The sequence below is a fragment of the Paraphotobacterium marinum genome, assembly GCF_002216855.1.
GTDB lineage: Bacteria > Pseudomonadota > Gammaproteobacteria > Enterobacterales > Vibrionaceae > Paraphotobacterium > Paraphotobacterium marinum.
In genome coordinates this window covers 692,058-749,728 of the sequence record NZ_CP022355.1, presented here as the reverse complement: position 1 = coordinate 749,728, position 57,671 = coordinate 692,058, and the positions used below count along the sequence as shown (strand labels likewise).

Below are 57,671 nucleotides of genomic sequence, written 5' to 3'. Positions count from 1 at the left end.
ATAGCTAAACGAATACCCACATTTTGATCTTCATTGTCGCCTGTTAAACCTTCTAGTTTAGAAGCTACACGAATTAATGCAACGCCACCACCAGCAACTACACCTTCTTCAACAGCAGCTCTTGTTGCATGAAGAGCATCTTCAACTCTATCTTTCTTTTCTTTCATTTCAACTTCAGTTGCAGCTCCAACTTTAATCACAGCAACTCCACCAGCAAGTTTAGCCACTCTTTCTTGAAGCTTTTCTTTGTCATAATCTGAAGTGGCTTCTTCAATTTGTTGACGAATTTGAGTTACACGTGCAGAAATTACATCTTGCTCGCCCGTACCATCAATAATAGTTGTATTATCTTTAGTAATATTAACTCTCTTAGCCTGACCCAAATCTTCTAAAGTAACTTTTTCTAGTTCTAAACCAATTTCTTCAGAAATAACAGTACCGGCAGTTAATACAGCAATATCTTGTAACATTGCTTTTCTTCTATCACCAAAACCCGGTGCTTTAACTGCAGCAACTTTAACGATACCTCTCATATTATTAACAACTAAAGTAGCTAAAGCTTCACCTTCTACATCTTCAGCAATTATCAGAAGTGGACGTGATGTTTTAGCAACAGCTTCCAATAAAGGTAATAACTCACGAATATTCGATACTTTTTTATCCGCTAATAAAATAAATGGGTTTTCAAGTTCAACTAATCCAGTTTCTTGCTTATTAATGAAGTACGGAGAAAGATATCCTCTATCAAACTGCATACCCTCTACAACATCAAGCTCATCTTGTAATGCTTGGCCTTCTTCAACAGTAATAACACCGTCTCTACCAACTCGCTCCATTGCCTCTGCAATAATATTTCCAACAGTTTGATCAGAGTTTGCAGAAATAGTTCCAACTTGAGCAATAGATTTATTGTCTGAGCAAGGAACTGATAATGTCTTTAGCTCTTCAACAGCTGCTGAAACAGCCTTATCAATACCCCTTTTTAAATCCATTGGGTTCATTCCAGCTGCAACAGCTTTATGTCCCTCATTTACAATAGATTGTGCTAAAACTGTTGCAGTAGTGGTTCCGTCTCCAGCAGCATCATTTGCTTGAGAAGCAACTTCTTTTACCATTTGAGCACCCATATTTTGAAACTTATCTTCTAGCTCAATTTCTTTAGCAACAGTTACACCATCTTTTGTTACAGTTGGAGCGCCAAAAGACTTATCTAAAACGACATTACGACCTTTAGGCCCAAGAGTTACTTTTACCGCATCAGCTAATAGGTTTACACCTTCTAGCATTTTAATTCTGGCATCATTACCAAAAACTACATCTTTTGCAGACATGTTATTATCCTCTATAATTAAAATTTAATGATTATTCTTCAATAATTGCCATGATGTCACTTTCAGACATAACTAAAACTTCTTTTCCATCAAGTTTTTCAGTTTTAGTTGTATAGCCTTCAGAAAACAATACTTTATCACCTACTTTAACATCTAATGCTCTCACTGTACCATTTTCAAGGATTTGACCATTTCCTACAGCTAGAACCACTCCTCGCGTTGATTTTTCTGCAGCAGAACCAGTTAAAACTATTCCTCCTGCAGATTTAGATTCATTTTCTTCACGTTCAACGATAACACGATCGTGTAATGGACGAATGCTCATTTACATTTACTCCTGATTAATCATAAAAATTAAATTTTACCAAAAATTGGCAATCCGTACTTTAAATGTGGGGACAAAATAAGATAAGCCAAGTCCATTTGATATTTTTTTTTAAAAAAGATAAAAATAGAAGGTTTTCTATTATTGAGTTATCATTATTAAAACAATAACATGATGATTAATAATTATATTTGTTTTCCATGCGACAATTTTTAATTTTATGTTTTGTATGTTTATTTTTATTTTCTTATTCATCACTTTCATTAGCTAATAGTGAAATAAAAGTAAATACAAAACAGAAGTTTGAACAACCCAAGTACTTAAAATCCAAGGATGCTTTTATTCTTTCATATGAAAAAAAGGATAGAATAATCACTTTACAATGGTCAATTGCACCTAATTACTATCTATATAAGAACTCTATTTCTATTACCTCCTCTGATAATAGAGACTTGTTTTTTTCTAAACCTCCAGGTATAAAATACAATGATCCTACTTTTGGATATGTAAATGTGTACAAAGAAAAAATATCTTTTCCTGTTTATTTATCTAATATCAATTCAAATACATTATTAGTTTCATATCAAGGTTGTAATATCCATGGTTTTTGTTATCCACCTCAAACAAAAACAATCGAATTGAATCCATCAATATCTGATAACTATCAAAATATACTTTCGCAATGGTTTTCGCCTTTTATGTTTTTAGTTTTCGGAATTGGTTTAGCATTTACACCATGTATATTTCCCATGTACCCTATAACTACCAAAATTCTATCTTTTCATGAACAAAAACCAAAAAAAACAATAATTAATGCAATAATTTATTTACAAGGCATAGCTGTTATCTATAGTATATTTGGTTTTATTACATCTCTTGTTGGATTAAAAGTACAATTTATATTTCAAAGTCCATTATTTTTGATAACTGCATGTATCATATTAATATTACTTGGCTTATCGATGATGTTTCAATTCCAGATTATAGGTTCTTCTAAACTAAATAATTTTATTAATCAATTATCCTTTTCATTAAGATTTAAATCCAATTATTTGAATTCATTTTTTCTTGGAATACTCGCTGGAATTTTGTGCACTCCATGTACAACCGCGCCTTTATCTGCAGTGTTAATTTATTCTACACAAGCTAATAACCCGTTATGGACATCAATTAACTTGTATCTTTTGGCCACTGGTATGACTTTACCCCTTTTAGTTTTTATTTTGGTAGGGAAAAAACATTTTCCTAAGTCGGGGGCATGGCTCAATTCAATAAAACAACTCCTTGGTTTAATCCTATTAACATTACCTATAATGATTATTCAACCTATTATAAATCCATACATAATTAAAATACTGTGGTTCATTTGGGCTTCATGTTTGTTTTTATTTATACTGAAAAAATTCAATTTTACTCTAAAATCTTCTTTATTTTTAGTTTTTATAACAATTGTTATAACTATTGCTTATTTAAACTTCAAACCTCAAAAAACTACTCAACTAAATTTTTTAAATCTAAGCACTCAATCGGAGATTGATAAACAAATAATATCTCCTGCAAATAAAGATAAATTGATTATGATTGATTTTTATGCAGACTGGTGTAGCGCCTGTAGAAAGTTGGAACACACTACTTTTGTGAACCCTAAAGTGATAAATGCTATGTTAGGTATGCAGAAAATAAGAGTAGATTTATCTGAGTTAAATGAAGAAAATTTAAAGATTATGCAAAAAATGAATATCATTGGTTTACCAACAATTTTATTTATTAAAAACAATACTATTTTAAAGAAACATACAATAACAGGATTTATCTCTGCAAATTTGATGGTGGATCATATTAATTCAATGACTTCACAATAAATGTTTGATTTTTTTCTTTTACCCGTAGTACAAAATTAAGGCATTACAATAAAAGATTAAGGAAGTATTTATGCTTAATGAAGGAAAAAAATATAATGAAAATGTTTGGAACAAATTAGCTAAAAATATAGATTGGATTAGCAAATATTCAAAAATAAATGATTCGTCATTCCATAAGCCTATAAAAATTAACTGGTTTGATGGAGGAGAGTTAAATGTCTCATATAATTGTTTAGATAGGCATTTAGAAAATAATGCTGATAAGATTGCAATTATATGGGAAAGTGAAGATGGCTTAAGTACTAAAACGATTACATATACAGATTTACATAAAAAAGTATGTCGTTTTGCTAATGTACTAAAGTCTCAAAACATATCAAAAGGTGATACTGTTTGTATTTACATGCCGATGACTATTGAAGCAATAGTAGCCATGTTAGCATGCGCAAGAATAGGAGCCATTCATAATGTTATCTTTGCTGGATTCTCTGCTAATTCCATCGCAGATAGAATAAAAGATTCAAAGTCAAAATTGATTATTTGTGGTGATTACTCAATAAGAAATCAACGAAAAATTCCATTAAAAATAACATCAGAGAAGCCCTCTCTATTTTGAATAAAAAAATAAAAACTATAATCTTTAATCCTCTTGGGAAAATAGATGATTTATACGATCACGAACTAAATTGGCATGATGAATTAAATAAAGCGTCTGAAAAAAATGAACCAACCGTATTATCATCAAATGATCCACTTTTTATATTATATACCTCGGGGTCTACTGGAACTCCAAAAGGTTTGGTTCACTCAAGTGGTGGGTATTTAGTCCATGTTCATAACACTTTTAAAGACTTATTTAACTTCAAACAAGATGATATCTACTGGAGTACCGCAGACATTGGATGGATCACTGGACATAGTTATGGTGTTTATGGACCATTATCAAATGGAGCTACCATTTTAATTTTTGAAGGAAACCCTCTTTATGAAGATGGCATAAATATAAATTCACTTATTGAAAAACATCAGGTCAATATTTTCTACACAGCCCCAACACTTATTAGATCTCTAATGTCAAAAAAACATCTAAAAAATCATGTTTCAACAAAATCTTCTTTAAAAGTATTAGGTAGCGTTGGTGAGCCTCTAAATCCTGAAGCATGGTCATGGTACTATAATGATTTTGGTCAACAAAAATGCCCTATTATTGATACATGGTGGCAAACTGAAACAGGAGGAATCCTAATTGCTCCAAAAATTAAAAATTATAAAAAAATAGCAGGTTCAGCTGGTACCAGTATTAATGGAACAGAAGGATTTATAATAAATAACCATGCAGAAGAATGCAAACCAGATGAAGAAGGTTTTTTGGTTTTCAGAGATTCTTGGCCTGGTCAAGCAATAAGTATCTTTGGTGATCATGCTCGCTTTGAAAAAACTTATTTTGAACAATTTTCAGGGTTTTATTGTAGTGGTGATGGTGCAAAAAAAGATCTCCAAAATAATTTTTTTATCACTGGTAGAATAGATGATGTTTTAAATGTATCAGGACATAGAATGGGGACATCTGAAATTGAATCCGCTATTGTAAGTCATAAGAGTGTTGTTGAAGCTGGGGTTATAGGAATTCCAGATAAAGTTAAAGGAGAAGCTATTTTTGCTTTTGTAGCCGTAGACGATCATACAAAAAAAACCACTGATTTAAAAGTTGATATCAAAAATTGGGTAAAAAAAGAAATTGGAGCACTTGCAATTCCATCTGATATTGAGTTAGTTAGCGAACTACCTAAAACTAGATCAGGCAAAATCATGAGGCGTATTTTAAAAAAGATTGCTATTAATGATTTTGATAACTTTGGGGATATATCTACATTAGCGAACCCTGAATCGGTCAATGAACTAATCTCGCTAAAAAAACAATAAATAGCGCAAAATTTCTCTAAATTTCGTTAAAATTTGAATAATATTGCTTTATCTTGTATATTATTCAAATTAAAATACATATTTGATATGAACATAGATTAATTTCAAGTTTGCAACATAAGGCATCGAAATGTCAAAAAAATATAAGTTTTTAGTCTTAAATGGACCCAACTTGAATTTATTGGGAATTCGAGAAAAAAGTATCTATGGTGATTTTACATTAGATGACTTAATTGAAAAAATTTATAGTAATTTTGATAACAGATTGGACTTGGTTAACTTCCAATCAAATTCTGAATCAGATTTAATCGATAGAATACATGAATCCTATAAATCAATTGACTTTATTGTCATAAATCCAGCCGCATACACTCATACTAGTATAGCTATACGTGATGCTCTGATGGCTGTGTCTATACCATTTATAGAAGTTCATATTTCAAATATCCATAAGAGAGAAGCATTCAGACATAATTCATATCTATCAGATATTGCAGTAGGTGTAATATGTGGATTTGGCACTGATGGTTATGTTTATGCTGTAGAATCTGGTATTAATTACTTAAAAAATTTAGAAAAAAGGTAAAAGAAATGGACATAAGAAAAATCAAAAAATTAATTGAACTTGTTGAAGAGTCTGGCATTAGAGAGATAGAAATTTCTGAGGGTGAAGAATCAGTTAGAATTAGTCGAGGAGATGCTATTAATCAAAATCCAGTCATTGTTCCTCAACCAGTTCAACAGCAATATAATGTAGAATCACAGCCACAAATTATTCAAAATACACATCTATCACCGAGTACTAATGAAGTTGAAGAGGCAAGTGTTGAGAGTGGACACAAGGTTAAATCACCAATGGTAGGTTCATTTTATAGAGCTCCTAGTCCAGATGCAAAACCATTTATAGAAGTTGGCCAATCAGTTAAGACTGGAGATACACTATGTATTATTGAGGCAATGAAAATGATGAATCAAATAGAATCAGATAAAGATGGAGTTGTGAAGGCAATCTTACTCAATGACGGTGATGCTGTCGAATTTGATCAACCTCTAGTAATTATTGAATAATTAAGGTGTTGTGTGATGTTAGATAAATTAGTTATAGCTAACAGGGGCGAAATTGCTTTAAGAATTTTGCGTGCTTGTAAAGAGTTAGGTATTAAAACTGTAGCGGTTCATTCATCTGCAGACAAAGATTTAAAGCATGTGAAATTAGCTGATGAATCAATTTGTATAGGTCCTGCCAAAGGAACAGAGAGTTACCTTAATATCCCAAGAATAATAAGTGCAGCTGAAATTACCGGATCTGTTGCTATTCATCCTGGTTATGGATTTTTATCAGAAAATGCAGATTTTGCTGAAATGGTGGAGAAATCTGGTTTTATTTTTGTAGGCCCAAAAGCTGAAACTATAAGGATAATGGGTGACAAAGTAGCCGCTATTGATGCAATGAAAAAAGCTGGTGTTCCTTGTGTTCCTGGTTCAGGTGGCCCATTAGATAATGACGAAAGTAAAAATAAATCAATAGCTAAAAGAATTGGTTATCCTGTAATTATCAAAGCCTCTGGTGGAGGTGGTGGTAAAGGTATGCGTGTAGTAAGAAAAGAGTCAGAATTAATTGATTCCATCCAAATTACCAAAGCCGAGGCCAAAGCAAACTTTAATAATGATATGGTGTACATGGAAAAGTTTCTTGAAAACCCACGACATATTGAAGTTCAAGTTCTTGCGGATGGAAAAGGCTCTGCGATTCATCTTGGTGAAAGAGACTGCTCCATGCAACGTCGCCATCAGAAAGTGGTCGAAGAAGCTCCAGCTCCAGGTATATCCGAAGATATGAGGAAATTTATTGGTGATCGATGCTGTAGAGCATGTGTGGAAATCAATTACAGAGGCGCAGGAACTTTTGAGTTTTTATACGAAAATGGTGAATTTTATTTCATAGAAATGAACACTAGAATACAAGTTGAGCACCCAGTTACAGAAATGGTTACTGGTGTCGATCTAATTAAAGAACAGTTAAGAATAGCTGCAGGTCAACCATTGTCTTTTAGTCAAAAAGATATACAAATGAAAGGACACGCAATAGAGTGTAGAATAAATGCTGAAGATCCAGAAACATTTATTCCATCTCCAGGTTTAATAGAGCGTTTCCATGCACCTGGCGGTATGGGAGTAAGATGGGAATCTCACATTTATGGTGGTTATTCTGTCCCACCATTCTACGACTCTATGATAGGAAAGTTAATTTGTCATGGAGAAAATAGAGACGTTGCGATTGCAAGAATGAAAAATGCACTTAATGAAATTATTATCACGGGTATAAAAACTAATATCCCATTACAAAAAAGTATTATGGATGATGAGAATTTCCAACATGGTGGTGCAAATATTCATTATCTTGAAAAGAAATTAGGGATGCAATAACTCATTTGCTTTAATTAAATAAAGAAGCGGCTATTGCCGCTTCATTTATTTTGGAGAAAAAAATGTCTTGGATTCAACTTCGCATAAATACAAATGCCTCAATAGCAGAGAAATTGGGTGATTTTTTATTTGAACAAACAGATGTACACTCAATCACTTATTTAGACGCAAAAGACACACCAATTTTTGAACCTCTTCCAGGTGAAACTCTATTATGGAATGAAACTGACGTATTAGCTTTATATGATGCAAATACTAATACTTTGGATCTAATCGAGCTGATTAGAGCGTCTGAAATTTTGCAATCAAGTTTCCAATACAAAATTGAAATCCTTGAAGATAAAGATTGGATTAGAGAGTGGATGGATTCATTTGTACCTCTTGAACTTAAAAACAACTTGTGGATAATACCTAGCTGGCACTCTGCTCCTGAAACTAACTCGACAAATATTTTTTTGGATCCTGGCTTAGCTTTTGGTACAGGTACACATGCAACAACTCAACTCTGCTTAAATTGGCTGAGCTCTCAAAATTTACAGGATAAATTAATAATTGATTTTGGATGTGGATCAGGCATATTAGCTATTGCAGCGCTGAAATTAGGCGCAAAAAAAGTTATCGGAATTGATATTGATCCTCAGGCACTTCAGGCCTCAAGGGCTAATGCAAAAAAAAATCAAGTAGAAGAAAACTTTGATTTATATTTACCGAAAGATCTACCTGAAAACATAACTGCTGATGTTTTAATAGCAAATATTTTAGCTGAGCCTCTTCGTGCACTATCTCAACAAATTATTGGTATGGTAAAATTAGACGGTAATTTAGGCCTTTCCGGTATTTTAGATACCCAAGTGGATAACATTAAGACTTATTACACTGATAATGTTTCCTTTGATAAACCTGATAACCAAGGGGAATGGGTTCTTTTATCCGGAAAAAAGTATAAATGATTAAAAATTAAGCTTTAAATATACTTAAAAAATTAGTAGAATACTCCTCTTGTTTATATTTTGATATTTTTTATTTTGAATATTGGTCCTTATAATTTAAAGAATAAATTGTTAGCTGCTCCAATGGCAGGAATTACTGATAATCCATTTAGAAAGCTCTGTCTAAAGTATGGTGCTGATATCGCTTACAGTGAAATGGTTTCATCAAATCCATCATGTTGGAGTACAAATAAATCTCAATTAAGGGCAATATCTGTAGACGAAGATATTAAAGTCACACAAATAGCAGGTTCAGAGCCACATCTTTTAGCTGAGGCTGCAAAATATAATGTTGATAAAGGTTCTCAAATAATTGATATCAACATGGGATGTCCTGCAAAAAAGGTTAACAAGAAGCTCTCTGGATCCGCTTTATTAAAAGATGAAGCTTTAGTTAAAAAAATTTTAAAATCGGTTGTTGACTCTGTATCGGTTCCAGTAACCTTAAAGATAAGAACAGGCTGGTCATTAAATAATAAGAACTGTGTGACAATAGCTAAAATTGCAGAAGACTCTGGAGTTCAAGCTTTAACTGTTCATGGTCGAACAAGAGAGTGTATGTTTAAAGGCACAATTGATTATGAAAGTATCAAAAAAGTAAAGAAAGCAATAAATATTCCTGTGATAGCTAATGGCGATATAGTTAGCCCTCAAAAAGCTAAATATGTATTAGATTTCACCGGTGCTGATGCAATAATGATTGGTCGTGCAGCTCAAGGTAATCCTTGGATTTTTAAAGAAATATCACAATATTTGCTAAACCAAAAAGAAATGTTTTCAGCTCCATCATTGGAAGAGAAAAAAAAGGATATTATTGATCACCTCGAAGGATTATATAGTCTATATGGCGATTATTTAGGTACAAGAATCGCAAGAAAACATGTTATATGGTATTTAATGCCATACGAATATTTTAAACAATGTAAGAGAAGGTTTACAATGCTTGAGCAGCCACATGAACAGCTCAGTTTTATAAATCAATTTTTTCAAAAACAATTATAAATTAAGAAGAGTTAGAAATATGTTAGAACAAAATTTATCTGAAGAGCATTTCATTGTCAAAACAGTTACATCTCAAGATAAAATTATACATAAACCCCTTAGAGATTCTGTAAAAGCATCTTTAAAAAAATATTTTTCTCAATTACAAGGAAAAGAGGTTAATGATCTGTATGATTTAGTTTTAGCAGAGGTTGAAAGACCATTGTTGGATCAAATTATGCAACATACCCGAGGAAATCAAACTAAAGCAGCGACAATGATGGGTATTAACAGAGGTACTTTAAGAAAAAAACTTAAAAAGTATGGTATGAACTAACCATTTTTAGAAAAGAATCTCTATCATAGATTCTTTTCTTTTAAGTTATTCAGAATTGAGCAATTACTTGCATCCCTACTGCTGTCATTTAGACAACTTTTTTCTAAAAAAATTAGCTTTTTCTTCATTTGTTCCAACTCATTTATTTTTTGATTCAGCTTACTAATTTCATTTGATGCAACTTCTTTAACTTCTTTACAGGAGTAGCTCGAAGGGTTTTCATACATATTGACTAAATCCTTAATAGCTTTTAGGCTTAACCCTATACTTTTGGCTTTTAATATAAAACTTAATTTCTTAAAATCACTAATTGAGTATAATCTATAACCATTTTGTTTTCTGTCACTCGGTTTAAGTAAACCTATTTTATCGTAATATCTTATTGTGTCTTTTTTTAAATCAAACTTTTCTGCTATTTCTTTAATCAAAAACATCCTAATATAAACCTTTAAAATAAAAAAGACAAAATAACATAATCCGGTTTAAATATACATGCAAACGATTGCGTATAAATAAAAATAATGTAAAATAATAAAGTCCATATAAAACCAAGGTCTTAAAATGCATAATAAACATTCAATCAAACGTGCTCTTATCAGTGTATCCGATAAAGAAAACTTAATTCCTTTAGCTCAGTATCTAACATCTCAAAATATTGAGTTATTGTCTACAGGAGGCACTTCCAAGCTATTAAAAGAACACAAAATACCTGTAATAGATGTTTCAGAGTATACTGGTTTTCCTGAAATAATGAATGGAAGAGTTAAAACCTTAAATCCAAAAATTTACGGTGGTATTTTGGCCCGCCGAGATTTAACCGAAGATTTAGAGATTATGGAGAAACTGCAGATTCTTGAAATAGATTTGATTGTTGTAAATTTATACCCTTTTGAAAAAACGATCAACAAAGAAAATTATAGTTTTGATGACGCAATTGAAAACATTGATATTGGTGGACCTTGCATGGTCAGAGCTGCCGCAAAAAACCATAAATATACATCTATAGTGGTGAGTCCTAAACAATATGAATCTCTCATCTTAGAAATGAAAGAAAACAATAATATTATATCTGCAAACACTAATTTTAAACTTGCAGCAAAAGCTTTTGAGCATACAGCTCATTATGATAGTATGATAGCTCAACATTTGAATAAATACATCGATAAAGAAGAAGTAGTTAATGAATTACTGCCCTATTCAAATGTCTTGACTATTAATTTAACCAAAAAACAAAATCTAAGATATGGTGAAAATCCCCATCAGACCTCTGCATTTTATGTTGATGAATCTTGTGAAGAAACTTCTGTGTCTTCATCAACTCAAAAGCAAGGTAAAGAGCTATCATTTAATAATATTGCGGATGCTGATGCTGCTCTAGAGTGTGTAAAAGAATTTGATGCTCCAACTTGTGTAATAGTGAAGCATGCCAATCCTTGTGGTGTCGCCTCAAGTAATTCTCTTAAGACTGCTTATCAAAAAGCATTTAAAACAGATCCTACATCAGCATTTGGTGGGATTATTGCCTTTAATAGAGAGCTTGATTACGAAACTGCAAAATTAATAATAGAAAATCAATTTGTTGAAGTTATCATTGCTCCAAAAATAAATTCCTTTGCATTGAGCGAGCTAGAAAAAAAACCAAACATACGGGTTTTAGAAACGGGTGAATTTAAATCTCAATCAGGTTTAAAAGATTATAAAAAAGTAGCTGGTGGATTATTAGTTCAAGATAAAGATTCAAAAAAGATCTGTCCAACTGAGCTATCTATTGTAACAACTCGCAAACCAGAGGCTCAGGAGCTTAAGGATGCGTTGTTTGCATGGAAAGTAGCTAAGTTTGTAAAATCAAATGCAATTGTATATACAAAAAATGATATGACTATAGGTATTGGAGCTGGACAAATGAGCCGTGTTTATTCAGCAAAAATAGCGGGCATTAAAGCTAATGATGAGGGATTAATTGTTGAAGGTAGTGTAATGGCTTCCGATGCATTCTTCCCATTTAGAGATGGTATTGATGCTGCTGCGAAAGCAGGTATTACATGTATTATACAACCAGGTGGTTCTATAAGGGATCAAGAAATCATTGATGCTGCGAATGAACACAACATAGCTATGATTTTCACAAAAATTAGACATTTTAAGCATTAAGGAGAAACTTAAATGAAAGTATTGGTTATTGGTTCTGGTGGAAGAGAGCATGCTCTATCTTGGAAGCTTTCTCTTTCTCCTAAAGTTTCACGAGTTTTTGTTGCAACAGGAAACCCTGGAACTCAAAATGAAGAAAAAATTATTAATATTAATATATCTCCAGAAAATATTGCGGGATTAGTTGATTTTGCAAAAAAAGAGAAAATACATTTAACTGTAGTTGGGACAGAGCAGCCTCTTGTAGATGGTATTGTTGATATCTTTGAAAATAATAATTTATTAATACTAGGCCCATCTGAGTATGCCTCGCAACTAGAGGGTTCAAAAGGTTTTGCTAAAGACTTCTTAAAAAAGTATAAAATACCTACTGCCTCCTACGAAAAATTCACAGAAATAGAGCCTGCGATCAATTATGTTAATCAAAACGGTGTTCCTATAGTTATTAAAGCTGATGGTTTAGCTGCCGGTAAAGGTGTCATTGTAGCTGAAACAATCGAATCAGCGCATAATGCTATTCAAGACATGTTATCGGATAATAAATTTGGAGATGCGGGAAGTTCAATCGTCATCGAGGAATTTTTAGATGGAGAAGAAGCCAGTTATATTATTTTAAGTGATGGCAAGACAATGATTCCCATGGCAACCAGTCAAGATCACAAAAGGGTTGGAGATGGCGATAAAGGTGAAAATACTGGTGGCATGGGAGCATACTCACCAGCACCAATAGTTGATGAGTTAGTAAATAGCAGAGTACTTAATGAAGTAATTTATCCCACTTTAGATGCATTAAAATCAGAAGGACAACCGTATAAAGGTTTTTTGTATGCGGGGTTAATGATTATGCCTGATGGTTCTCCAAAAGTAATTGAATTTAATTGTAGATTTGGCGATCCTGAAACACAACCTATCATGATGAGACTAGAATCTGATTTTTTTGATATCTGTTACAAAGCAGCCACTGGTAATCTTAAAAATGCAGAAATGAAATGGTCGAGCAAAGTTGGAGTTGGTGTTGTATTGGCTTCAAAAGGTTACCCTGGTACTTACCAAAAAGATTACCCAATTACTATAAAAGAATATACTCCGGATATTAAGTTATTTCATGCTGGGACCAGTTTAAAGAATGACAAGCTTGTGAATAGTGGTGGCCGAGTTATATGTGTTACTGCGCTTGGAAATAATTTAGAAGAAGCTAGAGAGAAAGTGTATTCTTATATTAACAAAAATATCTTTTGGGATGGTATGTTTTACAGAAAAGATATTGGTTTTAAAGCCTTAAAAAAAAGCTCTTAATGAGCTTTTTTTATTTAACTGCTTCTTTCAAAGCTTTTCCTGAAACAAAGGCTGGAACGTTTGCCGCTGCAATCTGAATTTCTTTACCTGTTTGAGGGTTACGTCCAGTTCTTGCAGCCCTATGATTCACTTTAAAAGTACCAAAACCGATTAATTGGACCTGCTCTCCATCTTTTAACGCATTTGTAATTCCCGCTAAAGTCTCTTCTAAAGCTAGTTTAGCCTGTGCCTTAGTTAAGTCAGCTTTTTCAGCGATAACATCTATAAGTTGGGTTTTATTCATTATCTTTCCCTTATTAATTTAATTTAATTTAATTTTAAATACAACACTAATTCATAGTTAGTTCATTTGCCAAGATTTTTTTGCAAAAAGAACTAATATTTAACTTGAATTTTACAAAAGTGAGAAATAAATCACCAATTATAATAATTATAAATCTTTGAGCTCCATTCTAATCTCTTTCACAGCTACATTAAAGTTATTTTTTATACCACAAATCATCTTAAAGATTTCATCTTGAACTTCTAATTCGAATACTTGTTTTTTTTCGGTCATATCTCTTAAAAAAATATTTGAAAGCTTATAAAAAAAGTCTTTATCAATTATTTTTATGCTCCAACTTGATATAATTAGATCAGAAAGCTCATAAATAGAAAACTTATACGGTAACTCTTCATTCTCATAATCATCTATTAATGTAGACAGTTTATCTAGCTGACCATCCCAGTTAATTGTCAATTTATTATCAATTAAATTATTCCACGACAAATCAACTATATTTTCAAAAAATTTTAACAACGAATTTTTTTCTAAGAAATTATTGTTTTTTAAAATTCTTAAAGCTCTGTCACTCATAATATTCACAAAAAGATATTTTTTGTTTTCAGGCAGTTCTTCAAGTTCAACAAACAAATTAATATGATTCATCAATAACATTCTCCAGCTGAATAATGATGAACCTTATTTACTAGGGTAGAAACACTTTCTATTGGTGTCTCTTTTTGAATGCCATGTCCTAAATTAAAAACAAAACCTCTTCTTCCATTTACTTGTTTTAATATGTATTCTACTTCCTGTTCAATTTTATCCTTTGTTCCAAAGAGTACACAAGGGTCCATATTTCCCTCTACGGCTACTTTGTCTCCTATTCTGTCTAAAGCGTCACATATATCAATTGTCCAGTCTAAACCAACCATATCACAGCCAGAGTTTGCTATATCTTCTAACCACAAACCACCATTTTTAGTAAAGATTGTTATAGGTATTTTTTTATCATAGAAACATGACTTCAATTTTTCAACAATCTTAATCATATATCTCAAGGAAAATTCATTGTATTCTCTCCTTCCTAGAACCCCCCCCCATGAATCAAAAATTTTAATAGCATCGACGCCAGTTTTTACTTGGTTAACTAAATAGTCAACAATATTTTCTGTTAAGTTTTCGAGTAATAGATGCAGTTCTTTCGGGTTTTTATACATCATTGATTTAATTTTAGTGAAAGTTTTTGAACCACCTCCTTCTACCATATATGTTGCTATAGTCCATGGGCTACCTGAAAAACCTATTAAAGGCACAGTTTCATTTAATTTTGTTTTAATTAAGCTTATTGCTTTATAAACATAATTTAAGTCGTTAGCAGTATCTAAAATTGGAAGGTTCAAAATATCTGATTTATTAACAATTGGCTTACTAATTTTTGGTCCTTCACCTTTACCAAAAGAAAGTCCTAGATTCATCGCTTCAGGTATGGTTAAAATATCAGAAAATAATATTGCAGCATCTAATTTAAATCTCTTTAAAGGTTGTAATGTTACCTCACATGCTAAATCTGGATTCTTCATTAAACTAATAAAACTATCACCAGCTTTTTTTCTTACTTCTCGATATTCAGGGAGATATCTACCTGCTTGTCTCATTATCCATATTGGGGTGTGTTCAATTGGTTTTTTATAAATAGCATTCAAATAATTATTATTCTTCATTTTATCTTTTACCTTTCATTTATGAACATTAATAGACTTGTTACACAAATAAATTCATTTATTAATTTTTTAAAGTTCACAGGTTTTCTTATAATTTATTATTCAAGTTGAATCTTCTCACAAATAAAATTAGTCTAGATCCGTATTTGCTGGTAAGTTGGTATAATAGTATTATAAATTCTATATTTTAGCATTAATATCGATGGAGTACATTATTATGTTAAGTAAATTTGAGCAAGTAAGAACTGCATTAGAAACAAACAGTGAAATTATAGACCAATTACTCCAAATGAGACAAAATCTATTGTCTTCATATTGTAGCATTGCTGGATTGAAATCAAATCCAGCTTTTCCATCGTACAAAGAAGTTAACACTTTTTGTCAAGATCTTATAGACTATGTATCTGCGGGGCACTTTAAAGTATATAACGAAATTATTGATCACTGGAAATCTATTTCATTTCAACCAACAAGCAAAATAAATCATTTATATCTAGAGTTAAGTAAAATAACGGAAAAGTTTGTAAACTTTAGTGACACTTATACCTTATCGAGTAATTTAGATGTTTATGAGCAGTTTGATAAAGACTTATCTTTTCTTGGTGAATGTTTAGAAAAAAGGTTTGCCTTAGAAGATTTATTGATTAAAGAAATTGAACCTACGTTATTATAACATAGGTTCTTAAAGAGAACCTATGTTATTTAGCATTTGCTTACTTAGAATCATTAAGGTTAGCATTTAACAGTGCCGCTAAGTCTTGTGATGCCTGTTCAACATCAACACTAGGTTCATCAAGGCTTTTCTCATCATTACTATTATGTTTGTTAATTCGATCCTGGTGATACGCAAATCCAGTACCAGCCGGTATCAATCTACCAACAATAACATTTTCTTTCAAACCTCTCAGTTCATCTTGTTTTCCTGAAACTGCTGCTTCTGTTAAAACTCGAGTTGTTTCTTGGAATGATGCTGCTGAAATGAAAGATTCAGTCGCCAAAGATGCTTTTGTAATACCCAAGAGTTCTCGCTGAAAAGTAGCCTGCTGTTTATCTTCTTTAGCAAGCGCTCTATTAGCAATCATAACGTTTGAATACTCAACTTGTTCGCCGCTAAGGAACTCAGAATCGCCAGAGTTTATAATAGTTACTTTTCGAAGCATTTGCCTTACAATTGTTTCGATATGTTTATCATTAATCTTCACACCTTGTAATCTATAAACATCTTGTACTTCATTAACAATGTACTCTGATACTGCGTTAACTCCTCTTAATCTTAAAATATCATGTGGAGTTTCTGGGCCATCTGAAATGACATCACCTTTCTCAACTTTCTCACCCTCAAAAACATTCAACTGGCGATGTTTAGGAATCATTTCCTCGTATGAGTCACCATCTTTAGGGGTAATAATTAATCGTCGTTTACCTTTAGTTTCCTTACCAAATGATACTGTTCCAGAAATTTCTGCTAGTATAGCTGGTTCTTTCGGCTTCCTAGCTTCGAATAAATCAGCAACTCTTGGTAAACCACCAGTGATATCTTTCGTACCTCCTGACTCTTGAGGTATACGACATAAAACATCACCAATGTTCACATCTGCACCATCTTCCAATTGAACAATAGCTTTTCCAGGCAAGAAATATTGAGCTGGAATATCAGTACCAGGAATAAGTATGTCCTTACCATTTTTATCAAGTAATTTAATTAATGGGCGCATATCTTTTGCAGAACCTGTTCTCTGTGCTGCATCAAGAATAACTAGTGAAGAAAGACCTGTTAAATCATCTGTTTGACGTTGAACAGTTATACCATCAATCATATCCACAAATTCTACTTTACCATCAACCTCAGTTATTATTGGGTTTGTATGCGGATCCCAATTAGCAACAATGTCACCAGCTTTGACTGAATCTTTATCTTTTTTCGATAAAATAGTGCCGTATGGAAGTTTATAGCTTTCCTTAGTTCGTCCAAATTCGTCAATAATAGTTAATTCAGATGCTCTGGAAGTTATAACTAAATGATTATCTTTATTAATTACAAATTTAGCATTATGTAAATTTAAAGTACCATTATTTTTTATTTGGATATTATTTTCCGCCGCTGCTCGAGATGCTGCTCCACCAATGTGGAAAGTACGCATCGTAAGCTGTGTTCCTGGTTCTCCAATTGACTGTGCAGCAATTACACCAACTGCTTCACCCTGATTGATTAGGTGACCTCTAGCTAAATCACGACCATAACATAACTTACAACAGCCATGGTCATTTTCACAAGTCACAACCGATCTTACCTTAACTTTATCAACAGAGTTTTCTTCTAATAACTCACATAGTTTTTCATCTAAAAGAGTATTTCTTTCTAGCAACACTTTTTCTGTGCCAGGTATCAGAACATCTTCTGCTAAAACACGACCAAGAACTCTTTCAAATAGGGGTTCTTTAACTTCGCCACCTTCAATTAATGGCATCATAACGATACCCTCAGTTGTACCACAGTCATCGCTAGTAACTACAACATCTTGAGCTACATCAACAAGTCTTCTAGTAAGATATCCCGAGTTTGCTGTCTTTAAAGCTGTATCTGCAAGTCCTTTACGAGCACCGTGAGTGGAAATAAAGTATTGTAGTACATTCAAACCTTCCCTAAAGTTTGCAGTAATAGGCGTTTCAATAATTGAACCATCAGGTCTTGCCATAAGACCACGCATACCTGCTAGTTGACGAATCTGAGTTTGAGAACCACGAGCACCAGAATCAGCCATCATATAAACACTATTAAATGATTTTTGAGTCTCTTCTTCACCTTCTTTATTAGTCACTGTTTCAGACGATAGGTTATCCATCATTGCCTTAGTAACCTGTTCATTAGTAGCTGCCCAAATATCAATAACTTTATTGTATCGTTCACCTGCTGTCACAAGACCTGATTGGAATTGTTCTTGTATTTCAGCAACTTCTGCATGAGCTGAATCAATTAATTCATTTTTAGCATCTGGAACTACCATATCATCAATACCTACAGATGCGCCAGATCTAGCCGCGTATGCAAAACCAGTATACATTATCTGATCAGCAAAAATTACTGTATCCTTAAGTCCAAGTACTCGATAACAAGTATTAAGTAGTAAAGATATTTGTTTTTTCCCTAACGTTTGGTTTATCAAGCTGAACTCTAGACCTTTAGGAACTATAGACCATAACATAGCTCGTCCAATAGTCGTATCAATTAACTTAACAGTTCCTTCATCAAAAGTACCATCCGAATTTGTAGTATATTCAGTGATGCGTACTTTAACTCTAGCATGAATTTCAGCATTGCCTGTACGATATGCTTTTTCAGCCTCTTCTGGACCAGATAAATACAAACCTTCACCTTTCGCATTTATTTTTTCTCTAGTCATATAATACAAACCAAGTACAACATCTTGTGACGGTACTATAATCGGTTCTCCGTTTGCTGGAGATAATATATTATTTGTTGACATCATTAGAGCTCTAGCTTCTAATTGTGCCTCTAAAGTTAATGGTAAATGCACAGCCATCTGATCACCATCAAAGTCAGCGTTGTAAGCAGCACAAACAAGAGGATGAAGTTGTATAGCTTTTCCTTCAACTAAAACAGGTTCAAATGCTTGAATACCAAGTCTATGAAGTGTTGGAGCTCTATTTAACAAAACTGGATGCTCTCTAATTACATCATCAAGAATATCCCAAACAACAGGCTCTTCTCTCTCTACCATTTTTTTGGCTGCTTTAATCGTAGTAGCAAAGCCTTTATTTTCTAATTTTCCATAAATAAATGGTTTAAACAATTCTAAAGCCATTTTTTTAGGTAAACCACACTGATGTAATCTCAAGTATGGACCTACTGTAATAACAGAACGACCAGAGTAATCAACTCGTTTCCCGAGTAAATTCTGTCTAAATCGACCTTGTTTCCCTTTAATCATATCTGCAAGAGACTTGAGAGGTCTTTTATTAGAACCTGTAATCGCTCTTCCTCTTCGTCCATTATCTAAAAGAGCATCGACGGACTCTTGTAACATTCTTTTTTCGTTTCGAACAATTATATCAGGTGCTGATAAATCTAGGAGTCTTTTTAATCGATTGTTTCGGTTAATAACTCGGCGATATAAATCATTTAAATCAGAAGTCGCAAATCTACCACCATCAAGAGGTACTAGGGGTCTCAAGTCAGGCGGAAGAACAGGAAGCACGTCAAGTATCATCCATTCAGGATTATTACCTGATTGAACAAAAGCTTCTATTAATTTAATACGCTTAGTTAACTTTTTTCTCTTAGTTTCTGAATTGGTTTCTTCGAGCTCTTCTCTCATTAGATCAATTTCAGCATTTAAATCCATATTTAACAATAATGATTTAACTGCCTCTGCACCCATTTTAGCATCAAACTCATCACCCCATTCTTCTAATGCATCAAGGTATTGTTCTTCAGACAGGAGTTGACCTCTCTCCAAGTTTGTCATGCCGGGCTCGATGACTATATAGGACTCAAAATACAATACACGTTCAATATCTCTAAGAGGCATATCCATAAGGAGTCCAATCCTAGATGGTAATGATTTTAAAAACCATATATGAGCTACAGGCGAAGCTAGTTCAATATGACCCATACGGTCTCTACGAACTTTAGTTTGCGTTACTTCGACTCCACATTTTTCACAAATAACGCCTCTATGTTTCAATCGCTTATATTTACCACAGAGACATTCATAATCTTTTATAGGGCCAAAAATTCTAGCACAGAAAAGCCCATCTCTTTCTGGTTTAAATGTTCTATAGTTAATAGTCTCAGGTTTTTTGACTTCGCCGAAAGACCAAGAACGAATCATTTCTGGAGAAGCTAAACCAATTTTTATTGCATCAAACTCTTCATTTTTGTGCTGAGCTTTAAGAAATTTAAGTAAATCTTTCACAATTTTCTCCTGTGAGGAGTTAAACCACAAAGACGAAATAAAATCTCGTCTTCATACTAACAGAAATTAAATATTAATCTTCATCAAGTTCAATATTGATGCCCAGTGAACGAATTTCTTTTAATAATACATTAAAAGACTCTGGCATACCGGGCTCCATTCTATGATCACCATCTACAATATTCTTATACATTTTAGTTCTACCGTTAACATCATCTGATTTAACAGTTAACATTTCTTGTAAAGTATATGCAGCTCCGTATGCCTCTAACGCCCAAACTTCCATCTCACCAAATCTTTGACCACCAAACTGTGCTTTACCACCCAGTGGTTGTTGAGTAACTAGGCTATATGAACCAGTAGATCTAGCATGCATTTTATCATCAACTAAGTGATTAAGTTTTAGCATATACATATAGCCCACTGTTACTGGTCTTTCAAACTTATCTCCAGTTCTACCATCATATAAATCTAATTGTCCTGATTCTGGTAAATTACCTAGCTTCAATAACTCTTTTATAGACTCTTCAGGAGCACCATCAAAGACTGGTGTTGCTATAGGCAATCCATTCTTTAAATTATTAGCCAAAGTCATAACTTCTTGATCAGTAAACTTGTTAAGATCGACTTTCTGGCGAGTATCTCCTAGATCATATACCTTTTGTATGTAAGTTTTTAACTTATCAATATCCTGTTTATTCTTTAACATTTTATTGATTTGATTTCCTATCCCTTTTGCAGCAAGACCTAAATGTGTTTCTAGTATCTGACCAATATTCATACGAGAAGGAACACCTAATGGGTTTAGTACAATATCCACAGGCTCACCATGTTCATCATAAGGCATATCTTCGATCGGACAAATTTTTGAAATAACACCTTTATTTCCGTGTCTTCCAGCCATTTTATCTCCAGGTTGTATTTCTCTCTTCATTGCTAAATATACTTTAACAATTTTTAGAACACCTGGAGCCAATTCATCACCTTGAATAATTTTTCGGCGCTTAGTTTCAAATTTCTTATCAAAATCAGCTTTAATATCATCATACTGTTCTGAAAGTTGCTCTAATTCAACTTGAAGATCTTCATCATTCAAGCTTTGATTCAGTAATTGCTCAGTATTCATGTTTTTGTAAATACTTTCTGCAATACCGGCTTTTTCGAGAACAAGCTTAATTCGAGCTGCTAACCCTCCCTCTAAAATTTGAAACTCTTCTGTCAAATCTTTTTTAGCATCTTTTAATTGCATTTGCTCGATTTCTTGAGCTCTTTTATCTTTTTCAACACCATCACGCGTGAATACCTGAACGTCAATAACCGTGCCAGAAACACTATTTGGAACTCTCAAAGAAGAATCTTTAACGTCTGAAGCTTTTTCTCCAAAAATTGCTCTTAGCAACTTTTCTTCAGGTGTCAATTGTGTTTCCCCCTTAGGAGTAACCTTACCTACAAGTATATCACCACCTTTAACTTCTGCACCGATATACACAACACCTGATTCATCAAGTTTAGATAATGCTGCTTCACCAACATTTGGAATATCTGCAGTAATTTCTTCAGAGCCTAACTTCGTATCTCTGGCAATACATGATAATTCCTGAATGTGAATAGTCGTTAAACGATCTTCTTGAACAACCTTTTCTGATACAAGAATAGAATCTTCAAAGTTATATCCATTCCATGGCATAAATGCAATTCGCATATTTTGACCAAGTGCTAGTTCACCTAGATCTGTAGATGGACCATCAGCAAGAACATCATTTTTTGCAACCTTCTCACCTGGTAATACAGTAGGTGTTTGATTTATACAAGTATTTTGATTTGACCTTGTATATTTAGTTAAATTATAAATATCAATTCCTGCTTCACCAGGGATGAGTTGATCATCATCCACTTTTACAACGATTCTAGATGCATCTACAGATTGAACAAAACCACTTCTTTTAGCTACAGCCGTAACTCCTGAATCAATCGCTACAGCCCTTTCTATACCTGTTCCAACTAAGGGCTTATCAGCTTTCAGAGTAGGTACAGCTTGTCTTTGCATGTTTGCACCCATAAGTGCACGGTTAGCATCATCATGTTCCAGAAAAGGTATGAGAGAAGCTGCAACAGAAACGACTTGGTTTGTTGCAACATCCATATATTGAATTTCTGAACTAGAAAATAATCCTGTTTCACCTTTTTTTCTAGCAGTAATTAACTCTTCAACAAATAGATTATCACTATCTAATTGAGAGTTAGCTTGTGCAATAGCATACTGTCCTTCATCAATCGCGGATAAATAATCAATCTGATCTGTCACTTTGCCATCAACTACCTTTCTATAAGGAGTTTCTAAAAACCCGAAGCTATTACATCGAGCAAAAACAGATAATGAGTTAATCAAACCAATGTTAGGACCTTCTGGTGTTTCAATAGGACACAAACGACCATAGTGAGTAGTGTGTACGTCTCGAACTTCAAATCCAGCTCTTTCTCTAGTAAGACCACCTGGACCTAATGCAGAAATTCTACGTTTATGAGACATTTCTGATAATGGGTTATTATGATCCATATATTGAGAAAGTGGCGAAGAACCAAAGAATTCTTTGATGGCAGCTGATATAGGTTTTGCATTTATTAAATCTTGAGGCATTACTGAATCAAGGTCTCCTAAACTTAACCTTTCTTTAACAGCCCTTTCTACTCGAACTAAGCCAACTCTAAATTGATTTTCAGCCATTTCACCAACACAGCGAATACGTCTATTTCCAAGATGATCAATATCATCAACTTCACCATTTCCGTTTCTAATGTCGATTAATTTTTGCATTACCCTAATGATATCTGATTTATCTAGGACACCATTACCTTCCGAATCACTTTTGCCAATAGAACTATTAAATTTCATCCTACCAACAGGCGATAGATCATACCTTTCTTCTGTAAAAAATAGGTTTTCAAATAATTGTTCAGCTGCTTCTTTTGTTGGTGGTTCTCCAGGTCTCATCATTCTATAGATTTCAACCAAAGCAGTCATTCGATCTGTTGTAGGATCTATTCTTAACGTTTCAGAGATATAAGGTCCATGATCTAAATCATTTGTATATAAAACAGATATTTCAGTAAAACCTGATTGTGATAAAGCTGCAAGTGACTCTAATGTGATTTCATCATTAGCATTAAGAATTATTTCTCCTGTTTCATTATTGAAATAGTCCTTGTTGGCTATTTTACCAATGATGTACTCTATAGGAACTTCAATTTTATCAACATTATCCTTAGCTAATTGTCTGATATGCCTTGCAGTAATCCTTCTTCCTTGCTCTACGTATGTTTTACCATTAGCTATAATATCGAATGATGCTGTTTCACCTCTCAATCTTTCTGGAACTAAATCCATAACAAGAGATTTACCTTCAATTTTAAAGTTAATAGTCTCAAAGAATGTATCAAGAATTTCTTCGGTCTTAAAGCCTAAAGCTCTTAATAGCATTGTTGCTGGCAATTTACGCCTACGATCTATTCTTACAAAAACATTGTCCTTAGGATCAAACTCAAAGTCTAACCAAGAACCTCTGTAAGGTATAACTCTAGCATTGAACAATACTTTCCCAGAAGAATGAGTTTTACCTTTGTCACTATCAAAAAATACACCAGGACTTCTATGAAGTTGAGAAACAATAACTCTCTCAACACCATTTATTACAAAAGTACCATTATCAGTCATTAATGGGATCTCACCCATATAAACAACTTGCTCTTTTATATCTTTGACCGTACCTTCTGGTGCATCCTTGTCATAAACCACAAGTCTTAATTTGACTCTAAGTGGAGCCGAGTATGTAACTCCTCTAATCTGACATTCTTTGACGTCAAAAGTAGGTTCACCAAGTTGATAGCTTACGTATTGTAACTCTGAATTTCCATTATAACTCTTAATAGGAAAAATTGAGCGAAAAGCGGCTTCTAAACCATGATTACCCTCAGCATCATGATCAATAAAATTTTTAAAAGACTCTAATTGCATTGATAATAAATAAGGAATATCTAATACATGCGGTCTTTTTCCAAAATCCTTACGGATACGTTTTTTTTCGGTATAGGAGTAAACCATGGGGTTCCTCAGCTGGCTGATATGTGACCCAACATCTATTTAGAAAAATAGACGACGACGATTTCTGTTTTGTAAAAATAATCTAAATACAACAGAATAATATTTAAATTCATAAGAGCAAAAAGGCCGAAGGTGATTTTCACCATCAGCCAAAAGCAAAAGCTAAAAATTAAATAATAATTTATTATTTAACTTCAACAGTAGCCCCTACTTCTTCTAGTTGTGCTTTAAGAGCTTCAGCTTCTTCTTTTTCAACACCTTCTTTTAATGGAGCTGGAGCACCGTCAACTAAAGCTTTAGCTTCTTTCAAGCCTAGACCTGTAGCGCCACGAACTGCTTTAATTACTTGTACTTTATTTCCACCAACTGAAGCAAGGATTACATCAAACTCAGTTTGTTCTGCAGCAGCTTCACCACCCGCAGCACCGCCTGCAACTACAGCAGCAGCAGCAGTAACACCGAATTTTTCTTCCATAGCTTCAATTAATTCAACAACTTGCATTACAGACATTTCTGCAACAGCATCTAAAATTTGTTCATTTGTAATAGACATAAAAAATCTCTCTAAAGTTAATATATATTGTAAAATGCAATTTAAATAAATTCAATATTTAAGCAGCACTTTCTTCTTTTTGATCACGAATCGCAGCAAAAGTTCTAACCAATTTGCCAGCTGATGCTTCTTTCATACACATCATTAATTTAGCAATTGCTTCATCATATGTTGGTAGTGTTGCTAATATTTCAACATCAGCAATAGAACCTTCAAAAGCTGCCGCCTTAATTTCAAAATTAGAATTTTCTTTAGCAAACTCTTTAAATAGTCGAGCTGCAGCACCTGGGTGCTCATTTGAAAATCCAAGCAGTGTTGGCCCAGAGAATGTTTCTGTCAAACATTCATATGAAGTGCCTTCAACTGCACGTTTAGCAAGTGTATTTCTTACTACTTTTAAGTAAATACCAGCTTCTCTAGCTTTCTTTCTTAAAGTAGTCATATCACTTACTGATACGCCTCTTGAATCAGCAACAACAGCAGATAAAGCGCTCGTAGCTGCTTCATTAACTTCAGAAACAATCATTTTTTTGTCTTGAAGATTTAACGCCATTGGCTTTCTCCTGGATAAATCTAGAATAAATCTAGTTGTAAAACACCTTCCCTAAAAGGGAAACATTTGGTGCAGTTCCAGAATGATTATTATCATTTTAGTTCTGGCACCATCTACGTAGGAAATTAAGTAAATACACACCTACGGTCTTTGACGAAAGACAAAAAATTACTTTTGCCTTTAGCCGAAACACTATTTAATTGAAGATAAAGTTGATTGGTCAATAGTTAGACCAGCTCCCATCGTTGTTGATAAGCTAACTTTCTTAATGTAAGTTCCTTTAGCTGATGATGGCTTAGCTTTTTTAAGAGCAACTAATAGAGCATCTAGGTTCTCTTCAATAGCTTTCTCTTCAAAATTAACTTTTCCGATTGATGAATGAATAATACCATTTTTATCATTTCGGTATCTAACTTGTCCTGCTTTTGCATTTTTTACTGCATCTGCAACATTTGGAGTTACTGTACCAACTTTAGGGTTAGGCATCAAACCTCGTGGGCCCAAAATAGTACCTAGTTGTCCTACAATACGCATTGCATCTGGTGAAGCAACTACTACATCGAAGTTCATTTCACCTTTTTTAACCTGTTCAGCTAGGTCTTCCATACCAACAAGATCTGCACCAGCAGCTTTAGCTGCATCAGCATTTGCACCTTGTGTAAATACTGCCACACGTATATCTTTACCAGTACCATGAGGTAAAACTGTCGCCCCTCTAACACCTTGATCAGATTTTCTTGCATCTATTCCTAAGTTTACTGACACATCAACACTCTCAGTAAATTTAGTGTTTGAAAGTTCTTTTAATAGGCCAATAGCTTCTGATATAGAATAATCTTTTTTTGGATCAGTTTTTTCTTTAATTATACGCATGCGCTTAGATAGTTTTGCCATAATATTATCCCTCTACCACTAAGCCCATTGAGCGAGCAGTTCCTGCAATTGAACGTTTCATTGCTTCAATATCAGCACCTGACATATCAGCGGCTTTTGTTTCAGCAATTTCTTGTATTTGAGCGTCAGTTACTGTGCCAACTTTCTCAGTATTAGGTCTACCAGATCCAGATTTTACGCCTGCTGCTTTTTTAAGTAGTACTGCAGCGGGTGGAGTCTTAGTTTCAAAAGTAAAAGATCTATCATTATATACAGTTATTACAACTGGAATAGGTAAGCCTTTTTCAATTGAATCCGTTTTTGCATTAAATGCTTTACAAAATTCCATTATGTTAACGCCATGTTGACCAAGAGCTGGACCAACTGGTGGACTTGGATTTGCTGCCCCTGCAGCCACTTGAAGCTTAATATATGCTTCTACTTTCTTTGCCATTTTTTTTTCCTATTTAGTGGGTTCACTCGCTTAAATAAATTAAGCTCCCCAATTTAACTGGTGCGAAATTATACTATTTTAAATTACATTATGCAATTAATTTTTTTCTACCTGACCAAAATCAAGCTCAACTGGAGTTGCTCGACCGAAAATAGAAACAGAAACTTTCAATCGGCTTTTAGCATAATCAACTTCTTCCACAGTACCATTGAAATCAGCAAAAGGTCCATCGATCACTCGAATAACCTCACCTGGCTCAAACACGGTTTTGTGTACTGGAGCTTCACTTGCTTTTTCTAATCTTGCTAAAATTGCTTCTGCTTCTCTATCTGATATCGGTGAGGGCTTGTCTGAAGTACCTCCAATAAAACCAGACACCCTTGGAATACTTCTTACCAAATGCCAACTTTCATCATTCATTATCATCTTCACTAAAACATAACCAGGAAAAAACTTTCTTTCGCTTTTTCTTTTCTGCCCAGCTTTCATTTCAACGACTTCTTCAGTTGGCACTAAGATCTCTTCAAATAAATCATCCATGTCATGTAACTTTATGTGTTCATTCAATGATTGAACTACCTTAGCCTCATAACCTGAAAAAGCTTGTACCACGTACCATCTTTTTTTTGGTGCTTCACTCATATTTTTAGCCCTTATTTTTAAGAATACAGTTACAGATTTTATTGGTTAAAGTATCATTTGATGTATCAACATATATATTGAATCTACACCCCAAACTACAAGGGTCATAAATACTGTAGCAGCAATAACAATTAATGATGTTTGTACTGTTTCTTTCCTCGTAGGCCACACGACCTTTCTAATTTCCATTCTTGCTTCTTTAGCAAAATTTATTGCATTCTTACCTTTATTGGTTATTGAAGCAAGAAGCAATGCTCCTGCTAAAATAGCGACTACAGCTAACACTCGATATAATAAATTTGTGTCTTTGTAGATATAATTACCAACAACAGCAATTACCACCAAAATGATAACTCCTAACCATTTTAGCCACTCAAATGTTTCTACACTTTTTTGATTTTCAGCAGATGCCTTCATAATTTAGCCTATTACGAATATATTTAATCATTTTAAAATAGCTTAATATTATATTATAGTTTTATTTAATATACTACTGTTACCTAATAAAAAAAAGACATCTCAAAGATGTCTTTTTTAAATATTTAGATGATTTTGTTTCTTAAGCGATAATTTTCGCAACAACACCAGCACCAACTGTTCTACCACCTTCACGGATAGCGAATCTTAAACCTTCGTCCATTGCAATTGGAGCAATTAGAGTTACAACCATTTGGATGTTATCACCTGGCATTACCATTTCAACACCTTCTGGTAATTCAATCGTACCTGTAACGTCAGTTGTTCTGAAGTAAAATTGTGGTCTATATCCTTTGAAAAATGGAGTATGACGTCCACCTTCATCTTTAGACAATACATAAACTTCTGATTCAAACGTTGTATGAGGTGTAATTGAACCTGGTTTAGCTAGTACTTGTCCACGCTCTACTTCATCACGCTTAGTACCACGTAAAAGAACACCAACATTCTCACCAGCTCTTCCTTCGTCAAGAAGCTTACGGAACATCTCTACACCAGTACAAGTTGTAGTTGTTGTGTCTTTAATACCAACAATTTCTACTTCGTCACCAACTTTGATGATACCTTGCTCAACACGACCAGTAACAACAGTACCACGACCTTGAATTGAGAATACATCTTCGATTGGTAAAATAAATGGTAAATCAATTGCTCTTTCTGGCTCTGGGATATATGAATCTAATGCTTCTGCTAATTCAACAATTTTATCTTCCCACTCTTTTTCGCCATTAAGTGCACCTAAAGCAGAACCCATAATTACTGGACAATCATCACCTGGGAATTCATATTCAGAAAGTAGTTCACGAACTTCCATTTCTACTAACTCAAGTAGCTCTTCATCATCAACCATGTCACACTTGTTCATGAATACAATGATGTATGGAATACCAACCTGACGACCAAGTAAGATGTGCTCTCTTGTTTGGGGCATAGGACCATCTGTCGCAGCAACAACAAGAATACCACCGTCCATTTGTGCAGCACCTGTAATCATGTTTTTAACATAATCGGCGTGACCTGGACAGTCAACGTGTGCATAGTGACGAGTTGGTGTGTCATACTCAACATGAGACGTTGAAATCGTGATACCACGCTCACGCTCTTCAGGAGCATTATCGATAGAAGCAAAATCTTTCGCTTCACCACCATAAACTTTTGCCAATGTAGTACAAATAGCTGCAGTTAAAGTTGTTTTACCGTGGTCAACGTGGCCGATAGTACCAACGTTAACGTGCGGTTTCGTACGTTCAAATTTTTCTTTAGACATGTTAGTCCCTCTCGCGTTGTAATATTAGTGGCAAAATGACCACAGTATTAAATTATAACCAAAAAATTAATAGATGGTGCTGATAGGCGGATTTGAACCGCCGACCTCACCCTTACCAAGGGTGTGCTCTACCAACTGAGCTATATCAGCTTTCAAACAATGGAGCGGGCAGCGGGAATCGAACCCGCATCATCAGCTTGGAAGGCTGAGGTAATAGCCATTATACGATGCCCGCTTAATAAGTTGTAGAGCAGCTATCAATATGGTGGAGGGGGAAGGATTCGAACCTTCGAAGGCAGTGCCGTCAGATTTACAGTCTGATCCCTTTGGCCACTCGGGAACCCCTCCTAAATTTTGGTGCCGACTACCGGAATCGAACTGGTGACCTACTGATTACAAGTCAGTTGCTCTACCTACTGAGCTAAGTCGGCTTTGTGTTGCGCATTGTATTCAATATTTATTTTATATGCAAGCTATTTATTAGAAAAACATAATCAATAGAGTAAAATTTAATCATCTACTTTAATATTATTATTTCGTCATAAATTTTTATTCCCTCAGAGTGTTGTATGATAACTTTGCCGTAGTCATTCACCCCTTTGAATATCCCCATATGAATTTTATTTTTATGTTTAAAGTTTACAACTGTATCTAACAAATAATCGAACTTTAACCAGTTTTCACTCAATTTAAATTCATCTTTTTCGAAACTTTTAAAGTTTTTTTCAAGTGCATTTACTAAATCTTTAATAAGCTCATTTCTATTCACAAAACCATCACTCAAATGGCTCATCAAGTCAGTCCAAGGCTGACTAATATTATTTTGTTTCAAGTGATAAGCATTTGAGGTTGTAGTAACGTTTATACCTATCCCAATAATTAGTTTTATCTCATCATCAAAAACACCTTTAGCATCTACTAATATACCACCTAGCTTTTTTCCTGAAACAAACAAATCATTTGGCCACTTTAATTTTATATCTATTCCTAAGGACTTTATAACTTGAGCAACTGAAATTCCAACAACTAAACTAACTCGATTATAGTTTTCTACAAAGCGATCAAATTTCCAAAAAACAGATAAATTTATCCCTGAAGCAAATGGACTATACCATAAGTTACCCCTTCTTCCTCTGCCAGATGATTGGAATTCAGCAACACAAAAATCACCTTTATTTTTAAACTTATCTGCATTTTCCATAATGTAATTATTTGTTGAATCAATAACATTCAAAATTTCAAAATAACGCCCAGAACTTATTACATTAAAATAGTTGGGATCAAGTAAACTAAGTTTTGCTCCTAATTTATAACCCTTACCCTTTATAGCAAAAATATTAAAGCCCAATTGTTGAAGACCTTGGATACTCTTTGATACTGCTGCTCTTGTAATGCCAATTTTATTTCCCAAACTTTCCCCAGAATGAAAATTAGAATCAGATAAAATTTGAAGAAGTATTTTTTTATTTTTATTAAAACTGTACATTTTCATTATTCAAATCAATTTCACCTTTAGTTGTAATAAATCTTACTTCATTCTCCAAACTTATATTATAAAATACTTCAACTTTTTCCTTAATATCACGTGCTAATTGAAAAATATCAAACCAATTTGCATTTGATTTATTTATAATTATTAGAGCATGCTTTTCATAGACACAAGCACCACCAACACTAAGTTTATTTGCATTTGAGTGTTCAATTAACCACGCTGCAGGAATTTTACATAAAATTCGTCAACATCATAGAATGGTATATTGACATTTAATGATTGAAGGTTTGCTAGTCTCTTCCTTGTAATGACAGGATTTTTGAAGAAGCTTCCCCCATTTCCTAACACATGGTAATTTGGTAATTTTAATTTTCTTATTTCGACTACTTTTGTGTAAATCTCATTTGCAGTTACATTATTCCCAAGTGTATTTAAACCATTATAATTAATTGAAGGCTTCCATTCTTTTGGTATTTTCAAATGAACTTTAGTAATAATAGCATTCTTTAAACTTCTTTTGAAAATTGAATCTCTATAACCAAATTCGCAATCACTTTTATATATCCTTTGCAGTTTTTGTTCTTCAACATCAAAATAATCCACACACTCACAAAAATCTTTAAACTCGATACCATACGCACCGATATTCTGTATGGGCGCAGCACCACAAACTCCTGGAATCAAAGCAAGATTTTCCAAGCCTTTAATTCCTTTTGATAAACAAAAGCGAACAGCATAGTCCCAATTTACACCTGCACCAAAACTTACATAATAAAAATTTAAGTCTTCATGAATAGTTTCATCCAAAATTTTATTTACAAGAATGGTTCCTAAATAATCACCACAAAATAATGTATTAGTTCCTTCACCTAAGACTAAATAATTGTCTTCATACACTTCAGAGTTTATTAATTTTAAATCTTCAGCGCTTTCTATTTCTATAAGTTTTTTCGCCTTTACTTTAAGTTGAAAGCTATTATATTTTTTAAGAGAAATGTTTTCAAAAATTTTCATGTCGTCAAAATCTATTATATTTAATTATATTTTTATTTTAATATGTTATCATATATATTAAATTACATCATAAAAAGCTATTCGTTGTTTCTTTTCTATGTTAAATAAAAATACAAAACATATAGATCTTACTCAATTACCTTTTATATCTTTGAATATTGATGAGATTCAAGCTCTTTACAAAGCGACTAATTTCAGGGAATTTTTAAAAGAAAAAATATTACAAGCAAAATCTAGAATATACATCGTAGCCTTGTACCTTCAAAGTGATGAGGCTGGAGAGGAATTGTTAAGACTTATTTATCAAAAAAAAGTGAAAACCCTAATATCGAAATAAATATATTTGTTGATTGGCATCGTGCACAACGGGGGCTTATTGGAGAGAAAAAATCACTTGGTAATGCTGAATTTTATAGAAAACTTAATGACCAATATAAACATAAAATTAACATATTTGGTGTTCCAATTAAAACAAAAGAATTACTTGGAGTGCTTCATTTAAAAGGTATCATCATTGATGATGATGTTATATATAGTGGAGCTAGTTTAAATAATGTTTACCTTGCTAAAAATGTAAAGTACAGATATGACCGATATCATGTGATTAACAATAAATACTTGTCTGATGTAATGGTAAATTATATCAACACTTACTTTAAAGGACAAAAAGCTATTAGTTCTTTGATTAACACCTCTAAATTAAAACATAAATTATCTAAAATTGATATTCAAAATTTTAGGCATAACCTACAACATTCATACTATAAATTATGCAAAAAACAAATAAGCCCAAATTCAATTGGTGCTTTTCCTATAGTTGGTTTCGGAAAAAAAAATAATAAACTGAACACCATAATATTAAACCTTATCTTATCTTCAAAATCTCACGTGATTCTTTGCACTCCTTACTTCAATTTTCCTTTATCTGTCAAAAGAGCTTTAAAAAAAGTAATGAAAAATAATATTCATGTGTCCATCATTGTGGGAGATAAACAAGCCAGTGATTTTTATGCGCATCCAGATAAGCCTTTCAAGATTATATCCGGCTTACCTTATCTGTATGAAACAAAACTCAGACAATACATAAAAAAACATCAACAATTTATCGATAATGACTTACTCAAAATACACCTATGGAAGGATGGTGATAATAGTTTCCATGTTAAGGGAATTTGGTCTGATAATGATTACATGTTAATTACTGGGAATAATTTGAATCCCAGAGCTTGGAGGCTTGATTTGGAAAATGGAATCCTTTTCAAAAATAATAATAATTTAATGGATTCTGAATGGGAAAAAGAAATCAATAAAATTACTCAAAAAACCAAAATCATAAAAAGCTATAACCAGATTGATTCAATTAACACATACCCGCCAAAAATAAAGACATTATTAAAAAGACTAAAAACATTTCAAGCAGATCATGTCTTAAATCAGCTGATTTAGTTTAAAAAGGATAATAAATTGAGATTACTAAATAAGCCAATTATTTTAAATTTTAATGAATTTATTTAGGATAAGGAATATAAGGTTAAATATTCTTTATAGAAAGTGAAGAAGCTTGGCGATGACCTACTCTCACATGGGGAATCCCCACACTACCATTGGCGCAATTACGTTTCACTTCTGAGTTCGGCATGGGATCAGGTGGTGCCATAATGCTATGGTCGCCAAGCAAAATTTGTTTACAATTCGAAAAGCTGACTCTGCAATACACATCAAGATCTTTATATCTTTAAAATCCTGCAAAACCCCTTGGGTGTTGTATGGTTAAGTCTCACGGGCAATTAGTACAAGTTAGCTCAACGCCTCACAACGCTTACACACCTTGCCTATCTACGTCGTAGTCTCCAACAACCCTTTAGGATACTTATAGTATCAGGGATGACTCATCTCAGGGCTCGCTTCCCGCTTAGATGCTTTCAGCGGTTATCGATTCCGAACTTAGCTACCGGGCAATGCTACTGGCGTAACAACCCGAACACCAGAGGTTCGTCCACTCCGGTCCTCTCGTACTAGGAGCAGCCCCCTTCAATCATCCAACGCCCACGGCAGATAGGGACCGAACTGTCTCACGACGTTCTAAACCCAGCTCGCGTACCACTTTAAATGGCGAACAGCCATACCCTTGGGACCGACTTCAGCCCCAGGATGTGATGAGCCGACATCGAGGTGCCAAACACCGCCGTCGATATGAACTCTTGGGCGGTATCAGCCTGTTATCCCCGGAGTACCTTTTATCCGTTGAGCGATGGCCCTTCCATTCAGAACCACCGGATCACTATGACCTGCTTTCGCACCTGCTCGAACCGTCATTCTCGCAGTCAAGCGGGCTTATGCCATTGCACTAACCTCACGATGTCCGACCGTGATTAGCCCACCTTCGTACTCCTCCGTTACTCTTTGGGAGGAGACCGCCCCAGTCAAACTACCCACCAGGCACTGTCCTCACCCCAGATTATGGGGCTAAGTTAGAACATCAAACATACAAGGGTGGTATTTCAAGGTTGGCTCCACGATAACTGGCGTCACCGTTTCAAAGCCTCCCACCTATCCTACACATGTAGGCTCAATGTTCAGTGCCAAGCTGTAGTAAAGGTTCACGGGGTCTTTCCGTCTAGCCGCGGGTACACAGCATCTTCACTGCGATTTCAATTTCACTGAGTCTCGGGTGGAGACAGCGTGGCCATCATTACGCCATTCGTGCAGGTCGGAACTTACCCGACAAGGAATTTCGCTACCTTAGGACCGTTATAGTTACGGCCGCCGTTTACCGGGGCTTCGATCAAGAGCTTCGTCCGAAAACTAACCCCATCAATTAACCTTCCGGCACCGGGCAGGCGTCACACCGTATACGTCATCTTTCGATTTTGCACAGTGCTGTGTTTTTAATAAACAGTTGCAGCCACCTGGTATCTGCGACTCTCAACAGCTCCAAGAGCAAGTCTCTTCACCGTCAAGAGCGTACCTTCTCCCGAAGTTACGGTACCATTTTGCCTAGTTCCTTCACCCGAGTTCTCTCAAGCGCCTTGGTATTCTCTACCCGACCACCTGTGTCGGTTTGGGGTACGATTTCTTATAATCTGAAGCTTAGAGGCTTTTCCTGGAAGTATGGCATCAATAACTTCACTGCCGTAGCAGCTCGACATCAAGTCTCAGCCTAACAATGACCCGGATTTACCTAAGTCATTAGCCTACACTCTTGAACCTGGACAACCGTCGCCAGGCCTACCTAGCCTTCTCCGTCCCCCCATCGCAATTATAAAAAGTACGGGAATATTAACCCGTTTCCCATCGACTACGCCTTTCGGCCTCGCCTTAGGGGTCGACTTACCCTGCCCCGATTAACGTTGGACAGGAACCCTTGGTCTTCCGGCGAGGAAGTTTTTCACTCCCTTTATCGTTACTCATGTCAACATTCGCACTTCTGATACCTCCAGCAGACTTTACAATCCACCTTCAACGGCTTACAGAACGCTCCCCTACCCAGCAATGCTAATGCACGCTGCCGCAGCTTCGGTGTATAGCTTAGCCCCGTTAAATCTTCCGCGCAGGCCGACTCGACCAGTGAGCTATTACGCTTTCTTTAAATGATGGCTGCTTCTAAGCCAACATCCTGGCTGTCTAAGCCTTCCCACATCGTTTCCCACTTAGCTATAACTTTGGGACCTTAGCTGGCGGTCTGGGTTGTTTCCCTCTCCACGACGGACGTTAGCACCCGCCGTGTGTCTCCCGGATAGTACTTACTGGTATTCGGAGTTTGCAAAGGGTTGGTAAGTCGGGATGACCCCCTAGCCTTAACAGTGCTCTACCCCCAGTAGTATTCGTCCGAGGCGCTACCTAAATAGCTTTCGGGGAGAACCAGCTATCTCCAGGTTTGATTGGCCTTTCACCCCTAGCCACAAGTCATCCGCTAATTTTTCAACATTAGTCGGTTCGGTCCTCCAGTAAGTGTTACCTCACCTTCAACCTGCCCATGGCTAGATCACCTGGTTTCGGGTCTAATCCTAGCAACTATTCGCCCAGTTAAGACTCGGTTTCCCTACGGCTCCCCTATTCGGTTAACCTTGCTACTAAAATTAAGTCGTTGACCCATTATACAAAAGGTACGCAGTCACCCCACGAAGGGGCTCCCACTGCTTGTACGTACACGGTTTCAGGTTCTATTTCACTCCCCTCACAGGGGTTCTTTTCGCCTTTCCCTCACGGTACTGGTTCACTATCGGTCAGTCAGGAGTATTTAGCCTTGGAGGATGGTCCCCCCATATTCAGACAAGATGTCACGTGTCCCGTCCTACTCGATTTCATTATCATTGCGCCTTCAGCTACGGGGCTATCACCCTGTACCGCAGAATTTTCCAAAACTTTCGCCTAGCACAATGAAAACTTAAGGGCTGGTCCGGTTTCGCTCGCCGCTACTACCGGAATCTCGGTTGATTTCTTTTCCTCGGGGTACTTAGATGTTTCAGTTCCCCCGGTTCGCCTCCTAAACCTATGTATTCAGTTTAGGATAACTGCTTATGCAGTTGGGTTTCCCCATTCGGAAATCGTAGACTCAAGTGGCTCTTACTGCCTTATCTACGCTTATCGCAAGTTAGTACGTCCTTCATCGCCTCTGACTGCCAAGGCATCCACCGTGTACGCTTAGTCACTTAACCATACAACCCCAAAGGGTCTCACGTATGTCTAAACAACCAAGGTTCTTTGTTTCGCCGGATCTTAAAAATACAAGACACTTGATGTGTTTTGCTTTTTGAGAACTCTTCTAACTCTCGTTAGAATTATTTTACTAGTCAGCTTTCCAAATTGTTAAAGAGCATCTTTAAAATAACCAAATAATCTGTGTGGACACTGCATCAATATAGTCTTTAAGGTAAGGAGGTGATCCAGCCCCAGGTTCCCCTAGGGCTACCTTGTTACGACTTCACCCCAGTCATGAACCACACCGTGGTAAACGCCCTCCCGAAGGTTAAGCTATCTACTTCTGGTGCAGCCCACTCCCATGGTGTGACGGGCGGTGTGTACAAGGCCCGGGAACGTATTCACCGTGGCATTCTGATCCACGATTACTAGCGATTCCGACTTCATGGAGTCGAGTTGCAGACTCCAATCCGGACTACGACATACTTTATGGGATTCGCTCACTCTCGCGAGTTGGCAGCCCTCTGTATATGCCATTGTAGCACGTGTGTAGCCCTACTCGTAAGGGCCATGATGACTTGACGTCGTCCCCACCTTCCTCCGGTTTATCACCGGCAGTCTCCCTGGAGTTCCCACCCGAAGTGCTGGCAAACAAGGATAAGGGTTGCGCTCGTTGCGGGACTTAACCCAACATTTCACAACACGAGCTGACGACAGCCATGCAGCACCTGTCTCAGAGTTCCCGAAGGCACCCTTCTATCTCTAAAAGGTTCTCTGGATGTCAAGAGTAGGTAAGGTTCTTCGCGTTGCATCGAATTAAACCACATGCTCCACCGCTTGTGCGGGCCCCCGTCAATTCATTTGAGTTTTAATCTTGCGACCGTACTCCCCAGGCGGTCTACTTAACGCGTTAGCTCCGAAAGCCACGATTCAAGATCACAACCTTCAAGTAGACATCGTTTACGGCGTGGACTACCAGGGTATCTAATCCTGTTTGCTCCCCACGCTTTCGCATCTGAGCGTCAGTCTTTGTCCAGGGGGCCGCCTTCGCCACCGGTATTCCTTCAGATCTCTACGCATTTCACCGCTACACCTGAAATTCTACCCCCCTCTACAAGACTCTAGTTTACCAGTTCCAAATGCAATTCCCAGGTTAAGCCCGGGGCTTTCACATCTGGCTTAATAAACCGCCTGCATGCGCTTTACGCCCAGTAATTCCGATTAACGCTCGCACCCTCCGTATTACCGCGGCTGCTGGCACGGAGTTAGCCGGTGCTTCTTCTGTTGCTAACGTCAAATGATAACGCTATTAACGCTACCACCTTCCTCACAACTGAAAGTACTTTACAACCCGAAGGCCTTCTTCATACACGCGGCATGGCTGCATCAGGGTTTCCCCCATTGTGCAATATTCCCCACTGCTGCCTCCCGTAGGAGTCTGGACCGTGTCTCAGTTCCAGTGTGGCTGATCATCCTCTCAAACCAGCTAGGGATCGTCGCCTTGGTGAGCCCTTACCTCACCAACTAGCTAATCCCACCTGGGCTAATCCTAATGCGAGAGGCCCGAAGGTCCCCCCCTTTGCTCCGTAGAGATTATGCGGTATTAGCCATCGTTTCCAATGGTTATCCCCCACATTAGGGCATATTCCCAGGCATTACTCACCCGTCCGCCGCTCGTCAGCAAGAGAGCAAGCTCTCCCCTGTTACCGCTCGACTTGCATGTGTTAGGCCTGCCGCCAGCGTTCAATCTGAGCCATGATCAAACTCTTCAATTAAAGTTTTGGCTCAATGAATTCTGATTAATAAATTGACTGTGATGAATATCTCTATTCATTTCGGTCACTCAGCTCATTGATAATTCTTTTTTAATGACTATCATTCACGAGTGCCCACACAGATTATCTAGTTATATTTTTAAAGAACAAAAACCGTTTCCGATTTAGGTTGGTTATTCTAATTCCAACATTTGATTTTGTCAACAAAAAATAACAAAAAATTATCAAAAAAAACTTATAATAAACTTTTTTTTGGCTTGATCACATAGATTATGAAGAATAAGGACAAAAAAAAACAAAATGATATATAATCGTAGAGCTAAATTTATATTATCATATTGAAATTAAATTAATTTTTTAGAAGAAACAAACAATGAAATTTTTTATATATTCATCTTTTATAGCGATAATAGGCTTAATTGTAATAATTTTTACATTAGATTATCAATCAGCAATAACATATTTTATTGGAATTTTGTTAATTAATATACTTTATATAATTACTACTAAAGGCAAATGTCTTACTGAAAAAGAGAAAAAGGACGAAACTCTGTACGTTGGCAATTTACCTTACAGAGCTAATGAAAATGATGTAAAAACTTTATTTGAACAATTTGGAGAAGTAAAATCTGTTCGTTTAATGAAAGATAAGAAAACAGGCAAAAGAAGAGGGTTTGGTTTTGTCGTGATGGATTCCAAAGAAGGATTGAATAAAGCAATATCTGAGTTAAATAATGCAGAATTTGGCCAAAGAACTTTAAAAGTACGTGAAGCAAATGAACCTAAAAATTATGATTAACTAAAATCTGTACAGGACTAAGGTGTATTTTCTTCAAATAATTATCAAGTTTCAAAGTGCTGTCAACCTTTCTTGTGCATAAAGTAAAGTTCTGAATGTTTGTTACATTTTTATTGGGGCTCATAACTTTACCAAGCAATGAGAACACTCGGTTTGCTATAGCCTCACCTGAGTCAATTATTTTAATACTATTATTGTAAACCTCAGATATTTCATCTTTTATTAACGGAAAGTGGGTACATCCTAAAACTAAGCAATCAATTGTTGTTGGTAGAGTTTTTAAAATTTCAGCTATTATGGTAGTTGCTTTATTTTTGTCATAATATGAACATCTGATTTTTTTCTCTGCTAATTCTACTAACTCAGTTGTTCCAATTCTACTAACATTAACTGAATAAGCAAATTTTTCGATTAATGTATCTAGATATTCTCGTTTAATAGTCGCTGGAGTTGCCAATAATGCAATTGATTTAGATTCAGTGATTATAGATGCTGTTTTAATTGCAGGAACTACCCCAACAATTGGTACTAATATTTTTTTTCTTAAAGATTCAAGCGCAATTGTGCTAGCGGTATTACAAGCAACAATCACCAAATCTATTTCATATTTATCTACGCAGTGTTTGATGATTTTATTGACTCTCTTAATTAAATCTCTCTCATCTAAAATACCGTATGGGAAAAAAGCATTATCAAACACATAATAATATCTATTGAACGGCATTTTCTTATATACTTCTTGATAAACACTCAAACCACCAACGCCAGAATCAAAAATTAAAACATTAGACATTTATTAAACCTTATCTTTAAAAAATATTACTTTGTTAGTTCATCTTCAATTTGATATTATTTACACAATTTAATAATTTTGTAAGATTAATTATCATGAAAGATGCAAACTTTAACGAGCAATCATATCAAAAACAACTAAAAAATAAAATGTTACTCGTTAACAAGACTTTCCCAGAAATTCATTCAAATGATATCTGTTTATTTTCATCAGATTTCATTAACTTCAGAATGAGAGCTGAGTTTAGAATTTGGCATGAAGGCAATGTCGCTCATTATATAATGTTTGATAAAAATACAAAAAAAAATATTTTGTAGAGTGTTTTCTTCCAGGGAGTAAGGTAATTAATAAAGCAATGCCATTACTCATGTCAATTATAAATAAGCAACCAATTCTGAAGTCGAAAATTTTTCAAATAGATTTTTTATCTACAACAAATGATGAATTATTAATTACCTTAATTTATCATAAAAAATTATGCGAAAATTGGATGGAAGCAGCTAAAGCATTAAAGCATGAGTTATCTCAACACATCTCACACATTGATATTATTGGCAGATCAAAGAAACAAAAAATCATTATTGATAAAGACTTTGTTACTGAAACATTTAATATTTTAAACAAAAAATTTTCATATAAACAAATTGAAAATTCCTTTACACAACCAAATGCTAAAATAGCAGAAAAAATGATAAGTTGGGTTAAGCAAAACACAAAAAATTTCACAAATGATTTACTTGAGCTATATTGTGGTAATGGTAATTTTTCAATAGCTTTAGCTGATAACTTTAGAAATGTATTGGGAACAGAAATTTCAAAGTCTTCTGTCAATGCTGCTCACTTCAATACAGAGCAAAACTGTGTTCAAAATTTAAAAATTGTAAGGCTTTCTTCAGAAGAGTTTACAGAAGCAATCAATAAGAAAAGAGAATTTAATAGATTAAAACAACGGAATATTGAACTTGATGAATATGATTTTCAAACCGTTCTTGTTGACCCTCCGAGAGCGGGCCTAGACAAGAACACATGTCAAATGATAGCTTCCTTTAATAATATTATATATATTTCATGTAACCCGAAAACGCTTAGAGAAAACTTAGATATCTTAGTAAAAACACATCAAATTGAAAAGTTTGCTGTTTTTGATCAATTTCCATACACTGAACATATCGAATGTGGAGTAATACTTACAAAATTAGATTAATGAATTTCAGCAACTAAACAAAATTTATAAAATAGAAGGGGCATATCAATGTCATTGGAGTCAGAAGAAAAAAAATTATTTTTTGATGCAATTGTGATTGGAACTGGCCCAGGTGGTGAAGGTGCTGCTATGGGGCTAGCTAAGGCCGGTTATAAAGTCGCTGTCATTGAAAAAGAAAATACTGTCGGAGGAGGTTGTACACATTGGGGCACAATTCCTTCAAAAGCATTGAGGCATGCTGTCAGTAGAATAATAGAGTTTAACAATAGTTCACTATTTACTGAAAATAATAATATTCTTACAAGTAGCTTTACTAAGATTTTAGAGCATGCTTATTCTGTTATTAATAAGCAAACTCTTATGAGACAAGACTTTTATACACGAAACAACTGTTCCCTTATCTTTGGTACAGCATCATTTACAGGAAAAAATTGCATATCTGTAATTAGTAGCTCAGGCAACAAACAAATATATTCAGCAAAAAATATAATTATTGCAACAGGTTCTAGGCCTTATCATCCAGAAGATATCAACTTTTCTTCATCTAGAATATATGACAGCGATTCTATCCTAAATCTTAAACACTCCCCCAAGCATATTGTTATTTATGGTGCTGGCGTAATTGGATGCGAGTATGCTTCAATCTTCAGAGGATTAGGTATAAAAGTTGACCTTATAAATACAAGAAATAAATTACTTGAGTTTTTAGATAATGAAATATGTGATTCACTTTCTTATCACCTATCAACCAATGGAGTTCTTATTAGAAATGACGAAACATATGAATCCATTAAACAAGAAAAAAACAAAGTGATTACGACGTTAAAATCTGGAAAAGTTATTCATTCCGATGCAGTTTTGTTTGCTAACGGCAGAACTGGTAATACCGATTTATTAAATCTCCAAGAGCTAGGTATTGAAATAAATTCTAGGGGACAACTCGATGTCGATGCAGAATACAGGACAAGTATCAAGCATATTTATGCAGTAGGTGATGTGATAGGTTACCCAAGTTTAGCAAGTGCTGCATACGATCAAGGAAGGTTCGTTGCACTAAATATAATCAAGTCTAATCTACAAAAAAGCAACCTTAAAAATATACCGACTGGAATTTACACTATTCCAGAAATTAGCTCTTTGGGTAAAACAGAGCAAGAGCTCACAAAAGAAAAAGTTCCCTATGAAATAGGTAAAGCTAATTTTAAAAATTTAGCCAGAGCCCAAATTTCTGGAACTGATATAGGTATGCTAAAAATTTTGTTTCATCGAGAAACAAAAGAAATATTGGGTATACATTGCTTTGGTAATAGAGCCTCTGAAATTATACATATTGGGCAGGCAATTATGGAGCAACCCGGGGAGTTGAATACGATTGAGTACTTTACTTACACATCATTTAACTATCCAACAATGGCTGAAGCATATAGAGTTGCAGCTCTAAATGGCTTAAATAGAATTGAAAAATCCTAGCTATTAACTAAGTTCAGTGAATCGGTTAATTGAATTTAAAAATGCATCTGGTTCTGAAATAAAGGGGGCATGACTCGAATTTTTAAATATTTCGCATTTTGAATCACCATGTAAATTATTAAATTTATTTGCAATACTAAGGGGTACAATACGATCATTTTTACCATATATTCTTAAAAATGGTATATCTACCCTGTGTATGGATTTTCTAAGATCATAATTTTTAAGGATAGAGAGGCCATCTTGCAAAGTTTCGACACTAGGATCAGGAAATCTTTTCATTATTTTTTAAAATTTGCTAAATCATCTCGATAGTTTTTTGTCCCTAAAAATTGAAGAGTTAAAAACTTATTCAATGTAAATTTATAATCCCGGATTAAATTACACTCAAAGTTTTGCAGTACATTTTTATCTAAACCATCCCATTCCCTCTGCTTTGAGAAGCATGGAGAACTACAAACTGTTATAATTCCGTTCAAAGTATTTCTATAATGGGTAGCAATATATTTAACTATAAGTCCTCCAAGAGACCAACCCACCCATACAGCATCTTTTGGCAGGTGCTCTAAAAATATGGCAGAAATTGCATCTAATCCCAACAAAGAATTGTTTTTATTTAAACCGTAACCTGGGATATCTACTAAGTAAACTTTATACATTTTACTCAGTTTTTGGGTAATAGGTATCCAAATATTTGAATTACTGCCCCAACCATGAATTAAAACTAATTTTGGTCCCTTTCCCATCGTTGAAACATCAAATTTATTCACAGGCTTATCTCCATAATAAAATATATTTTTTTAAATAAAAAAATGTTATTATAGAAAATAAGGAATTAGTTTCCAACAAACTTATTTATTTTAATATTATTTGGTGAAATTATGTCAAACATCAAAATCACTCAGGCCGCTCAAGATCATTTTGTTAAATTATTATCAGAGCAAGAGCCAGAGACAAATATTAGGGTTTTTGTTATAAATCCGGGTACACCAAGTGCTGAATGTGGGGTTTCTTATTGTCCCAAAAATGCTATTGAGCAGAGTGATACTGAAATTAAACTTCATAAATTTAGCGCTTTCATTGATGAACTTAGCCTGCCTTTTTTAGAGGATGCTGAAATTGATTTTGTTGTTGAAGACATGAATTCGCAACTTACTTTGAAAGCTCCTAATGCAAAAATGCGTAAATTAGATGAAAATGCACCACTACTCGATAAAGTTGATTATATTATTCAAACTAAAATAAATCCTCAGCTTTCAAATCATGGTGGGCACGTTTCAATAGTCGAAATTACAAAAGAAGGTGTTGCCGTTCTTCAATTTGGTGGTGGTTGTAATGGCTGCTCTATGGTAGATGTAACCCTAAAAGAAGGAATAGAAAAGGAACTTTTAAGCGAGTTCCCTGATGAGTTAAAAGGCGTTAAGGATATTACCGAACACTCCGCTGGAGAGCACTCATATTATTAACTCTTATTAGTAACTATTACCAATAAATAGTTACTTTCTTTTTACCCCATAATCTAGCTTTTCGGATATCTGTTCCCATATAAATATCAATCTTCTTAGTCCATCTTCTATTCATTTTATCTAAAACGACATATTCACCTGGTAAACCCTTTATTTTAACTTTTGTACCATGACGCAGCCCCATTTGGAGCAAATCTCTAGAAACAGCTATTGCTTTCATTCCAGGTCTAAGTCTATCTCCCCAAGCCGCAATAGTAGGGTTATTGTTAGTTTGTGAGCGCACAGAGTTATAAGCTGAAGCCGTGACAACAAGGGAGTGCTTATAATGCTTTTTATCAACGTATAAGCTTTCTTTTTTATTTTTATCTTCTACCTCTTTCGGCTTCCAAGTTGAATTATTTACACAACTGGTTAAAGAAAGAAGAAATATTAAAAATGTTAATTTATAAAAGTTATGTTTCATGTAACCCTACTGTAAAAATTTATCTAAAAAAAGTAATGCAAATATACAAAACAAATAAATAATGGAATAAATGAATGTTATTTTAGCTAATATAAAGCTTGTATTAATTCTTAACAAAATACTAAAAATTAAAAATATCAAACTTAATATAGAGCCAAATATAATAAAAAGTTGTCCAGTCATTCCTACGACCCAGGTAAATAATATACCACAAAAAAGCATTATTGTATAAAAAATAATCATGTTTGATGTAAATTTATTACCATGAGTGACAGGAAGCATCGGTATTCCTGCTAATTGGTATTCACTTCTTCTAAAGATTGCTAAAGGCCAAAAATGAGGGGGGTCCATAAAAAATTATCATCACTAATAGAAGTGAATAAGGATGTATGTCATTAGTTACTGCAGTCCACCCTACTAAGGGAGGTATTGCTCCAGAAAGTCCTCCAATTACAATATTCTGATGTGTTTTATGTTTTAGCCATTTAGAATAAATAATAGTATACCCTAGAAAACCAAATAAAGATAAAAATGTTGTGATTAGATTGACACTCAACAAAGTTATAGTTCCACTAAATACTAAAATAAAGTTAAAAGTGAATAAGCTTTTCCTTGTAACAGTGCCTTTTACTAAAGGTCTATTTAAAGTTCTACTCATTAATTTATCATAATTATAGTCAATTAAGTGATTTATTGAAGCCGCTGAGCTGGCAATACAAAAAAATCCCAATATAGTTTTTAAGAATGTGTCTAAAGGTATGGCTGTCATATTATCTGATAAACACATGCCAACAATCAATGTCAAAACCAACATAACAACAATTTTGGGCTTTGTGGTCAAAAATAAATCAAGTATTAATCTTACGAAACCTGAATGATATATTTTATAATCATATATAATTTTCATGGCATCGTTCCCTTAATTTTAAATGAACATATAAAACAATAACGAATAACAAAACACCCACAAGATTATGAAGTGTCGCATTTAGTATATTTAAAAAAGACAGAATATTATTTATACCAAGTAATATTTGTAATATGAATATAAAGATAACTAATACTGCAAATTTTCTATAGCCTAAATTAAATATCTGAAATACATATAAAATCATCATAATAGTAAGTATCATAGCTCCAAATCTGTGGGTAATGTGAAGAGTGACTCTCTGCTCTAAATTTAAAACACCAAATTGATAGCTTTGATTTGCAGATGTTGTGAGTGGATTAAAAGCATTTAAATCATACATTGACCACCAAGGATATTCACATATAGGAAATGAACTGCAAACCATAGAAGCATAATTAGATGAGACCCAAACACCAAGAGTCATTTGAAGAAGTATTAAAAACAAAAATAGGTAGCTTGTAAAATAAGTTATCTTTTTATCTTTGAAGAAGGCTGTAAAATTAGTCTTATTTAAGTTTAAAGCTCTTAATATAAAAACCAAACATATGCAGATACATAGTGCTCCAAAAAAATGGCTTACTATAATTGCTGGTTTCAACAACATTGTTACCGTCAATTTTCCTAAAAAAACTTGAAAAAACAGGGTCATTCCAAGCAAGTATGTTAGTTTTAAAGAATGATATCTGCAAAATTGATTCCAAAAAATTAAAATTAAAATTAAACAACCCAAAAATGCAGCAAAATATCTGTGGTACATTTCTATTCTAGCTTCATTGAAAGTGATGTCATTTAAGTTATTTATTTGTATAAGATCTTGACTATGGACCCAAATAGCCCCATAACAACCAGGCCAATCTGGACAACCCAAACCTGATTCAGTAAGTCTAGTGTATGCACCATAAGATATTACAAAAAATGTAAAAACCAGACAACAACAGACTAAAATTCGATATGCTTTAAAACCAACATTTAGTTTTTCCATCTAGAGTACTTTATAAGTTTATTGAGATCTTTTAATATATTTTTACCAAAAATATAATACGGATAATTATCATATATTTTATATTTGAGTATGACTAATCCACTTGGATCAGCGATGTAAATATAATTTTTATCTAAATCATGAGGATATTTTTTTTTATCCTCACTAAAAATTAACTTTGTAATAAACTTATTATGGTTTCGGCCTGAAGCTTTGGGTAATTGATTTATTATTTTTTGTGCTTTGGTGCAAGATAAAGCACAATTTTTTGGAACAAAATAAAGGACTGTCCAAATTTTTTTTTTGAAAGATTTCAATCTAATATTTTGTTCATATAAAAATGTTCCTTTATTAGTAGCTCCTTTATTAAATAAACCATTTTTGTATATCACAAGGGCAGAAATTACAGGTAAACAAAATACTAGTAATATAAAGATTAGTTGTATTTGTTTAATTTTTAACTTGTTCATACTTTATTACCCTTAACTTTAAATAAAAAATAATTAATCCAAATACTCCAAAAAGAAACCACTGTATTGCATAACCATAATGTCTATGCGGGGATAAACTATTTATAGATGTTTCAATCATTGGTAAACTCCCTTCTGTCGATACTATAATTAAAGGTTCAAATTTTATCTTATATGCATCCGAAATCTTACCTATCATCAAATTTTGCAATTCAAGCTTTCGTTTTGGTATAATTTTTTCCTCTTTTAACACTAATAAATTACTAGGTTTTTTTAAAAAACCATCAATTTTTAGTTTATTTTCTGTATCAACTTTAACAATCGGTAATATCATTTCTTTTTTATTTTCTTTTTTTACCCACCCAATTTTTACTAAAAAATAATTATTTTTAGATTTAAAAGGAACCAAGACCTCATAACCAATTTGTTGGTTGAATATTTTATTACTCAAATAAATGGTAAATGTAGACATAAAATGTCCGCCTACATTAATATGATTGAATTCATTTTCTTCTTTTACTAAATAAAAACCATTACTATCCTGATTAATTGTTTTGTTATCTTGCATTTTAGATATTAAGTTTGCCTTTTCCAGACCACGAAAAATTTGCCATGTAGATAACACAAAGCAGAAAAAACAAATTAATAAAAACAGTGTGGACCAAAAATTTTTCATAAATTAAGCTATAATAAAAAAGGTTTCATTTAAGTTTTATGTCAATTGAAAGTTATTATTTTTGTTTTAATTTTTTTAGGTTTTTGTGCTTTGTATTATTCAGCAAAAAACCTTATAACTTATCCAAATAAAAGCATATCCAAGTTGTTAGGGCTAAGGGTACTAACTTCTGTTGTTTTTATTATTATCTTGCTGGTAAATTTTTTCTTTTAAAATACATATACAAAAGCAAATACACACAACCAAATAATGTCAACAAAATGCCAATACCAAACACCTGCTTGATATCCAAAATTATTTTCTGAAAGAAAAGCACCGTTTATCATCCTAACCCAGATAACTATCAAAAAAATTGTTCCAAGAATAACGTGTAACCCATGAAATCCAGTTAGTAGAAAAAAAACACTTCCATATACTCCTGACTGAAGTGTTAAACCCATATGAATATATGCATGCATATATTCCTCAAACTGTAGAAAAATAAAAGAAAATCCTAATAATATCGTCAAAACAAGATAAAAAGATGATAGTGTGGTTTTCTTTTTATCTAAAAAATAATGAGAAAAATATAAAGTAATGGAGGAGCATATCAAAATAATAGTATTAATTAATGGTAATCCCCAAGGTTTCATTATTTCTGTTTTTGTTCCATCTGGCATCAAACTCAATGGCCAATGATTGGTAAAGTCTGGCCATAAAATAACATTAGTCATTTCATTATTTCCCTCACCACCAAGCCAAGGGATGGCAAAGACTCTCAAATAAACCAAAACGCCAAAAAAAGCTGCAAAAAACATGATTTCTGAGAAAATAAACCAACTCATTCCCTGAATAAAACTATTATTTACTTGAGAGTTGTAAAGGCCTTGTGCAGATTCATTAATAATAATTCCAAACCACCCAGAGAACATTATTATTAGAAGGACAAATCCAATCATACACAAAAAAATGCTTAATTTACTATTAAAAGCAATTAACAATCCCAATCCTGTAGCAACAAAAAAAGAGAGACTGCACCAAATATAGGCCATATACTACTATGAGGAACATAATAATTAGATTGTTTCATAATTCACATTAATCCTTATTAGTAACATCAAAAACTGTATAAATCATTGAAATATTTTTAATTTTGTTTGGGATTTTCGAATCTAAGTAAAAAATCATACTAAATAATTTTTGTTCATAAGGTTTAAACAGTTGCTGATTAAAACAAAAGCATTCAATTTTATTAAAAAATCCTGTTGCTTCATTTGGTGAAATAGATGGCACTGCTTGGATAACTTTATTGTCTGGGCTGTTGTTTATAACCCTAAAATCCATTTGATGAATTTTATTAGTATCAATAATTTGGGTATAGCCTAAAGTATGGAACTCTATATCTGGCAAATTATTTCTAATAACCACTTCCATTTTTAGATTTTTATAATTAGAAGGCTTTAATGTTTTAGGGGATTTATAGTTAGCTTTTTCAATTTTCCCATTAAGTCCAGTCAATTGACAGAAAACATCATATAAAGGAACGAGAGCATAGCTAAAGAAAAACATGCTTATCGGTATAATAAATAACTTATAAACCAATTTATTATTTTTCATGTTATGGCCCATTAGGTGGTTTTTCAAACGTATGACTTGGAATTGGGGTTGGCAAAGTCCATTCCAAACCTTTTGCTCCGGGCCACTTTGAAAAATTTTGCGAAGGTTTTTGTTTGTAACATTTATATAATACTCGCAAAAAAATTAATTGGGAGAACCCAAATAAGAAAGCCCCTATACTAACCACAGCGTTAACATCGGAAAATTGTAAAGCATAATCAGGAATTCTTCTTGGCATTCCAGCTAAACCCAAAAAATGCATTGGAAAAAATAAAATATTCATCGAAATTATTGAAGACCAAAAGTGCCATGACGCTAGCTTTTGATCGTACATTCTCCCATACCACTTAGGAAGCCAATAATAAACAGCTGCAATAATAGAGAAAATAGCACCTGAAACTAATACATAATGAAAATGGGCTACGACAAAATAAGTATCATGATATTGAAAGTCTGCAGGTGTTATTGACAACATTACTCCTGACAAACCGCCAATAGTAAATAAAATTATGAAAGCAATAGAGAATAGCATTGGTATTTCGAATGACAGAGAACCGCCCCACATGGTCGCTATCCAGTTAAAAACTTTTACTCCAGTTGGTACCGATATGAGCATGGTTGAATACATGAAAAAAAGCTCTCCCGCAACCGGCATACCAGAAGTAAACATATGATGAGCCCAAACAGTAAAACTTAATATCGCAATTGCTAATGTTGCATATACCATTGAATGATAACCAAAAAGTTTTTTTCTAGAAAAAGTAGGAATGATAGTAGAAATAATACCAAAGCTCGGTAATATCATTATATAAACTTCCGGATGTCCAAAAAACCAAAAAATGTGCTGAAACAAAACTGGATCACCTCCCCCAGAAGCATTAAAAAAACTTGTTCCAAAATATTTATCAGTCAAAACCATTGTAACTGCACCAGCTAGAACGGGCATTACTGCTATAAGTAAAAAAGCCGTAATCAACCAAGTCCACACAAACATAGGCATTTTAAAGTAACTCATCCAAGGAGCTCTCATATTCATAATAGTGACGATTATGTTAATAGCACCTAATATGGAACTTATGCCCATAATGTGCATTGAAAAAATAAATAAAGCTGTACTTGGTGGGCTGTATGTCGTGGACAAGGGGGCGTAAAATGTCCAACCAAAATTTGGACCGCCTCCTTCCATGAATAATGATAACAAAAGCAAAAAAAATGCAAAAGGTAGAATCCAGAAGCTTAAATTATTTAATCTTGGGAGAGCCATATCTGAAGCACCAATCATTAGAGGTATCATCCAGTTGGCTAAACCCGTGAAAGCAGGCATAACTGCTCCAAAAATCATTATCAATCCATGAACAGTGGTCATTTGATTATAAAAATTGGGTTCAATAAACTGTAAACCAGGCTGAAATAACTCTAACCTAATTAACAAAGCCATTAAACCACCAGTGAAAAACATAATTAAACTAAAAATTAGGTATAAAGTACCTATCTCTTTATGATTTGTAGTAATTAACCACTTTAAAAAGGATTTTCTTTTTGATGATTTCCGTCAATAGAGTTTTCCATTAGATATCCCTCATCTTATATTATTTGAAGTACTTTTTGATCTCTGATGGTTGGACTAAACGATCCGTTTTATTACTCCATGCATTTCGTTCATATGTTATTACTGCCGCAATTTCTTTTAAGGTCAGCTGATTCTTGTAAGCTTGCATCGATGATCCTGTCTTTCCATACAAAACAATATTAATGTGTTCTCTAACTTTATCCTCTTGAATAGCTAACGGAGAACCATCAAGTTTAGGAAAAATACCTTTTAATCCTTTGCCGTTAATTTGATGGCAGGCAGAGCAATATTGAATATAAACAGATTCTCCTAACTCCATTAACTCTCTTTTGCTTAATATTGAACTCGTTATTTTTTCTCTTCCAACTTAATTTGTTCCATTTTTTTTTCTTGATTAAGCAACCACTTTTTGAATTCAGTTTGTTCTTTTGCTATAACCACAATTGGCATAAAACCGTGATTTTTACCACACAACTCTGCACACTGTCCTCTGTAGGTCCCCGCTCTATTTACTATGGTCCATGCTTCATTAATAAATCCTGGATTAGCATCTTTTTTTATAGCAAAGTCAGGAACCCACCATGAATGAATAACATCATCAGAAGTTACTAGAAATCTCACTTTCTGATTTATTGGAATAACTAAAGGATTATCAACTTCCAAAAGATAATTATCTCTTTTTATTCTTTGATTAGATATTTCATAAGGAGAGGTTGCTAGATTAGAGTAAAAACTGATATTAGTATCAAGGTATTTATAATGCCATTTCCACTGAGAACCAGTAACTAACACTGTTAAGTTAGATGATGATGTATCCTCCATCGAAATTAGAGTTTTAGTTGCTGGAACAGCCATTGTAATTAAAATAATGAATGGAATAATTGTCCATAAAACCTCTAATCTAAGACTATGTGACTTTGTGGATGGGACATGGTTTTTAGATTTATGGAATCTTATGATTGAAAATAAAATTAGACCACAAACAAATATTAAAATTGCCAAACAAATGTAAAAAACAATCATGTGTAAAGAATATACTTCTGAGCTTACTCTGCTAGCACCTTTAGTAAGATTCCAGTTCATGTCTTGATTGTTTTCACCGAATACAGAAGTAGCGATAAAAAAAAAGATAAAAAATAAAGATTTATTCATACAATAAAAAAATTAAATATTATGAATAAACCTAGATGTTTTTCTAAAAAATTACAGTGATTTGTTAAAAAAAAGTGAAGTAGAACTGACTCTAACTATTAAAAAAATTATCTCTTAAAATACCTACCGCGACTCCTTCTATATAAAAATTTTCAGTTGAACAATCAACTTTAATTACCTGAAAATCTTCATTTTCTGGATGTAAATATACAAAATCATTTTTTTCTCAAATCTTTTGACCGTCACCTCATCTTCAATTCTGGCAACAACAATTTGACCATTACGGATTTCTGTTGTTTTATGGATAGCAATTAGGTCTCCTTCATAAATACCCACATTTTTCATACTCATGCCTTCTACTCTCAATAAGTAATCAGCTCTAGGAGAAAAAATATTTGGACTGATTTCATATTTTTTTTCAATATTTTCTATTGCCAAAATCGGATGCCCTGCTGCTACCTTTCCTATTAAAGGTAAACTGTCAATTTGATTAGTTTCTATTTCTGTGATTTTTATACCCCGAGATACGCCAGAAACAAGTTCGATTACTCCTTTCTTAGAGAGGGCTTTGATATGTTCCTCTGCAGCATTAGCAGATTTAAAGCCTAATTCTTTCGCAATTTCAGCTCTGGTAGGAGGGAAACCTGTTTCATCAATTTTGTTTTTGATCAAATTAAAAACTTCTTGTTGTCTTTTGTTAATGATTTCATGTGGTAATCTTTATTGACATGTTTATTTATACAGTATAAGCGATTAAATTTTAAAATGTAACTTATTTATTTAAAACAATAAAAACGAACTGACTGACAGCTTCAATTTATTTGAAATTGATTAGAGGATGAGTTAATTAATGCGAAAAAAGCGACTTACAATTTAGTAACTCATTTTCGCATGTTAAGTGATTGGTACTTATCGTTCTTGATAGTTATCATCGGTATTTATAACATACATACCTCAATTGTGTGTTTCTCTTTCCAACAATAAACTGTGTTTTCTATTTTTTGGTTACAAGAATTACAGCCACTTTTTGAACAAGATGAGCTCTGAGAATCATCCAATATTTCAACGACACCTTTTAAAACAAGCTTCTCAATCAAAGCATCTAGTAGTCGTGTTGAACCTTTAAACTCTCGTTTCATTTGTCTACTATGCACTTTTCTTTTGGTTCTTATATAATTACGGACATCTATTAAATTATTCATATATACGACCATTGTTATTATTAAGTTTTTTGCCTAAACTCCAATCTAGTTTGTTGCTTGATATTTTAATCAAATAAATAGTAATCATTACTAATGATATAGAAAACAGTATCCATATCGAACTAGATAACATATGCTCATAAAATGTTGCTGTTTGGTAAAATATAACCGCTAAGGAATAAGCAATAACTACTCCCCATAAAGTCGATAGATATGCCCAGTTTTTACCAATCTCTCTTGAGATTGCACCTATTGTTGAAACACAAGGAATGTACAGTAATACAAATATTAAATAAGCATAGGCTGGAATCAATCCCCCAAATGCCTTATACATTGAGCCCATTGAAGAATCACTCATATCAGCATCAGCTTTTGCAGCATCAACAGGATTCAAAAAGGTTGTTATTGAAAAGCTATCTCTTAACCCATCAATTGTATCATCCCATGCCGTTTTTAACTCTCCAACCAAGTCAAATTTATCATTATCATTATTTTGTTCTTCTGGCTTGCTATAAAGAGTGTTTAATGTACCTACAACAACTTCTTTTGCTAACGTCCCAGTTAACAAACCAACAGTTGCTGGCCAGTTTTCATCTTTCACACCCATAGGTTTGAATATTGGAGTCACCGCACGCCCAAAGTCTGATAAAACTGAATTTTGTTCCGTATCCGGTGTCACTAGTTCACCCTTCATTGTTATACTATTTAGGCCCATAACTATCATACATATTGGAATGATTAATTTACCCGCCTTAATAACAAAACCTTTAAGCCTAGTCCATGTTGTTATCAAAACTGTTTTAATGTGCGGCACATGATAAAGAGGCATTTCCATAACATTTGGCAGAGACTCTCCAATCAATAATGTCTTTTTTAAAATTATGGCAGTTCCAATTGCTACTAAAATACCAAGGACATAGAGACTAAAAACCAAAAAGCTTCCTAAACCATGAAAAAAAGCAGCAGCAAAAACGCCAAAAATAGCTAGTCTTGCTCCACATGTCACTAAAGGTGCCATCATAGCAGTTAAGATTCTATCTTTTTGAGATTCTAATGTTCTAGTTGCTGATATAGCTGGAGTATTACACCCAAAACCCACTATTAATGGAACAAAAGACTTTCCAGGTAAACCTATGGATTGCATTGCTCTATCAACAACAAATGCTGCCCTTGCCATATAACCACTATCCTCAAGAAATGATAAATACAAGAATAAAAGTCCGATCTGAGGAATGAAAGGTAATAGAGTATTTACTCCTCCACCAAAACCTTGAGCAATAACTGCAGTAATAAAGGGAGGAAAGCTTAAATAATTACACAGCCAAGCCGCACCATCGATAAAAATAGCAGAGGATCCTTCATCAAATATTGGCTGTAATGCTCCTCCAATATTAATAGAAAAAAAGAACATCATGTACATTACAAAAAGAAAAATAGGGATACCCAAAAACTTATTCATAACAATATTATCAATAATTTGGGTTAATTTGTGGTTTGAGTGGTTGGTTTCATCTAAAGAATTATCAAGTATTTGTGTCACTCTAGTATACTTTGAATCAGCAATTATTAAATCAGGTTCATCAATGTCGCTCAACACTCTTAAACTCTCACTTATAGTTTGCTGAGATTGAGAACTCAACTCTTTAACTCCAAAACCATTTGACTCCAAGTAACTAACTGCAAAATACCTCAAATCATTTTTATCAAAGTTGTCATGCTTTTCTAATGAGTAAGAGATTTTATTAATTTCAAACTCCAAATATTCTGGATACTGTACTTTAAAATCCGATATGGAAAGTTTATTGATCTGACTATCGATTGCTGTTATAAGCTCATTAACACCTCTTTTTTTAGAAGCTATGATTCCTATCACTGGACAACCAATTTTAGAAGATAATGCTTTTAAGTCTAACTTTAATCCCTTTGATTTTAAAACATCCATCATGTTCACAACTAATAAAGTAGGCACCTTCATCTCTAAAAGTTGTGTTGTTAAATAAAGGTTTCGTTCTAAATTTGAACCATCCACAATGTTTATAACCAGCTTGTTTTTTTTCGAAAGAATAAAATCTCTTGCAATTTTTTCATCTAATGAGCCGTTTCCTTCCAAGTCATTTAATGAATACACACCAGGCAAATCGACTAGTTCATATTGATGATTTTCTGAATTAAAAAAGCCAGTTTTTTTATCGACAGTTACCCCACTCCAGTTTCCTGTCTTTTGTTTAGAACCTGTCAGTACGTTGAAAAGTGTTGTTTTGCCACAGTTTGGATTACCTAGCAAACTTATTGTGAATTTTTTTTCCATTTTTTGTATTAACTCATTTTTTTATTGATTAGATTCAAATTTAATATTATTTAGGTCTATCTTTCTTAAGCTAAGAAAAGCGCCACAGGCTTCAAGTTGGATAGGTGAACCCATTAGTGCAATACTTTTAACTTTAAAAGTTTTGCCTGGTGATATTCCCATAGATAGCAATTTTCTTCGATATGCTGGAGATATATTTTTTTTGAACCCAAGACACTTATATTCTCTATTTTTTTTTAACTCCATTACTATTCCTTCAAAAATATTAAAAATAATTATTATCATCAACAAATGTTATTGAAAATCATTTTCATTTATACCGCATTGAGTTCTAAATTTCAACTATGAGTAAAAAAATCATGTTATTTTTAAACTGAATATTTTTTTAGGAGTAGCTTTCTCTCAAAGAGCCTAAGTCGTGATTAATATAAAATAATTATTTATTTTTTGTGGAATGAGTTTGAAATTAATCTGCCAAATACTTTTTTCAAACTTAATAGTGTTATGTTAGTTGATTTGAGCTTCATGAGAAAAAAAACATGATTTTTTTTGATTATTCACTGGTTATAAATCCAATTAGTCCTATCTCTATATTTATGAACTAATGCGTCTTGTGTTAAATACTTAAATAAGTGTGAAATTATAATTCATCAAGTGCTAGGTAAAGAGCAGCTATACTTCTTGCCTCTCTAAAATTTTTATCAGAGAGCAGTTTATGCACATCTGATATCGGCCAATATACCTTCTCCAAAGGCTCTGGTTCATCACCGATTAATGCATCTTCATAAAGATTGGTGGCTAGAAAAATGCTCATAGTTGACGAAAAATATGATGGAGCGAGTTTTGTTTCTTTTAATAGGACAAATTTTTTTGCACCATACCCAATTTCTTCTTTCAACTCTCTATTTGCTGATTCAATAGGGCTTTCTCCTAAGTCAATCAAGCCTTTTGGAAATCCTAATTCATAACTTTCTGTGCCAACAGCATATTCTTTAATTAAAATAATTTCTTTATTTTGATTAATTGGCACTATCATTACTGCATTTCTGTTTGTCGGCTTCAATCTTTCATAAATTCTCTTTTCCCCATTTGAAAAAAGTAATTCAATTGATTCAATATGAAATAAACTAGAAGATGCAACTAATTTATTAGACAAAATAATAGGAGCTTTTTTTTTCATAAAAATTTTCTTATATTAAACGTTTCATTAACTTCAAAATTACCTTTTGTATCTTCTTTTACACTCTTAAAAATAAATAATAGTAAATCTTTATTTATTAACCCATCATTATTATTAATTTCACCTGAAACAGTTATATCATTAAAATCATATGAAGGAAATAATTTCCATTTGCTTTTTAATTCAGTTGTGACTTGTTGTAAGCTTAGTTCCGGTTTACTATTCTTACAGATTAATCTACCATTTAGTTCCCCTAATTCAAGTTTTATTAAATCATTATAAAAAAGGTTTTTTCCTTCAATTGATAAAGATGTGTTTTCACTGCAATTATCCAAAGAAATATATTTGGATGTAATCCCAAATGATTTGAAAGAAAAAGGCGAACCATTATCTAAGTTAGTATTAGTTAGGTTTAAATCTAGTTCTTTAATAAAATTACCTCTGATTATGTTTTTAAAAAACTTAAACTTCCCTATCTTTTGTCCATTATAATTTATATCAACATTATATACCAATGAGCCAAATATAAGTTCATACCATATCCACTCCCAGTCGAAATCTAATGAATAATCAATTCTTGGCACTACTAAACTTGCCTCGCCTTGGGAAACATTACCATTAACCTCCAGTTTGAGATTTTCTTGTTCCATATTTGGTATTAAACCTAAATGTTTAATAGGTACATTAATCAAGAAAAAAAGACTAGTTAAAAACAAAATAGCGCAATATTTAATCATAATGAATGCCAGTATTTATCATTTTTTCATTGAAGATATATTTCTAACAAAAATATTATCTCCTTTTTTTTCAATAGAGATAGATTTCATAGTAAGGTTATATTCAATTTCTATACTGTTTAAAAAATGAATAACATTATTTATATTTTTTGCATTGGCATCAACTTCAATAGCCTTATTTGCAATCTTCACTTTTTTAATATAAACATTTTTTTCTCTCGCAATTTTCCTTATCAAAGTTTCATTAATTTGTTCTGGTCTATTGTCTTTATTTAATAACTTACTCATTTTTTCTATTAAAGATAAATTAT

The 57,671-nt window shown here is 33.7% G+C and carries 52 protein-coding genes, 4 tRNA genes, 3 rRNA genes and 4 pseudogenes (2 of these 63 cut by a window edge); 18 read left to right on the top strand and 45 right to left on the bottom strand.

Annotated features, from left to right (window positions below):
* A protein-coding gene (groL, locus tag CF386_RS04025; RefSeq protein WP_089073158.1) for a chaperonin GroEL crosses the window boundary here: on the bottom strand, positions 1 to 1,331 show its 5' portion. Its footprint begins 316 nt before the window's first position; only the first 1,331 of its 1,647 coding nucleotides appear in the window; it begins with the start codon at positions 1,329 to 1,331; its stop codon lies beyond the left edge, outside the window.
* Between the two features lie 31 nt (positions 1,332 to 1,362).
* On the bottom strand, positions 1,363 to 1,656 hold the full coding sequence (locus CF386_RS04020) for a co-chaperone GroES (protein ID WP_089073157.1): 294 nt from the start codon (positions 1,654 to 1,656) through the stop codon (positions 1,363 to 1,365).
* 200 nt (positions 1,657 to 1,856) lie between these two features.
* Between CF386_RS04020 and dsbD the strand changes: the two genes are divergently transcribed.
* From dsbD to fis, 9 genes are all read left to right on the top strand, one after another.
* Entirely contained in the window at positions 1,857 to 3,518 is a 1,662-nt protein-coding gene (gene dsbD, locus CF386_RS04015; RefSeq protein WP_089073156.1) for a protein-disulfide reductase DsbD, read from the top strand.
* Between the two features lie 70 nt (positions 3,519 to 3,588).
* A complete protein-coding gene (locus CF386_RS13330) occupies positions 3,589 to 4,134 on the top strand; it encodes an AMP-binding protein (protein WP_089073155.1) in 546 nt (181 codons plus the stop codon).
* Positions 4,131 to 5,441, top strand: a complete 1,311-nt coding sequence (locus tag CF386_RS13325) for an AMP-binding protein (RefSeq protein WP_145955011.1) — start codon at positions 4,131 to 4,133, stop codon at positions 5,439 to 5,441. The genes CF386_RS13330 and CF386_RS13325 overlap by 4 nt, the downstream gene beginning before the upstream one ends.
* Positions 5,442 to 5,571: 130 nt before the next feature.
* Positions 5,572 to 6,027: a type II 3-dehydroquinate dehydratase gene (gene aroQ / locus CF386_RS04000; RefSeq protein WP_089073154.1), complete on the top strand. Its 456-nt coding sequence runs from the start codon at positions 5,572 to 5,574 to the stop codon at positions 6,025 to 6,027.
* A gap of 5 nt (positions 6,028 to 6,032) precedes the next feature.
* Positions 6,033 to 6,509: an acetyl-CoA carboxylase biotin carboxyl carrier protein gene (gene accB / locus CF386_RS03995; protein WP_089073153.1), complete on the top strand. Its 477-nt coding sequence runs from the start codon at positions 6,033 to 6,035 to the stop codon at positions 6,507 to 6,509.
* Positions 6,510 to 6,524: 15 nt separating this feature from the next.
* On the top strand, positions 6,525 to 7,868 hold the full coding sequence (gene accC / locus CF386_RS03990; protein WP_089073152.1) for an acetyl-CoA carboxylase biotin carboxylase subunit: 1,344 nt from the start codon (positions 6,525 to 6,527) through the stop codon (positions 7,866 to 7,868).
* A gap of 62 nt (positions 7,869 to 7,930) precedes the next feature.
* Positions 7,931 to 8,818, top strand: coding sequence for a 50S ribosomal protein L11 methyltransferase (gene prmA / locus CF386_RS03985; protein WP_089073151.1), 888 nt, complete (start codon positions 7,931 to 7,933; stop codon positions 8,816 to 8,818).
* A gap of 75 nt (positions 8,819 to 8,893) precedes the next feature.
* Positions 8,894 to 9,859, top strand: a complete 966-nt coding sequence (dusB, locus tag CF386_RS03980; RefSeq protein ID WP_089073150.1) for a tRNA dihydrouridine synthase DusB — start codon at positions 8,894 to 8,896, stop codon at positions 9,857 to 9,859.
* Between the two features lie 19 nt (positions 9,860 to 9,878).
* Complete coding sequence (gene fis / locus CF386_RS03975; RefSeq protein WP_089073149.1) at positions 9,879 to 10,175, top strand: DNA-binding transcriptional regulator Fis; 297 nt, start codon at positions 9,879 to 9,881, stop codon at positions 10,173 to 10,175.
* Between the two features lie 23 nt (positions 10,176 to 10,198).
* Here fis and CF386_RS03970 read toward each other — a convergent pair whose 3' ends face one another.
* Entirely contained in the window at positions 10,199 to 10,603 is a 405-nt protein-coding gene (locus CF386_RS03970; protein WP_158522294.1) for a MerR family transcriptional regulator, read from the bottom strand.
* A 133-nt stretch (positions 10,604 to 10,736) separates the two neighbouring features.
* Between CF386_RS03970 and purH the strand changes: the two genes are divergently transcribed.
* The gene (gene purH / locus CF386_RS03965; protein ID WP_089073147.1) at positions 10,737 to 12,326 is read left to right on the top strand and encodes a bifunctional phosphoribosylaminoimidazolecarboxamide formyltransferase/IMP cyclohydrolase; all 1,590 of its coding nucleotides are present in this window, start codon (positions 10,737 to 10,739) and stop codon (positions 12,324 to 12,326) included.
* Between the two features lie 12 nt (positions 12,327 to 12,338).
* A complete protein-coding gene (gene purD / locus CF386_RS03960; RefSeq protein ID WP_089073146.1) occupies positions 12,339 to 13,619 on the top strand; it encodes a phosphoribosylamine--glycine ligase in 1,281 nt (426 codons plus the stop codon).
* A 10-nt stretch (positions 13,620 to 13,629) separates the two neighbouring features.
* Here the strand turns inward: purD and hupA are convergent, their stop codons facing one another.
* From hupA to hemE, 3 genes are all read right to left on the bottom strand, one after another.
* Positions 13,630 to 13,902, bottom strand: coding sequence for a nucleoid-associated protein HU-alpha (gene hupA, locus CF386_RS03955; protein WP_089073145.1), 273 nt, complete (start codon positions 13,900 to 13,902; stop codon positions 13,630 to 13,632).
* 147 nt (positions 13,903 to 14,049) lie between these two features.
* Entirely contained in the window at positions 14,050 to 14,547 is a 498-nt protein-coding gene (locus CF386_RS03950) for a DUF416 family protein (RefSeq protein WP_158522293.1), read from the bottom strand.
* Positions 14,547 to 15,605: a uroporphyrinogen decarboxylase gene (gene hemE, locus CF386_RS03945; RefSeq protein WP_089073143.1), complete on the bottom strand. Its 1,059-nt coding sequence runs from the start codon at positions 15,603 to 15,605 to the stop codon at positions 14,547 to 14,549. The genes CF386_RS03950 and hemE overlap by 1 nt, the downstream gene beginning before the upstream one ends.
* 217 nt (positions 15,606 to 15,822) lie before the next feature.
* Here hemE and rsd point away from each other — a divergent pair, with 217 nt between their 5' ends.
* Positions 15,823 to 16,278 carry a sigma D regulator gene (gene rsd, locus CF386_RS03940; protein ID WP_158522292.1) on the top strand — a complete coding sequence of 152 codons (456 nt, stop codon included), beginning with the start codon at positions 15,823 to 15,825 and terminating at the stop codon, positions 16,276 to 16,278.
* A gap of 40 nt (positions 16,279 to 16,318) precedes the next feature.
* Here rsd and rpoC read toward each other — a convergent pair whose 3' ends face one another.
* The 16 genes from rpoC to murB all read right to left on the bottom strand — a co-directional run bounded on the left by rpoC (position 16,319) and on the right by murB (position 31,966).
* Positions 16,319 to 20,542: a DNA-directed RNA polymerase subunit beta' gene (rpoC, locus tag CF386_RS03935; protein WP_089073141.1), complete on the bottom strand. Its 4,224-nt coding sequence runs from the start codon at positions 20,540 to 20,542 to the stop codon at positions 16,319 to 16,321.
* A 73-nt stretch (positions 20,543 to 20,615) separates the two neighbouring features.
* Entirely contained in the window at positions 20,616 to 24,641 is a 4,026-nt protein-coding gene (gene rpoB / locus CF386_RS03930) for a DNA-directed RNA polymerase subunit beta (RefSeq protein ID WP_089073140.1), read from the bottom strand.
* A gap of 184 nt (positions 24,642 to 24,825) precedes the next feature.
* Entirely contained in the window at positions 24,826 to 25,194 is a 369-nt protein-coding gene (gene rplL / locus CF386_RS03925) for a 50S ribosomal protein L7/L12 (RefSeq protein WP_089073139.1), read from the bottom strand.
* Between the two features lie 58 nt (positions 25,195 to 25,252).
* Complete coding sequence (gene rplJ, locus CF386_RS03920; protein ID WP_089073138.1) at positions 25,253 to 25,747, bottom strand: 50S ribosomal protein L10; 495 nt, start codon at positions 25,745 to 25,747, stop codon at positions 25,253 to 25,255.
* A gap of 192 nt (positions 25,748 to 25,939) precedes the next feature.
* Positions 25,940 to 26,641 (bottom strand): 50S ribosomal protein L1, encoded by a 702-nt coding sequence (rplA, locus tag CF386_RS03915; RefSeq protein ID WP_089073137.1) that lies wholly within the window; start codon positions 26,639 to 26,641, stop codon positions 25,940 to 25,942.
* A gap of 4 nt (positions 26,642 to 26,645) precedes the next feature.
* Positions 26,646 to 27,074, bottom strand: coding sequence for a 50S ribosomal protein L11 (gene rplK / locus CF386_RS03910; protein ID WP_089073136.1), 429 nt, complete (start codon positions 27,072 to 27,074; stop codon positions 26,646 to 26,648).
* 96 nt (positions 27,075 to 27,170) lie between these two features.
* Positions 27,171 to 27,716 carry a transcription termination/antitermination protein NusG gene (nusG, locus tag CF386_RS03905; RefSeq protein ID WP_089073135.1) on the bottom strand — a complete coding sequence of 182 codons (546 nt, stop codon included), beginning with the start codon at positions 27,714 to 27,716 and terminating at the stop codon, positions 27,171 to 27,173.
* A gap of 45 nt (positions 27,717 to 27,761) precedes the next feature.
* Positions 27,762 to 28,133 (bottom strand): preprotein translocase subunit SecE, encoded by a 372-nt coding sequence (gene secE / locus CF386_RS03900; RefSeq protein WP_089073134.1) that lies wholly within the window; start codon positions 28,131 to 28,133, stop codon positions 27,762 to 27,764.
* A gap of 142 nt (positions 28,134 to 28,275) precedes the next feature.
* Positions 28,276 to 29,460, bottom strand: a complete 1,185-nt coding sequence (tuf, locus tag CF386_RS03895; RefSeq protein WP_089072914.1) for an elongation factor Tu — start codon at positions 29,458 to 29,460, stop codon at positions 28,276 to 28,278.
* Between the two features lie 74 nt (positions 29,461 to 29,534).
* Positions 29,535 to 29,610 (bottom strand) — tRNA-Thr (locus CF386_RS03890).
* 10 nt (positions 29,611 to 29,620) lie between these two features.
* A tRNA-Gly gene (locus tag CF386_RS03885) sits at positions 29,621 to 29,695 on the bottom strand.
* Between the two features lie 28 nt (positions 29,696 to 29,723).
* Positions 29,724 to 29,808 (bottom strand) — tRNA-Tyr (locus CF386_RS03880).
* Positions 29,809 to 29,815: 7 nt separating this feature from the next.
* A tRNA-Thr gene (locus CF386_RS03875) sits at positions 29,816 to 29,891 on the bottom strand.
* A gap of 86 nt (positions 29,892 to 29,977) precedes the next feature.
* Complete coding sequence (gene birA / locus CF386_RS03870) at positions 29,978 to 30,946, bottom strand: bifunctional biotin--[acetyl-CoA-carboxylase] ligase/biotin operon repressor BirA (RefSeq protein ID WP_158522291.1); 969 nt, start codon at positions 30,944 to 30,946, stop codon at positions 29,978 to 29,980.
* Complete coding sequence (locus tag CF386_RS13620; RefSeq protein WP_404824960.1) at positions 30,933 to 31,163, bottom strand: hypothetical protein; 231 nt, start codon at positions 31,161 to 31,163, stop codon at positions 30,933 to 30,935. Before CF386_RS13620 ends, birA begins: the two co-directional genes overlap by 14 nt.
* Positions 31,163 to 31,966 carry a UDP-N-acetylmuramate dehydrogenase gene (gene murB / locus CF386_RS03860; protein WP_089073132.1) on the bottom strand — a complete coding sequence of 268 codons (804 nt, stop codon included), beginning with the start codon at positions 31,964 to 31,966 and terminating at the stop codon, positions 31,163 to 31,165. Before murB ends, CF386_RS13620 begins: the two co-directional genes overlap by 1 nt.
* A 97-nt stretch (positions 31,967 to 32,063) precedes the next feature.
* Between murB and CF386_RS13005 the strand changes: the two genes are divergently transcribed.
* Together CF386_RS13005 and pssA are read left to right on the top strand one after the other, a co-directional pair.
* Positions 32,064 to 32,303: a hypothetical protein gene (locus CF386_RS13005; RefSeq protein ID WP_225971680.1), complete on the top strand. Its 240-nt coding sequence runs from the start codon at positions 32,064 to 32,066 to the stop codon at positions 32,301 to 32,303.
* A complete protein-coding gene (gene pssA / locus CF386_RS03855) occupies positions 32,252 to 33,412 on the top strand; it encodes a CDP-diacylglycerol--serine O-phosphatidyltransferase (RefSeq protein WP_225971733.1) in 1,161 nt (386 codons plus the stop codon). The genes CF386_RS13005 and pssA overlap by 52 nt, the downstream gene beginning before the upstream one ends.
* Positions 33,413 to 33,525: 113 nt before the next feature.
* On the opposite strand, the gene rrf is transcribed toward pssA, so the two are convergent.
* From rrf to CF386_RS03840, 3 genes are all read right to left on the bottom strand, one after another.
* Positions 33,526 to 33,641: ribosomal RNA gene (rrf, locus tag CF386_RS03850) — 5S ribosomal RNA — on the bottom strand.
* Between the two features lie 91 nt (positions 33,642 to 33,732).
* A 23S ribosomal RNA gene (locus CF386_RS03845) occupies positions 33,733 to 36,624 on the bottom strand.
* Between the two features lie 216 nt (positions 36,625 to 36,840).
* Positions 36,841 to 38,382 (bottom strand): 16S ribosomal RNA (locus tag CF386_RS03840).
* The 16S, 23S and 5S rRNA genes sit together here, the layout of an rRNA operon.
* A 373-nt stretch (positions 38,383 to 38,755) precedes the next feature.
* Between CF386_RS03840 and CF386_RS03835 the strand changes: the two genes are divergently transcribed.
* Positions 38,756 to 39,181, top strand: coding sequence for an RNA recognition motif domain-containing protein (locus tag CF386_RS03835; RefSeq protein WP_089073131.1), 426 nt, complete (start codon positions 38,756 to 38,758; stop codon positions 39,179 to 39,181).
* Here CF386_RS03835 and murI read toward each other — a convergent pair.
* Positions 39,165 to 39,974, bottom strand: coding sequence for a glutamate racemase (murI, locus tag CF386_RS03830; protein WP_089073130.1), 810 nt, complete (start codon positions 39,972 to 39,974; stop codon positions 39,165 to 39,167). The two genes, CF386_RS03835 and murI, sit on opposite strands and share 17 nt — an antisense overlap.
* 95 nt (positions 39,975 to 40,069) lie before the next feature.
* On the opposite strand from murI, the pseudogene trmA reads away from it, so the two are divergent.
* Both trmA and sthA read left to right on the top strand, forming a co-directional pair.
* A pseudogene (gene trmA, locus CF386_RS03825) lies at positions 40,070 to 41,178 on the top strand (tRNA (uridine(54)-C5)-methyltransferase TrmA).
* A 48-nt stretch (positions 41,179 to 41,226) separates the two neighbouring features.
* On the top strand, positions 41,227 to 42,648 hold the full coding sequence (gene sthA, locus CF386_RS03820; RefSeq protein ID WP_089073129.1) for a Si-specific NAD(P)(+) transhydrogenase: 1,422 nt from the start codon (positions 41,227 to 41,229) through the stop codon (positions 42,646 to 42,648).
* A 281-nt stretch (positions 42,649 to 42,929) separates the two neighbouring features.
* Here sthA and CF386_RS03810 read toward each other — a convergent pair whose 3' ends face one another.
* Positions 42,930 to 43,418, bottom strand: coding sequence for an alpha/beta fold hydrolase (locus CF386_RS03810; protein ID WP_089073127.1), 489 nt, complete (start codon positions 43,416 to 43,418; stop codon positions 42,930 to 42,932).
* A 111-nt stretch (positions 43,419 to 43,529) separates the two neighbouring features.
* On the opposite strand from CF386_RS03810, the gene nfuA reads away from it, so the two are divergent.
* Positions 43,530 to 44,114 (top strand): Fe-S biogenesis protein NfuA, encoded by a 585-nt coding sequence (gene nfuA, locus CF386_RS03805; RefSeq protein WP_089073126.1) that lies wholly within the window; start codon positions 43,530 to 43,532, stop codon positions 44,112 to 44,114.
* 16 nt (positions 44,115 to 44,130) lie between these two features.
* Here nfuA and CF386_RS03800 read toward each other — a convergent pair whose 3' ends face one another.
* From CF386_RS03800 to gspM, 18 genes and pseudogenes are all read right to left on the bottom strand, one after another.
* Positions 44,131 to 44,577, bottom strand: coding sequence for a 3D domain-containing protein (locus tag CF386_RS03800; RefSeq protein WP_089073125.1), 447 nt, complete (start codon positions 44,575 to 44,577; stop codon positions 44,131 to 44,133).
* A gap of 6 nt (positions 44,578 to 44,583) precedes the next feature.
* On the bottom strand, positions 44,584 to 44,928 hold the full coding sequence (locus CF386_RS13615; RefSeq protein ID WP_089073124.1) for a UbiA family prenyltransferase: 345 nt from the start codon (positions 44,926 to 44,928) through the stop codon (positions 44,584 to 44,586).
* Positions 44,891 to 45,484 (bottom strand): UbiA family prenyltransferase, encoded by a 594-nt coding sequence (locus CF386_RS13315; RefSeq protein WP_089073123.1) that lies wholly within the window; start codon positions 45,482 to 45,484, stop codon positions 44,891 to 44,893. The genes CF386_RS13615 and CF386_RS13315 overlap by 38 nt, the downstream gene beginning before the upstream one ends.
* On the bottom strand, positions 45,468 to 46,469 hold the full coding sequence (locus tag CF386_RS03785) for a COX15/CtaA family protein (protein WP_089073122.1): 1,002 nt from the start codon (positions 46,467 to 46,469) through the stop codon (positions 45,468 to 45,470). Before CF386_RS03785 ends, CF386_RS13315 begins: the two co-directional genes overlap by 17 nt.
* On the bottom strand, positions 46,457 to 46,939 hold the full coding sequence (locus tag CF386_RS03780) for a redoxin domain-containing protein (RefSeq protein ID WP_089073121.1): 483 nt from the start codon (positions 46,937 to 46,939) through the stop codon (positions 46,457 to 46,459). The genes CF386_RS03785 and CF386_RS03780 overlap by 13 nt, the downstream gene beginning before the upstream one ends.
* Positions 46,920 to 47,615, bottom strand: coding sequence for an SURF1 family protein (locus CF386_RS03775; RefSeq protein WP_089073120.1), 696 nt, complete (start codon positions 47,613 to 47,615; stop codon positions 46,920 to 46,922). Before CF386_RS03775 ends, CF386_RS03780 begins: the two co-directional genes overlap by 20 nt.
* A gap of 209 nt (positions 47,616 to 47,824) precedes the next feature.
* Positions 47,825 to 48,684, bottom strand: a pseudogene (locus CF386_RS03770) (cytochrome c oxidase subunit 3).
* An 8-nt stretch (positions 48,685 to 48,692) separates the two neighbouring features.
* The gene (locus CF386_RS03765) at positions 48,693 to 49,211 is read right to left on the bottom strand and encodes a cytochrome c oxidase assembly protein (RefSeq protein ID WP_158522290.1); all 519 of its coding nucleotides are present in this window, start codon (positions 49,209 to 49,211) and stop codon (positions 48,693 to 48,695) included.
* Between the two features lies 1 nt (position 49,212).
* Positions 49,213 to 50,730, bottom strand: a pseudogene (gene ctaD / locus CF386_RS03760) (cytochrome c oxidase subunit I); the annotation flags it as partial.
* A gap of 70 nt (positions 50,731 to 50,800) precedes the next feature.
* A complete protein-coding gene (locus CF386_RS12995) occupies positions 50,801 to 51,100 on the bottom strand; it encodes a c-type cytochrome (RefSeq protein ID WP_225971717.1) in 300 nt (99 codons plus the stop codon).
* Between the two features lie 29 nt (positions 51,101 to 51,129).
* On the bottom strand, positions 51,130 to 51,933 hold the full coding sequence (gene coxB, locus CF386_RS03755) for a cytochrome c oxidase subunit II (RefSeq protein WP_225971716.1): 804 nt from the start codon (positions 51,931 to 51,933) through the stop codon (positions 51,130 to 51,132).
* A 91-nt stretch (positions 51,934 to 52,024) separates the two neighbouring features.
* Positions 52,025 to 52,638 (bottom strand): annotated as a pseudogene (gene lexA / locus CF386_RS03750) (transcriptional repressor LexA).
* A gap of 233 nt (positions 52,639 to 52,871) precedes the next feature.
* Positions 52,872 to 53,135: a FeoC-like transcriptional regulator gene (locus CF386_RS03745; protein WP_158522289.1), complete on the bottom strand. Its 264-nt coding sequence runs from the start codon at positions 53,133 to 53,135 to the stop codon at positions 52,872 to 52,874.
* Positions 53,128 to 55,443: a Fe(2+) transporter permease subunit FeoB gene (feoB, locus tag CF386_RS03740; RefSeq protein ID WP_089073116.1), complete on the bottom strand. Its 2,316-nt coding sequence runs from the start codon at positions 55,441 to 55,443 to the stop codon at positions 53,128 to 53,130. The genes CF386_RS03745 and feoB overlap by 8 nt, the downstream gene beginning before the upstream one ends.
* A gap of 21 nt (positions 55,444 to 55,464) precedes the next feature.
* Positions 55,465 to 55,689, bottom strand: a complete 225-nt coding sequence (locus CF386_RS03735; protein ID WP_089073115.1) for a FeoA domain-containing protein — start codon at positions 55,687 to 55,689, stop codon at positions 55,465 to 55,467.
* A gap of 394 nt (positions 55,690 to 56,083) precedes the next feature.
* Positions 56,084 to 56,623 carry an ADP compounds hydrolase NudE gene (gene nudE, locus CF386_RS03730; protein ID WP_089073114.1) on the bottom strand — a complete coding sequence of 180 codons (540 nt, stop codon included), beginning with the start codon at positions 56,621 to 56,623 and terminating at the stop codon, positions 56,084 to 56,086.
* The gene (locus tag CF386_RS03725; RefSeq protein ID WP_089073113.1) at positions 56,620 to 57,360 is read right to left on the bottom strand and encodes a hypothetical protein; all 741 of its coding nucleotides are present in this window, start codon (positions 57,358 to 57,360) and stop codon (positions 56,620 to 56,622) included. The genes nudE and CF386_RS03725 overlap by 4 nt, the downstream gene beginning before the upstream one ends.
* An 18-nt stretch (positions 57,361 to 57,378) precedes the next feature.
* Positions 57,379 to 57,671 carry the 3' portion of a type II secretion system protein GspM gene (gspM, locus tag CF386_RS03720; RefSeq protein ID WP_089073112.1) on the bottom strand. Its footprint extends 154 nt past the window's final position, so only the last 293 of its 447 coding nucleotides appear in the window; the start codon falls outside the window, past its right edge — the gene reads right to left on this strand; it ends in the stop codon at positions 57,379 to 57,381.

What these genes read in the sequence shown, in the direction of transcription:
- CF386_RS04020 (WP_089073157.1), bottom strand. Translation starts at nt 1,656, where the DNA reads ATGAGCATTCGTCCATTACACGATCGTGTTATCGTTGAACGTGAAGAA.
- dsbD (WP_089073156.1), top strand. Translation starts at nt 1,857, where the DNA reads ATGCGACAATTTTTAATTTTATGTTTTGTATGTTTATTTTTATTTTCT.
- CF386_RS13330 (WP_089073155.1), top strand. Translation starts at nt 3,589, where the DNA reads ATGCTTAATGAAGGAAAAAAATATAATGAAAATGTTTGGAACAAATTA.
- aroQ (WP_089073154.1), top strand. Translation starts at nt 5,572, where the DNA reads ATGTCAAAAAAATATAAGTTTTTAGTCTTAAATGGACCCAACTTGAAT.
- accB (WP_089073153.1), top strand. Translation starts at nt 6,033, where the DNA reads ATGGACATAAGAAAAATCAAAAAATTAATTGAACTTGTTGAAGAGTCT.
- accC (WP_089073152.1), top strand. Translation starts at nt 6,525, where the DNA reads ATGTTAGATAAATTAGTTATAGCTAACAGGGGCGAAATTGCTTTAAGA.
- prmA (WP_089073151.1), top strand. Translation starts at nt 7,931, where the DNA reads ATGTCTTGGATTCAACTTCGCATAAATACAAATGCCTCAATAGCAGAG.
- fis (WP_089073149.1), top strand. Translation starts at nt 9,879, where the DNA reads ATGTTAGAACAAAATTTATCTGAAGAGCATTTCATTGTCAAAACAGTT.
- purH (WP_089073147.1), top strand. Translation starts at nt 10,737, where the DNA reads ATGCATAATAAACATTCAATCAAACGTGCTCTTATCAGTGTATCCGAT.
- purD (WP_089073146.1), top strand. Translation starts at nt 12,339, where the DNA reads ATGAAAGTATTGGTTATTGGTTCTGGTGGAAGAGAGCATGCTCTATCT.
- hupA (WP_089073145.1), bottom strand. Translation starts at nt 13,902, where the DNA reads ATGAATAAAACCCAACTTATAGATGTTATCGCTGAAAAAGCTGACTTA.
- CF386_RS03950 (WP_158522293.1), bottom strand. Translation starts at nt 14,547, where the DNA reads ATGAATCATATTAATTTGTTTGTTGAACTTGAAGAACTGCCTGAAAAC.
- hemE (WP_089073143.1), bottom strand. Translation starts at nt 15,605, where the DNA reads ATGAAGAATAATAATTATTTGAATGCTATTTATAAAAAACCAATTGAA.
- rsd (WP_158522292.1), top strand. Translation starts at nt 15,823, where the DNA reads ATGTTAAGTAAATTTGAGCAAGTAAGAACTGCATTAGAAACAAACAGT.
- rpoB (WP_089073140.1), bottom strand. Translation starts at nt 24,641, where the DNA reads ATGGTTTACTCCTATACCGAAAAAAAACGTATCCGTAAGGATTTTGGA.
- rplL (WP_089073139.1), bottom strand. Translation starts at nt 25,194, where the DNA reads ATGTCTATTACAAATGAACAAATTTTAGATGCTGTTGCAGAAATGTCT.
- rplJ (WP_089073138.1), bottom strand. Translation starts at nt 25,747, where the DNA reads ATGGCGTTAAATCTTCAAGACAAAAAAATGATTGTTTCTGAAGTTAAT.
- rplA (WP_089073137.1), bottom strand. Translation starts at nt 26,641, where the DNA reads ATGGCAAAACTATCTAAGCGCATGCGTATAATTAAAGAAAAAACTGAT.
- rplK (WP_089073136.1), bottom strand. Translation starts at nt 27,074, where the DNA reads ATGGCAAAGAAAGTAGAAGCATATATTAAGCTTCAAGTGGCTGCAGGG.
- nusG (WP_089073135.1), bottom strand. Translation starts at nt 27,716, where the DNA reads ATGAGTGAAGCACCAAAAAAAAGATGGTACGTGGTACAAGCTTTTTCA.
- secE (WP_089073134.1), bottom strand. Translation starts at nt 28,133, where the DNA reads ATGAAGGCATCTGCTGAAAATCAAAAAAGTGTAGAAACATTTGAGTGG.
- tuf (WP_089072914.1), bottom strand. Translation starts at nt 29,460, where the DNA reads ATGTCTAAAGAAAAATTTGAACGTACGAAACCGCACGTTAACGTTGGT.
- birA (WP_158522291.1), bottom strand. Translation starts at nt 30,946, where the DNA reads ATGTACAGTTTTAATAAAAATAAAAAAATACTTCTTCAAATTTTATCT.
- murB (WP_089073132.1), bottom strand. Translation starts at nt 31,966, where the DNA reads ATGAAAATTTTTGAAAACATTTCTCTTAAAAAATATAATAGCTTTCAA.
- CF386_RS13005 (WP_225971680.1), top strand. Translation starts at nt 32,064, where the DNA reads ATGTTAAATAAAAATACAAAACATATAGATCTTACTCAATTACCTTTT.
- CF386_RS03835 (WP_089073131.1), top strand. Translation starts at nt 38,756, where the DNA reads ATGAAATTTTTTATATATTCATCTTTTATAGCGATAATAGGCTTAATT.
- murI (WP_089073130.1), bottom strand. Translation starts at nt 39,974, where the DNA reads ATGTCTAATGTTTTAATTTTTGATTCTGGCGTTGGTGGTTTGAGTGTT.
- sthA (WP_089073129.1), top strand. Translation starts at nt 41,227, where the DNA reads ATGTCATTGGAGTCAGAAGAAAAAAAATTATTTTTTGATGCAATTGTG.
- nfuA (WP_089073126.1), top strand. Translation starts at nt 43,530, where the DNA reads ATGTCAAACATCAAAATCACTCAGGCCGCTCAAGATCATTTTGTTAAA.
- CF386_RS03800 (WP_089073125.1), bottom strand. Translation starts at nt 44,577, where the DNA reads ATGAAACATAACTTTTATAAATTAACATTTTTAATATTTCTTCTTTCT.
- CF386_RS13615 (WP_089073124.1), bottom strand. Translation starts at nt 44,928, where the DNA reads ATGGACCCCCCTCATTTTTGGCCTTTAGCAATCTTTAGAAGAAGTGAA.
- CF386_RS13315 (WP_089073123.1), bottom strand. Translation starts at nt 45,484, where the DNA reads ATGAAAATTATATATGATTATAAAATATATCATTCAGGTTTCGTAAGA.
- CF386_RS03785 (WP_089073122.1), bottom strand. Translation starts at nt 46,469, where the DNA reads ATGGAAAAACTAAATGTTGGTTTTAAAGCATATCGAATTTTAGTCTGT.
- CF386_RS03780 (WP_089073121.1), bottom strand. Translation starts at nt 46,939, where the DNA reads ATGAACAAGTTAAAAATTAAACAAATACAACTAATCTTTATATTACTA.
- CF386_RS03775 (WP_089073120.1), bottom strand. Translation starts at nt 47,615, where the DNA reads ATGAAAAATTTTTGGTCCACACTGTTTTTATTAATTTGTTTTTTCTGC.
- CF386_RS03765 (WP_158522290.1), bottom strand. Translation starts at nt 49,211, where the DNA reads ATGAAAAATAATAAATTGGTTTATAAGTTATTTATTATACCGATAAGC.
- CF386_RS12995 (WP_225971717.1), bottom strand. Translation starts at nt 51,100, where the DNA reads ATGGAGTTAGGAGAATCTGTTTATATTCAATATTGCTCTGCCTGCCAT.
- coxB (WP_225971716.1), bottom strand. Translation starts at nt 51,933, where the DNA reads ATGAATAAATCTTTATTTTTTATCTTTTTTTTTATCGCTACTTCTGTA.
- CF386_RS03745 (WP_158522289.1), bottom strand. Translation starts at nt 53,135, where the DNA reads ATGAATAATTTAATAGATGTCCGTAATTATATAAGAACCAAAAGAAAA.
- feoB (WP_089073116.1), bottom strand. Translation starts at nt 55,443, where the DNA reads ATGGAAAAAAAATTCACAATAAGTTTGCTAGGTAATCCAAACTGTGGC.
- CF386_RS03735 (WP_089073115.1), bottom strand. Translation starts at nt 55,689, where the DNA reads ATGGAGTTAAAAAAAAATAGAGAATATAAGTGTCTTGGGTTCAAAAAA.
- nudE (WP_089073114.1), bottom strand. Translation starts at nt 56,623, where the DNA reads ATGAAAAAAAAAGCTCCTATTATTTTGTCTAATAAATTAGTTGCATCT.
- CF386_RS03725 (WP_089073113.1), bottom strand. Translation starts at nt 57,360, where the DNA reads ATGATTAAATATTGCGCTATTTTGTTTTTAACTAGTCTTTTTTTCTTG.